General features: G+C 52.1%; 56 protein-coding genes (2 of these 56 only partly in view). 32 read left to right on the plus strand and 24 right to left on the minus strand.

The window, feature by feature from the left end:
• Positions 1 to 303, minus strand: the beginning of a protein-coding gene (locus ACO0LN_RS14125) for a thymidine phosphorylase (RefSeq protein ID WP_422974769.1). It extends 1,053 nt beyond the left edge of the window; 303 of the gene's 1,356 nt are visible here — the first part of the coding sequence; it begins with the start codon at positions 301 to 303; its stop codon lies off the left edge, out of view.
• Position 304: 1 nt separating this feature from the next.
• The gene (gene deoC, locus ACO0LN_RS14130) at positions 305 to 1,087 is read right to left on the minus strand and encodes a deoxyribose-phosphate aldolase (protein WP_422974771.1); all 783 of its coding nucleotides are present in this window, start codon (positions 1,085 to 1,087) and stop codon (positions 305 to 307) included.
• 374 nt (positions 1,088 to 1,461) lie between these two features.
• Here deoC and ACO0LN_RS14135 point away from each other — a divergent pair, with 374 nt between their 5' ends.
• The 3 genes from ACO0LN_RS14135 (at position 1,462) to ACO0LN_RS14145 (ending at position 5,110) form a co-directional block, all read left to right on the plus strand.
• A complete protein-coding gene (locus ACO0LN_RS14135) occupies positions 1,462 to 2,058 on the plus strand; it encodes an IMPACT family protein (protein WP_422974773.1) in 597 nt (198 codons plus the stop codon).
• 248 nt (positions 2,059 to 2,306) lie between these two features.
• Positions 2,307 to 4,511, plus strand: coding sequence for a protein kinase domain-containing protein (locus ACO0LN_RS14140; protein WP_422974775.1), 2,205 nt, complete (start codon positions 2,307 to 2,309; stop codon positions 4,509 to 4,511).
• Between the two features lie 146 nt (positions 4,512 to 4,657).
• Positions 4,658 to 5,110, plus strand: a complete 453-nt coding sequence (locus ACO0LN_RS14145) for a hypothetical protein (RefSeq protein WP_422974777.1) — start codon at positions 4,658 to 4,660, stop codon at positions 5,108 to 5,110.
• Between the two features lie 36 nt (positions 5,111 to 5,146).
• Here ACO0LN_RS14145 and ACO0LN_RS14150 read toward each other — a convergent pair whose 3' ends face one another.
• Positions 5,147 to 6,661 carry a sigma-54-dependent transcriptional regulator gene (locus ACO0LN_RS14150; RefSeq protein ID WP_422974779.1) on the minus strand — a complete coding sequence of 505 codons (1,515 nt, stop codon included), beginning with the start codon at positions 6,659 to 6,661 and terminating at the stop codon, positions 5,147 to 5,149.
• Positions 6,662 to 6,849: 188 nt separating this feature from the next.
• On the opposite strand from ACO0LN_RS14150, the gene ACO0LN_RS14155 reads away from it, so the two are divergent.
• The 3 genes from ACO0LN_RS14155 to ACO0LN_RS14165 all read left to right on the plus strand — a co-directional run bounded on the left by ACO0LN_RS14155 (position 6,850) and on the right by ACO0LN_RS14165 (position 8,807).
• Positions 6,850 to 7,392: a hypothetical protein gene (locus ACO0LN_RS14155; RefSeq protein WP_422974781.1), complete on the plus strand. Its 543-nt coding sequence runs from the start codon at positions 6,850 to 6,852 to the stop codon at positions 7,390 to 7,392.
• 43 nt (positions 7,393 to 7,435) lie between these two features.
• Positions 7,436 to 7,729, plus strand: coding sequence for a hypothetical protein (locus ACO0LN_RS14160; RefSeq protein WP_422974783.1), 294 nt, complete (start codon positions 7,436 to 7,438; stop codon positions 7,727 to 7,729).
• Positions 7,730 to 7,799: 70 nt separating this feature from the next.
• Positions 7,800 to 8,807: a hypothetical protein gene (locus ACO0LN_RS14165; RefSeq protein ID WP_422974785.1), complete on the plus strand. Its 1,008-nt coding sequence runs from the start codon at positions 7,800 to 7,802 to the stop codon at positions 8,805 to 8,807.
• On the opposite strand, the gene ltaE is transcribed toward ACO0LN_RS14165, so the two are convergent.
• A complete protein-coding gene (gene ltaE / locus ACO0LN_RS14170) occupies positions 8,800 to 9,846 on the minus strand; it encodes a low-specificity L-threonine aldolase (RefSeq protein WP_422974787.1) in 1,047 nt (348 codons plus the stop codon). The genes ACO0LN_RS14165 and ltaE overlap by 8 nt on opposite strands.
• 136 nt (positions 9,847 to 9,982) lie before the next feature.
• Here ltaE and ACO0LN_RS14175 point away from each other — a divergent pair, with 136 nt between their 5' ends.
• Positions 9,983 to 10,684 (plus strand): transglutaminase-like cysteine peptidase, encoded by a 702-nt coding sequence (locus ACO0LN_RS14175; protein WP_422974789.1) that lies wholly within the window; start codon positions 9,983 to 9,985, stop codon positions 10,682 to 10,684.
• 40 nt (positions 10,685 to 10,724) lie between these two features.
• Here ACO0LN_RS14175 and ACO0LN_RS14180 read toward each other — a convergent pair whose 3' ends face one another.
• Positions 10,725 to 12,683 (minus strand): bifunctional diguanylate cyclase/phosphodiesterase, encoded by a 1,959-nt coding sequence (locus ACO0LN_RS14180; protein WP_422974791.1) that lies wholly within the window; start codon positions 12,681 to 12,683, stop codon positions 10,725 to 10,727.
• A gap of 224 nt (positions 12,684 to 12,907) precedes the next feature.
• Between ACO0LN_RS14180 and ACO0LN_RS14185 the strand changes: the two genes are divergently transcribed.
• From ACO0LN_RS14185 to ACO0LN_RS14195, 3 genes are all read left to right on the plus strand, one after another.
• A complete protein-coding gene (locus tag ACO0LN_RS14185) occupies positions 12,908 to 13,207 on the plus strand; it encodes a DUF2288 domain-containing protein (protein ID WP_162057123.1) in 300 nt (99 codons plus the stop codon).
• A 91-nt stretch (positions 13,208 to 13,298) separates the two neighbouring features.
• The gene (locus tag ACO0LN_RS14190) at positions 13,299 to 13,937 is read left to right on the plus strand and encodes a hypothetical protein (RefSeq protein WP_422974794.1); all 639 of its coding nucleotides are present in this window, start codon (positions 13,299 to 13,301) and stop codon (positions 13,935 to 13,937) included.
• Positions 13,938 to 14,130: 193 nt separating this feature from the next.
• Positions 14,131 to 15,411 carry a tetratricopeptide repeat protein gene (locus ACO0LN_RS14195; RefSeq protein WP_162039217.1) on the plus strand — a complete coding sequence of 427 codons (1,281 nt, stop codon included), beginning with the start codon at positions 14,131 to 14,133 and terminating at the stop codon, positions 15,409 to 15,411.
• Positions 15,412 to 15,702: 291 nt separating this feature from the next.
• Here ACO0LN_RS14195 and ACO0LN_RS14200 read toward each other — a convergent pair whose 3' ends face one another.
• From ACO0LN_RS14200 to ACO0LN_RS14210, 3 genes are read right to left on the minus strand one after another with little or no spacing between them, the layout of a single operon-like run.
• Positions 15,703 to 17,286 carry an ammonium transporter gene (locus ACO0LN_RS14200; protein WP_422974796.1) on the minus strand — a complete coding sequence of 528 codons (1,584 nt, stop codon included), beginning with the start codon at positions 17,284 to 17,286 and terminating at the stop codon, positions 15,703 to 15,705.
• Positions 17,287 to 17,306: 20 nt separating this feature from the next.
• Positions 17,307 to 17,645 (minus strand): P-II family nitrogen regulator, encoded by a 339-nt coding sequence (locus tag ACO0LN_RS14205; protein ID WP_110254759.1) that lies wholly within the window; start codon positions 17,643 to 17,645, stop codon positions 17,307 to 17,309.
• A 16-nt stretch (positions 17,646 to 17,661) separates the two neighbouring features.
• Positions 17,662 to 18,420, minus strand: a complete 759-nt coding sequence (locus ACO0LN_RS14210; protein ID WP_162057119.1) for a TorF family putative porin — start codon at positions 18,418 to 18,420, stop codon at positions 17,662 to 17,664.
• Between the two features lie 447 nt (positions 18,421 to 18,867).
• Between ACO0LN_RS14210 and ACO0LN_RS14215 the strand changes: the two genes are divergently transcribed.
• The 5 genes from ACO0LN_RS14215 to ACO0LN_RS14235 all read left to right on the plus strand — a co-directional run bounded on the left by ACO0LN_RS14215 (position 18,868) and on the right by ACO0LN_RS14235 (position 24,674).
• Positions 18,868 to 19,110 (plus strand): accessory factor UbiK family protein, encoded by a 243-nt coding sequence (locus ACO0LN_RS14215; protein ID WP_162057118.1) that lies wholly within the window; start codon positions 18,868 to 18,870, stop codon positions 19,108 to 19,110.
• A 26-nt stretch (positions 19,111 to 19,136) separates the two neighbouring features.
• A complete protein-coding gene (locus ACO0LN_RS14220; protein WP_422974800.1) occupies positions 19,137 to 20,660 on the plus strand; it encodes a YifB family Mg chelatase-like AAA ATPase in 1,524 nt (507 codons plus the stop codon).
• An 80-nt stretch (positions 20,661 to 20,740) separates the two neighbouring features.
• Complete coding sequence (locus ACO0LN_RS14225; RefSeq protein WP_422974802.1) at positions 20,741 to 21,490, plus strand: DUF2076 domain-containing protein; 750 nt, start codon at positions 20,741 to 20,743, stop codon at positions 21,488 to 21,490.
• A gap of 222 nt (positions 21,491 to 21,712) precedes the next feature.
• On the plus strand, positions 21,713 to 23,452 hold the full coding sequence (locus ACO0LN_RS14230) for a DUF1800 domain-containing protein (RefSeq protein WP_422974804.1): 1,740 nt from the start codon (positions 21,713 to 21,715) through the stop codon (positions 23,450 to 23,452).
• Positions 23,453 to 23,471: 19 nt separating this feature from the next.
• Positions 23,472 to 24,674, plus strand: a complete 1,203-nt coding sequence (locus tag ACO0LN_RS14235; protein ID WP_422974806.1) for a DUF1501 domain-containing protein — start codon at positions 23,472 to 23,474, stop codon at positions 24,672 to 24,674.
• Here ACO0LN_RS14235 and ACO0LN_RS14240 read toward each other — a convergent pair.
• Positions 24,646 to 26,907: an ATP-binding protein gene (locus ACO0LN_RS14240; RefSeq protein WP_422974902.1), complete on the minus strand. Its 2,262-nt coding sequence runs from the start codon at positions 26,905 to 26,907 to the stop codon at positions 24,646 to 24,648. The two genes, ACO0LN_RS14235 and ACO0LN_RS14240, sit on opposite strands and share 29 nt — an antisense overlap.
• Before the next feature lie 472 nt (positions 26,908 to 27,379).
• On the opposite strand from ACO0LN_RS14240, the gene ACO0LN_RS14245 reads away from it, so the two are divergent.
• Positions 27,380 to 27,640, plus strand: coding sequence for a DUF1161 domain-containing protein (locus ACO0LN_RS14245; RefSeq protein ID WP_422974808.1), 261 nt, complete (start codon positions 27,380 to 27,382; stop codon positions 27,638 to 27,640).
• 92 nt (positions 27,641 to 27,732) lie between these two features.
• Here the strand turns inward: ACO0LN_RS14245 and ACO0LN_RS14250 are convergent, their stop codons facing one another.
• Both ACO0LN_RS14250 and ACO0LN_RS14255 read right to left on the minus strand, forming a co-directional pair.
• On the minus strand, positions 27,733 to 28,212 hold the full coding sequence (locus ACO0LN_RS14250; protein WP_422974810.1) for a GNAT family N-acetyltransferase: 480 nt from the start codon (positions 28,210 to 28,212) through the stop codon (positions 27,733 to 27,735).
• A 25-nt stretch (positions 28,213 to 28,237) separates the two neighbouring features.
• Positions 28,238 to 28,576, minus strand: a complete 339-nt coding sequence (locus tag ACO0LN_RS14255; RefSeq protein ID WP_422974812.1) for a hypothetical protein — start codon at positions 28,574 to 28,576, stop codon at positions 28,238 to 28,240.
• Positions 28,577 to 28,892: 316 nt separating this feature from the next.
• On the opposite strand from ACO0LN_RS14255, the gene ACO0LN_RS14260 reads away from it, so the two are divergent.
• From ACO0LN_RS14260 to ACO0LN_RS14305, 10 genes are all read left to right on the plus strand, one after another.
• A complete protein-coding gene (locus ACO0LN_RS14260) occupies positions 28,893 to 29,396 on the plus strand; it encodes a hypothetical protein (RefSeq protein ID WP_422974814.1) in 504 nt (167 codons plus the stop codon).
• Positions 29,397 to 29,531: 135 nt separating this feature from the next.
• Positions 29,532 to 29,876 carry a DUF1840 domain-containing protein gene (locus ACO0LN_RS14265; RefSeq protein ID WP_422949292.1) on the plus strand — a complete coding sequence of 115 codons (345 nt, stop codon included), beginning with the start codon at positions 29,532 to 29,534 and terminating at the stop codon, positions 29,874 to 29,876.
• 4 nt (positions 29,877 to 29,880) lie between these two features.
• Positions 29,881 to 30,765 carry a lysophospholipase gene (locus ACO0LN_RS14270; RefSeq protein WP_422974816.1) on the plus strand — a complete coding sequence of 295 codons (885 nt, stop codon included), beginning with the start codon at positions 29,881 to 29,883 and terminating at the stop codon, positions 30,763 to 30,765.
• Between the two features lie 217 nt (positions 30,766 to 30,982).
• Complete coding sequence (rsmB, locus tag ACO0LN_RS14275; RefSeq protein ID WP_422974818.1) at positions 30,983 to 32,449, plus strand: 16S rRNA (cytosine(967)-C(5))-methyltransferase RsmB; 1,467 nt, start codon at positions 30,983 to 30,985, stop codon at positions 32,447 to 32,449.
• A 56-nt stretch (positions 32,450 to 32,505) separates the two neighbouring features.
• Positions 32,506 to 33,093, plus strand: a complete 588-nt coding sequence (locus ACO0LN_RS14280; RefSeq protein WP_162057092.1) for a DUF4390 domain-containing protein — start codon at positions 32,506 to 32,508, stop codon at positions 33,091 to 33,093.
• On the plus strand, positions 33,090 to 35,513 hold the full coding sequence (locus ACO0LN_RS14285) for an ATP-binding protein (protein ID WP_422974820.1): 2,424 nt from the start codon (positions 33,090 to 33,092) through the stop codon (positions 35,511 to 35,513). The genes ACO0LN_RS14280 and ACO0LN_RS14285 overlap by 4 nt, the downstream gene beginning before the upstream one ends.
• A gap of 213 nt (positions 35,514 to 35,726) precedes the next feature.
• On the plus strand, positions 35,727 to 36,449 hold the full coding sequence (locus ACO0LN_RS14290) for a response regulator (protein WP_162057090.1): 723 nt from the start codon (positions 35,727 to 35,729) through the stop codon (positions 36,447 to 36,449).
• Between the two features lie 63 nt (positions 36,450 to 36,512).
• Positions 36,513 to 36,908, plus strand: coding sequence for a GTPase (locus ACO0LN_RS14295; protein WP_422974822.1), 396 nt, complete (start codon positions 36,513 to 36,515; stop codon positions 36,906 to 36,908).
• 222 nt (positions 36,909 to 37,130) lie between these two features.
• Positions 37,131 to 37,388: a BTH_I0359 family protein gene (locus ACO0LN_RS14300; protein ID WP_422949299.1), complete on the plus strand. Its 258-nt coding sequence runs from the start codon at positions 37,131 to 37,133 to the stop codon at positions 37,386 to 37,388.
• Between the two features lie 318 nt (positions 37,389 to 37,706).
• The gene (locus ACO0LN_RS14305) at positions 37,707 to 38,735 is read left to right on the plus strand and encodes an adenosine deaminase (protein ID WP_422974824.1); all 1,029 of its coding nucleotides are present in this window, start codon (positions 37,707 to 37,709) and stop codon (positions 38,733 to 38,735) included.
• 40 nt (positions 38,736 to 38,775) lie between these two features.
• Here the strand turns inward: ACO0LN_RS14305 and ACO0LN_RS14310 are convergent, their stop codons facing one another.
• Positions 38,776 to 39,942, minus strand: coding sequence for an NAD(P)/FAD-dependent oxidoreductase (locus ACO0LN_RS14310; protein WP_422974826.1), 1,167 nt, complete (start codon positions 39,940 to 39,942; stop codon positions 38,776 to 38,778).
• Between the two features lie 17 nt (positions 39,943 to 39,959).
• Positions 39,960 to 40,982, minus strand: coding sequence for a GlxA family transcriptional regulator (locus tag ACO0LN_RS14315; RefSeq protein WP_422974828.1), 1,023 nt, complete (start codon positions 40,980 to 40,982; stop codon positions 39,960 to 39,962).
• A gap of 110 nt (positions 40,983 to 41,092) precedes the next feature.
• Between ACO0LN_RS14315 and ACO0LN_RS14320 the strand changes: the two genes are divergently transcribed.
• The 3 genes from ACO0LN_RS14320 (at position 41,093) to ACO0LN_RS14330 (ending at position 42,433) form a co-directional block, all read left to right on the plus strand.
• Positions 41,093 to 41,359: a tautomerase family protein gene (locus ACO0LN_RS14320; protein ID WP_422974830.1), complete on the plus strand. Its 267-nt coding sequence runs from the start codon at positions 41,093 to 41,095 to the stop codon at positions 41,357 to 41,359.
• Positions 41,359 to 41,787 (plus strand): MAPEG family protein, encoded by a 429-nt coding sequence (locus ACO0LN_RS14325; protein ID WP_422974832.1) that lies wholly within the window; start codon positions 41,359 to 41,361, stop codon positions 41,785 to 41,787. Before ACO0LN_RS14320 ends, ACO0LN_RS14325 begins: the two co-directional genes overlap by 1 nt.
• Before the next feature lie 64 nt (positions 41,788 to 41,851).
• Entirely contained in the window at positions 41,852 to 42,433 is a 582-nt protein-coding gene (locus ACO0LN_RS14330) for a gamma carbonic anhydrase family protein (RefSeq protein ID WP_422974834.1), read from the plus strand.
• A gap of 9 nt (positions 42,434 to 42,442) precedes the next feature.
• Here the strand turns inward: ACO0LN_RS14330 and ACO0LN_RS14335 are convergent, their stop codons facing one another.
• Entirely contained in the window at positions 42,443 to 42,586 is a 144-nt protein-coding gene (locus ACO0LN_RS14335; RefSeq protein ID WP_422974836.1) for a hypothetical protein, read from the minus strand.
• On the opposite strand from ACO0LN_RS14335, the gene ACO0LN_RS14340 reads away from it, so the two are divergent.
• Genes ACO0LN_RS14340 through ACO0LN_RS14350 form a run of 3 tightly spaced genes read left to right on the plus strand, consistent with a single transcriptional unit; the run spans position 42,585 to position 44,693 of the window.
• Positions 42,585 to 43,817 carry an HDOD domain-containing protein gene (locus ACO0LN_RS14340; protein WP_422974838.1) on the plus strand — a complete coding sequence of 411 codons (1,233 nt, stop codon included), beginning with the start codon at positions 42,585 to 42,587 and terminating at the stop codon, positions 43,815 to 43,817. The two genes, ACO0LN_RS14335 and ACO0LN_RS14340, sit on opposite strands and share 2 nt — an antisense overlap.
• A 49-nt stretch (positions 43,818 to 43,866) precedes the next feature.
• Positions 43,867 to 44,403, plus strand: a complete 537-nt coding sequence (locus ACO0LN_RS14345; RefSeq protein WP_422974840.1) for a DUF6985 domain-containing protein — start codon at positions 43,867 to 43,869, stop codon at positions 44,401 to 44,403.
• Positions 44,403 to 44,693 carry a hypothetical protein gene (locus tag ACO0LN_RS14350; protein WP_422974842.1) on the plus strand — a complete coding sequence of 97 codons (291 nt, stop codon included), beginning with the start codon at positions 44,403 to 44,405 and terminating at the stop codon, positions 44,691 to 44,693. The genes ACO0LN_RS14345 and ACO0LN_RS14350 overlap by 1 nt, the downstream gene beginning before the upstream one ends.
• A gap of 10 nt (positions 44,694 to 44,703) precedes the next feature.
• Here the strand turns inward: ACO0LN_RS14350 and ACO0LN_RS14355 are convergent, their stop codons facing one another.
• The 10 genes from ACO0LN_RS14355 to puuE all read right to left on the minus strand — a co-directional run.
• Positions 44,704 to 45,894: a hybrid sensor histidine kinase/response regulator gene (locus ACO0LN_RS14355; protein WP_422974844.1), complete on the minus strand. Its 1,191-nt coding sequence runs from the start codon at positions 45,892 to 45,894 to the stop codon at positions 44,704 to 44,706.
• Positions 45,891 to 46,442, minus strand: coding sequence for a chemotaxis protein CheB (locus ACO0LN_RS14360; RefSeq protein WP_422974846.1), 552 nt, complete (start codon positions 46,440 to 46,442; stop codon positions 45,891 to 45,893). The genes ACO0LN_RS14355 and ACO0LN_RS14360 overlap by 4 nt, the downstream gene beginning before the upstream one ends.
• Before the next feature lie 41 nt (positions 46,443 to 46,483).
• The gene (locus ACO0LN_RS14365; RefSeq protein ID WP_422974848.1) at positions 46,484 to 47,302 is read right to left on the minus strand and encodes a CheR family methyltransferase; all 819 of its coding nucleotides are present in this window, start codon (positions 47,300 to 47,302) and stop codon (positions 46,484 to 46,486) included.
• A complete protein-coding gene (locus tag ACO0LN_RS14370) occupies positions 47,292 to 50,798 on the minus strand; it encodes a response regulator (protein ID WP_422974850.1) in 3,507 nt (1,168 codons plus the stop codon). The genes ACO0LN_RS14365 and ACO0LN_RS14370 overlap by 11 nt, the downstream gene beginning before the upstream one ends.
• Before the next feature lie 447 nt (positions 50,799 to 51,245).
• Complete coding sequence (locus ACO0LN_RS14375) at positions 51,246 to 51,764, minus strand: NuoB/complex I 20 kDa subunit family protein (protein WP_422974853.1); 519 nt, start codon at positions 51,762 to 51,764, stop codon at positions 51,246 to 51,248.
• A gap of 66 nt (positions 51,765 to 51,830) precedes the next feature.
• Positions 51,831 to 52,727, minus strand: coding sequence for a lysostaphin resistance A-like protein (locus ACO0LN_RS14380; RefSeq protein ID WP_422974855.1), 897 nt, complete (start codon positions 52,725 to 52,727; stop codon positions 51,831 to 51,833).
• A gap of 134 nt (positions 52,728 to 52,861) precedes the next feature.
• Entirely contained in the window at positions 52,862 to 53,305 is a 444-nt protein-coding gene (locus ACO0LN_RS14385) for a carboxymuconolactone decarboxylase family protein (RefSeq protein ID WP_422974857.1), read from the minus strand.
• 98 nt (positions 53,306 to 53,403) lie between these two features.
• Positions 53,404 to 54,324, minus strand: coding sequence for an RNA polymerase sigma factor SigJ (gene sigJ / locus ACO0LN_RS14390; RefSeq protein ID WP_422974859.1), 921 nt, complete (start codon positions 54,322 to 54,324; stop codon positions 53,404 to 53,406).
• A gap of 96 nt (positions 54,325 to 54,420) precedes the next feature.
• On the minus strand, positions 54,421 to 55,518 hold the full coding sequence (locus ACO0LN_RS14395) for a porin (protein WP_422974904.1): 1,098 nt from the start codon (positions 55,516 to 55,518) through the stop codon (positions 54,421 to 54,423).
• A gap of 129 nt (positions 55,519 to 55,647) precedes the next feature.
• On the minus strand, positions 55,648 to 56,094 hold the 3' end of the coding sequence (puuE, locus tag ACO0LN_RS14400) for an allantoinase PuuE (protein WP_422974861.1). It continues 507 nt past the right edge of the window; 447 of the gene's 954 nt are visible here — the last part of the coding sequence; its start codon lies off the right edge, out of view; the stop codon is at positions 55,648 to 55,650.

The raw sequence follows: 56,094 nt of genomic DNA on the forward strand, positions 1-56,094 counted from the left end.
CATCGGGGCCAGCACCAGCGACACCAGGTCACCCACGCCACCTGTGGAATGCTTGTCCACGACCGGGCCGGGCAAATCCATCTCGTCCCAGCGCAAGACAGTGCCAGAATCACGCATGGCCAACGTCAGCGCAGCCCCCTCTGCCGCTGTCATACCCTGGAAGCAGGTCGCCATGCAAAATGCCCCGAGCTGCGCGTCTGTTATGCTGCCATCCACCATGCCGGTTACCAGCGCCTGTATCTCTGCCTGATCCAGAGCCAGGCCTGCGCGCTTCTTGCGTATCAGCTCTTGCGCCAGCAGCATCTCAGTATCCCGACTTGATTTGGGGCGGTACATCGCGCAGACAAGCCTGCAAATTGCCCAGGAGGCTGGAAGCACCAAAGCGAAAATGCGCAGGGCTCACCCAGTCCTGGCCCAGGATGTTATCCGCCAGCGCCAGATAGGCTGCGGCCTCCTCCACCGTCCGTACCCCGCCTGCGGCCTTGAAGCCACAAAGTCCACCGGTTTCCTTGATCACGGTCAGCATGGTTTCTGCCGCCGCCAGCGTGGCATTCACGGCCACCTTGCCGGTAGAAGTCTTGATAAAGTCTGCCCCTGCCGTGATTGCTATCAGGCTGGCGGCGCGGATAAAGGCATCCGTCTTCAGCTCACCACTCTCGATGATGACCTTCAAGACCTTGTCGCCGCAAACTGCCTTGCAAGCCCTGACCATCTCTGCCCCGGTACTGGTGTCACCCGCCATCAGAGCGGCATAAGGGAAAACCAGATCGACCTCGTCTGCACCATAGGCAATGGCCGCCCTGGTCTCGGCCACAGCGACCTCTACGTCTGCCTCACCATACGGAAAATTAACCACCGTCGCCAGTTTGATGGCTGGCGTGCCAAATTCACGCAGCATTTTTTTTGCATGCGGGATAAAGCGCGGGTAAATACATAGCGCCGCGACCTGCCCCTGCTCACTACTGGCAGCATTGCACAAGGCGGTGATCTTTTCCCTGGTGTCGTCCTCATTCAGGCTGGTCAGATCCATCAGGCGCAGAGCGCGGCTGGCTGCCTGCTTCAAAGCGGTATCTGGGGTGGACGGCATGTTCTGGCTCCTGCGAGTATTCAAATGCCAAAGATAAAGCGCAAGCGTATCAAGCTACTTGATATAGCTCAGAAGTTGCAAAAACATCTGCAAAACAAATGCCAAGCCCAGCATATACATCCCTTATCTGCTGGCAGGTAGCGCAGCGTGAAGAAATTTCGACTCCTTCCCCTTCAAGGGGAAGGTTGGGATGGGGATGGGTTTCTGTAATAACTGGAGAAGTGGCCAATCAACCGAAACCCATCTCTACCCTAGCCCTTCCCTTGAAGGGAAGGGAAATACTCCGGCTACTTCGCAAAGCCAAGTTAAGCATTTTATGTATACCCAAACCCAATTAGCCGCCAAAATAGCGGTTTTGCCCCATCCAGCACCCCATGTACCAGCTCGCCGCCCCCGCTTTTGCCGAAATTGAAATCAAGAAAAGCCGTTTCCTGGGCCAGCTCTACCCCCTCAGCAGCCGAGCCGAGGCACGCCAGCAACTGGCGCAGATACGGGCACAACACCCGGATGCCGTCCATGTCTGCTGGGCGCTGATCTGCAGCGGCGACTCTGGCCTGGACGACGATGGCGAACCGTCTGGCACCGCCGCCAAACCCATGTACAACGTGCTGGTACACAAGGACGTGACCAATGTGCTGGCCGTGGTCGTGCGCTACTGGGGTGGCACCAAGCTCGGTGCAGGCGGCCTGACCCGCGCCTATGGCCAGGCGATCTCTGATGCCTTCAAGATCGCCGAACTGACAGAAGTTGAATACATGCTTGAATGGAACATCGTCTGCGCCTATGCAGACGAATCCCATGTACGCCGCCTGTGCGACAAGTTTACCGCCAGCGTCACTGAACTGGTCTATACCGAATCAGCCAACATCAGCATTAGCATCAAACAAAAACTGGCTGCCAGCTTTGAAGCAGAATTGATAGAAATGCTCAAAGGGCAAGTCAGCATCATCAAGCCTGAACCAACTATTTAACTTCCGCCGCATCGCACTCTCCCCGTGCAGATTGGGCGAGCAGAGTTTTTACATGTAAATTACTGTCAATTCACATGTCATTTACATATAAAATAGCTTTGCTTGTCACTGTGATTACACAGTTTTGGAATAAAGTTCGCTATATTATTGCCGTTACATCTTGTTACGACTAGCAACTATCTCGCATGGATCGATAGCTGTATGTCAACAATTGCGGTATCAAAAAATAATAACCATGCAAGAAACCAATGCAAAACACCAATCTGGCCAGCAACGACAATACGGAAATAGAAGAAGTAAGCATCAAGCTCAGACACTACGAGTTTAAAAAACGTCTGGGTGAAGGCGGCTTTGGGCAAGTCCATGAAGCCTGGGACAGCAAACTCTGCCGCCCTGTCGCCATCAAACAGCTCAAAGCAATAGAGGGTGCCGCCAGCGCAACCCCAACTAGCAGCCTCCTCAAAGAAGCCCGCCTGGCCGCATCTCTCAAGCACCCCGCCTTCGTCAAGATCTTTGCCATTGAAGATGAAGACAATAGCCACTCCATCGTCATGGAACTGGTGCCCGGCCTGACCCTCAAGCAATTGCTGCAACAACACCCAGAGCAACCGCTGCCAGAACAGCAAGCCATCAACATCATCAGCCAGGTCGCCGAAGCCATGCAAGAAGCACATGCCAGCGGCCTCATCCATGGCGACCTGAAACCATCCAACCTCATGGTCGAACCCGACGGTAAAGTCCGCATACTCGACTTTGGCCTGGCATCACAAACCGATGCGCAAGCGACCACATCCATGAGCCAGCTGGACCCGCAAGGCACGATAGCCTACATGGCACCAGAACGCATGATGGGCAGCCCGGCCAGCGCCCAAAGCGACATCTACGCCCTCGGCGTCATCCTCTACGAAACTCTGACCGGCCAACGCCCCTTCGCCAACGCCAGCGGCCTGGCCCTGGCCGCCGCCCTGATGCAATCGAATTCAGACACATGGGAATTCCCGCCAGGCTGCAAGCCTGAACTGATCAAGCTGGTGCTGGCGATGACGGCACGGCAAACCGAGAAACGCCTGAGCAGTATGCAGCAGGTGCATGAGCAATTGCGTCGGTTGGTGAGTGCGCCGGTACTGGTGGCAGCGGGTGGTGCTGGGAATGTAAGCAGCATTTCAGGCAAAGGATGGAAGGCACTGAGTGTGCCGAAACGCTTTGCTATCGCCAGTGCCATCGTTGTCGCTCTGGGATATGGGGCTTGGCAAGCTGCGCCCTACCTTGAAATTGATAAGATGTCGTTGAAGCCGTATTCAGAATCATTAACGATGAAACAGGGTTTGGAAGCGTTAAGGCAATTTGATCGTCCGGGTAGCTTGGACATTGCTGAAAACAGCTTTGACACAGTATTGCGACACAATCCAGAACATGCCGGTGCCGTTGCAGGATTATCGATTATTTATACTTTTCGTTATGATAGCGACAAGCAAGATGAAGTTCTATTGCAAAAAGCGGAAGCAAGTGCTCAGCAAGCTTTAAAGCTTAACGATAAATTGGCTTTCAGTCATGCTGCACTCGCACGAGTAAATGCGCAATTAGGAAAATATGAATTAGCTCTCTCATCATTCGAAAGAGCTTTAGCTCTTGATCCCGACAATATTTTTGCATCTTATGGAAAAGCAAATGCCTTTCGAAAAATGAGGCGTTACGAAGACGCCATAAATTTTGCAAAAGCTGGTCTTGAAAAGTTTCCGAAGGAAAGAATTTTTGCAGAAGAATTAGGTGGAGCATATTTTGCTCAAGCTAAATATGCAGAGGCAGAAAAATTTTTTAGATTAAGCATAAACATTCAGCCCGACTCAGTCTTTGCATATTCAAATTTAAATAACGCCTTAGTAAGGCAAAATCGTGATGACGAGGGGCTTCAAGTATTACAGCAAGGGCTTTTAGTAAGACCAAGTGCATTATTGTATTCTAGCTTAGGTACAGCTCTATTTAAGAAACGTGATTATGTTGGGGCTGCAGAGGCATTTGAACTTGCCGTAACACCCGACAAAGGAAACCCAGGATTTTATTTGGGATGGTCAAATTTAGGAGACAGTCTGCTTTGGATACCTGGTCGAAAAAACGATGCAAAAAAGGCATATACAAAAGCACGTGAATTGCTTGCACAACGTTTAATGCTTATTCCCAATGATGCAACCATGGTTTCACGATATGGCCTTTACTCAGCCCGCATCGATGAAAAAAAGGACGCCGAAGAATACGTGCTTAAGTCAATACAACTTGCTCCCAAAGATGCAAATGTTCATTTCCGTGCTGGATTAGCATACGAAATATTAGGTAAGCGTGACAATGCTCTTACTGAAATTGCATCTTCTATTAACTTTGGCTACTCAATCAAGTCAATTGAATCTGAGCCAGATCTCGTCGATTTGCGACGAGACTCAAGATATGTTCAGAAATAGTAGTGTCTTTTATATCTGGAATGATTTTTGCTGGATATGTCGATAATAAAAATCATAAGTCTGTAATTCATGATTTTTAAAGCGTGGGGCACGTATTAATCCGTTTCGTGCTCTTTTACTTTTGTCAATTAACTGAGAACTTGAATATGAGTGATCCTGTAAATTACACATTCACAACATTCTTTAACCAAGGTGATCCACAAAGTCGGGCTACTGTTTCGGCAACTGGAAAATTCACTCCAGAACCTCCAAGAAGTCCATTGAACAACAAACGTGTCCTCAATGTTGGTGATACAGTTACATTCAAGTTTTTAGGCACGCCTACCGATCCAAGCAATACCGTAACAGTAACTGCCAGCGCCTTCATTGCAATTTGCAAGGGAATATTAAGCAATGGCAAAGAGGCTCCAATCGGCACGGCAAAAACTATATGCCCAGTCGATGGAATTACAATAACGATGACGGATGACAGTCTAGGTTTCTGGGGTTTTACTATCTCATTTACAGCCGATTTTACTGACGCATCAGGTACAGTAATTAGTTCTGAGTTTTTCTATCTGCCAGATCCTGAGGTAGACATTCAAACCGGAGGAGGTTAATAAAAGCACGCTGAGGGGAAAAATTCAGAGTTTCGATTAAAAAACCACCTTCAAATACCGCCTTAAAGCCTCACTAGGCGTTTTCAATAAGGCGGCACAAGCCTCTACATCGCCAGCACTGGCTTCCAGTGACTGGCGAATTTCTTCTGTGGGTATCTGTTCGGCGCGGCGTATCTGGCTGTGGTTGTCGAGCAGCTTGTACATCGACGGGCGTGAGACGCCCAGCTCTTGCGCGGCTCCCTGTATATACCAGTCGTTGTTTTCCATGGCGCGCAGGACGTCGTCGTCGCTGAGTTCGGCCAATTTTTTGCGGGGTGTCGCTGGCTGCGGGATTTTGCTGTCCGTGCTTATGCTGGCCTGTGCCACGCTGGATTGAGTTTTGTGGGTGGTTTTGACGAGGCTGGCGAGTTGTGGCACTTCGCCGAGTTGCAGGGCCAGCAGGGCGCGGCGCAGGACGTGGGATAGCTGGCGGATGTTGCCTGGCCAGTCGTAGTTGGCAAATTCGCTGACCAGTGCCACGGGCAGGCTGGTGCCTATGTCATTGGGCAACTTGCTATTGCTGAGCAGGTGCAGCAGCAAGACGCCTATGTCTTCACGGCGGGCGCGTAGCGGTGGCAGGTGGATGATGAAGCTTTCGAGACGGCGCAGCAGGGCCTGGTTGAAGCCTTCGCTATATAAATCCTGGTCGGTCGCAGCGATCAGGCGGGCGCTGGACTTTTGATCTTGCTGGGCGCCCAGCGGGCGGTAGTCACCGCTTTCCAGCACGCGCAAGAGCATGGGTTGTATGCTGGCAGGGGTATTGCCTATTTCATCGAGAAAAAGAGTTGCACCTTCTGCCTCAGCAAACAGGCCTTTGCGGGCGTTTTGTGCGCCTGTGTAGGCGCCTTTGACGGCACCGAACAAGTCAGCAGCGGCCAGGGCTTCATTCAGGGCAGCCATATTGACGCTGACCAGTTCTGCATTGGCACGCTTGCTATAGGCGTGGATGGCGCGGGCGGCGATTTCTTTACCTGTGCCGGTTTCACCCAATAACAGGACGGGCAGCTCGGTGCCGGCGACCTGGCGTATCTGGTCGCGGGCGACGATGGCAGCGCTGCCTACGCCAATGAAACCCAGCGCGGGATTGTGCTTGGGCAGGCAGCGCATCCAGTGCAGGCAGATGATGATGGCGCGGCCCAGGCCAAGAATGACGCCTCTTTCTACCTGTTCACGGCTGAGCGCCACGGCTGCGTTGATCTCTACTCCATTCACTTCTACCACCATACGGCTGGCGGGGGGGGAGATGAGAATGTTGTCACCAGCATCGCGACTGATGCGCACAGGTTCACGCGAGATACCACCATAACCCAGCGGGAGACCATCTTTGCCAGGATGGCGGAATAGCGGCAGGAAGCGGTTGATTTCGACCAGGCCGTCAGGATTGCTGGCCATGAACTGTTCACCGATGCGCTGGCTGTCCGGATGCCAGATGATGGTCATGCCCAGCAGGGCCGAGGCATTGTCGGCCAGTTTGGCCAGGGGTGAGGTCAGGGTGTAGTCGGTATCGGTCATTGTGTTTACTGCGGATTCTGTACTTGGGTGTAAACCGTTAGTGTAAAGCGCCAATGTAAATTTGTATGCTTTACATGTCAATTGGGCTAAAAAAATGCCTTCTCCCTATGGAAACAGTGCTGGCACGGCGTTTGCAAAGAGGCATGCATTGCGCAAGTGAAAGTACTTGCCACCTGAAGGAGATCATCATGCCTACCACTGAAATTTTATTAATTGCCCTTAACCTGCTGTTATTCATGCTGCTCAGCAAAATGGCCTTGAAGGCCAGGCTGGCGCGCAATATTGCCATGCGCTTGCTGACAGACGATGTTTATTACAATGAAACCCGTGGTGTACTGATACAAAAAAATGTAGAACGCGCCAGGCTTAGCTGGGGCTGGTCCAGCATAGGTACGGTCACTCAGTTGCCAGTGACCCGCCCACAAGACCCGCAGGCTGCCTGGTCTGCCGCTGTGCACACTTCTACCCACTTGCGTTTGCGCCCCTTGCCAGAACCGGCACCTTCAGTGCTCGAAGTGCCGTACGCCCTGTGGGCCACTACCTGGGCCTCAAAAGATACGCCATGGTCCACCACGGTCAGCCTGAAGCCAGAGAAAAAGGTGGAAACCACGGCTGAAGAACAGCCAGTAGCCCCGTCTGCACCAACCCGCAAACCTGCCGTCAAGCCTGGCAAGACTGCACAGGACCTGCTGGACATGGGGATGTTGCAGCATGCCCTGCTTTACAAATAATCCGGAGCAACGAGTCATGCCAATATTATTCCAGGAGTCACGTATGAAGCCCGCACAGCAATTCGTGAATGCAGAGATGCTATTGAAACTTGATCCTGTTGCAGACTTTGCGCTTTTTCAGGATTGCCTGCCACCCATGCTGAGATTGCAGGCTAATTTGTTTGGCGAACACACGCCTAGCGAGGCTGAGGAGGAGGCTGCTGTAGAGAGTTTCCGCAATCTTTTTTCTGGTGCCAGAAACGGCTTTGACAGACGCAAACTGGACAAACTAGCACCAGCGGCAGCAGGGATGAAAACGAATTATCACCGCCGCAAAAGTGATGGCAATGCGGGTTGATGCTTTGTATGCGTGCGGTAAAGCACGATAAAAAATTATGCAGGCTGCTGACAAAATCAGGATAGACATGATGACAGAAAAAAAACTACTCGTCGCTGATGACATTGATCCTCTGGTTATTTTTGCGCCAGAAGAGCCCGGCCTGCAATGGCAAAGAATAGGCGGCATGGCAGTACTTGATGAAGACAGCCATCATCTCGAAATCTGCCGCATGTCATGCATGACGCTGGCAGAAGCCAAGGCATTTGCGGCAGCAGATGACCGTATCAGTTTTTTCTTTTACGTCAAACATTACGCCATCATGTATCACCATCAGGTCTTGCATGCAGGCGATGCAGTCTTCTTCTCAGGGTCACCTGCACTACATGCAGAACCAGGTGCTGACTGTTTTGAGAAACCGGCAGTACCAGACAGCAAACTGAGCATTACCGCAGCCCCTGGCAATAACTGGGTTTCAGTACAGGCGCAGTTGCAAGTACCTTTTCTCAGCAGTGAGCAGGCACATGCGTATCTGTGGCCCTGCCTGCGGCCTGGTCAGGACAATAATGTTGAAAACATGGATGGTGGCTTGCAGGCAGTACTCAGCTATAGCCCCACAATTGGCACAGGACATCATGCGGGCTGGTGGGTGTGCGGTCAGTATGTGCATGCTGGCGGCAAACAAACAACTGCGCAAACCTGCTTTGGCGGCCCCAGCATGCCAGTCAAACCTGGTGATATCCTGAGCTGCCGTATTGTGTATGACGCAGCTACCCGTAGCTGGCTGCAAACCATTACCAATGCCGCAAACAATAACAGCGTCTCTTTCCCGGTATCGATAAAGCAGAAACCGGGAGAGGCGCATGAGAGAAACTCTGTCAGCTTCAGCCTGGAAAATCTCTCACAGCAAAGGCAGCGTGATTTGCACCAGTGCCTAAGCCTGTTCAATGTCATCATCAAGGCCAAATACCCGCAAAGCAACTTGGGACTGGGGCTAAGTAGCCTGCCCTATGTGGATCATGCAAGACTATGCGAAAACCAGACCAGCCTGCATGTCAGCCGCATCATCCTGTACAGCCCCATGCAGGATGTCAGATAGGCGATACGCCGGGATGCTTGCTGAAGTAGGTCTGGAATACAGACAGCACTTTATCGATATCGGCAGCCGAGACATCGAGATGGGTGACCATGCGCATGTGCGGGGTGACCCTGGTGAGGATGCCATTTTCGCGCAAGAGTTCTGCCAGCCCGGCACAGGCCGTAGCGGGCAGGTCGGCATAGACGATATTGGTTTGCGGCGTTTGCACTTGCAAGGCGCTGATCTGGCGCAAGCCATTCGCCAGACGTTCTGCATTGGCATGGTCTTCTGCCAGACGCGGGATATGATGCTCCAGCGCATACAGACCGGCAGCAGCGAGCATACCGGCCTGGCGCATGCCACCACCCAGCATCTTGCGCCAGCGTTTGGCCTGATTGATCAAATCATGACTGCCGCACAGCACAGAACCTATGGGTGCGCCCAGACCCTTGGACAAACAGACCGAGACACTGTCAAATCCCAGCACTGCCTGCCTGGGGCTGATGCCCAGCTTGACGATGGCATTGCAGATGCGCGCGCCATCCAGATGGGTGGCCAGGCCGCGCTCATGGGCGAGGCTGGTGGCAGCTTGTAGGTAGTCAGGTGGCAGAACCTTGCCGCCTATGGTGTTTTCCAGCGCCAGCAAACGGCTGCGGGCAAAGTGAAAATCGTCTGGCTTGATGGCATTGGCAATATCGTCCAGGGCAATGCTGCCGTCTGCCTGGTTGGTCAGGGGCTGTGGTTGTATGCTGCCCAGCACGGCGGCACCACCGCCCTCGTATTTATAAGTGTGCGCCTCTTGCCCTACAATGTATTCATCACCGCGGGCGCAATGTGCGAGCAGGGCCAGCAAATTGCTTTGTGTGCCGGATGGGGCGAACAGAGCAGCTTCATAGCCAAACAGGTCGGCGGCATAGTCTTGCAGGCGATTGACGGTGGGGTCATCACCATACACATCATCACCGAGTTCGGCAGTATGCATGAGTTCACGCATGGCAGGAGTAGGTCGGGTGACGGTGTCACTGCGTAAATCTATCCAGTTTTGCTGGCTTTCTGACATGGCTTTTCCTTGTGGAGGGAGGTGATCTATTTTAACAATTTTCATCTGACAATTTTTAAAGCCACAAATCCGGGTATTGCGGCACTAGAAACAGCTACACTGTTGCTCTTGTACATGCTTACCAGATCAATCACCCATGCGCAGTAAGGATGCGAAAATCGCTGCCAGCCTGTTTTTGCTGCTGGGCCTAATAAGCCCGGCAGTGGTATCTGGTTTGGTAGATTTTTCGCAGGGCCTGATCGAGCATGTGCACAAGCGCTTTGGCGCTGAAGGGCCGCGTCGGCTGACACAAATGCAGATCGCTATCAACAAGATCAAAGCCACTGCTGGAAAAGATTTTGCCAAAAATGCCGCACGCTCTAGCGATGGACTAGTTGAAATGCCGGTCTTGCGGCAGGTGAATGATTTTTATAACCGCGTTCCCTACTTCAGTGATCAGGAACACTGGGGCGTCAATGATTATTGGGCGACGCCGGTAGAATTTATCGCATCCTGGGGTGGTGATTGTGAAGACTATGCGATTGCCAAATACATGACACTGAAAGACCTGGGGATACCGGCAGAGCGCCTGCGCATTACCTATGTCAGGGCGACCCGCATAGGTGAGACGCATATGGTGCTGGCCTACTATCCAACGCCTGCCTCCGAACCCTGGATACTAGACAATCTCGTCGATGAGATACAGCCGGGCTCTGCCCGCAGTGACCTGGTGCCTGTGTATAGCTTTAATGATGAAGACCTGTGGTTGGCCAGCGGCAATACCCGCAAGGGCGGCGCATCGACTGTGCGCCTGTGGAAGGAGTTGATAGAAAAAATGGAAAAAGAAAAACGCATGTGAGCGGCTTTCAGTTTCAGTAGGCTCTGACGACACTCTCCACTTACCCTGCCTCAGCCATGACTATCTTTTCTGGTGCGCCAAAATAAAAGCCCTGTCCACATTCGACCTGATCTGCAATCAGCAATTGCAGCGATGATTCGCTTTCCACATTCTGGGCTATCAGGGGTATGCCCAGGGATTGCGCGAATTTGACGATGGCGCGCAAGTGGGCGTGGCTGTTGTCGTTCGTGGCGACTTCCTGCACCAGGCCACCATCTAGCTTGATATAGTCTGGCGGTACTTCGCGAATGAAGTTCAGGGCATGCGGGTCCAGACCAAAATGATCGACACCAAAACGCACGCCTAATTCGCGCAAGACACTGACAAATTTCCTGGTCACGGCATGGTCTTTGGCGCAGGCAAATTCACTGATCTCCACTGACAACAAGGCCGTCAGCTCTGGCGAATATTTGAGGCGCGCCTGCATCCATTCACAGAACTCTTTGCTCTCCATCGATTGCAGGGACACATTGATGGCGATATTTTTATAGGTACCGCGATTTTTCTGCAGCATCTCCATAACCAGGGTCACTACCGCCTGGTCTATCTCGGGCATGAGCTGGTGACGCAGGGCCATGGGTAAAAACTGGTTGGCCGGAACCAGGTTGCCCTGGGTATCAAGCAAACGCGAAAAAACTTCATGATGGACAAGCTGGCGCAATTGCAGGCGCATGACGGGTTGGGCAAACAAGACCCAACGGTGGTCTGCGAGGGCATTGTGGATCAGGGTACGCCAGCCATGTGAACCGGCGATGACGGCTTCACTGTCTTCCATAAGGGTCAGGCTGATCTGTCCATTACCAGCCTGGCGCATGACTTCTATTGCCAGGTCTGCCCGTGAGAAAATGTCGCCGCGTGTTTGCGCCGGGCCAAACACCAGGGCACCGGCAGCCAGGCTGACCTGGCGCGAGGCACGCAGCAATACCTGGTTCAGGCGGTATTGCAATGCATCTACCAGTAGCTGCATGGTCTTTTGATCGACATCGATACACACCGCTGCCATTGAGGCACCGCCTATGCGACCGAGGATATTGCTATATTTGCTGAAGACTTCTGTGACCACCGTCGCCACATCGGCCAGCAGGATATCGCCCTGCTGATAGCCGTGCTGGTGGTTGTATTCTTTGAGGCCATCGAATTCCAGCACAAAGATGACGGCAGTTTCAAAGCGCCCTTCTTCTGACAGCAAATGATTGAAGCGCAAGTCAAAACCATGACGGTTTTCCAGACCACTGACTTTGTCGATGAAGGCTTCGCGCCTGAAATTTTCTGCCCTGGCGATTTCTTCATCAAGCAGGCTCGATATGCGCTCTGTCATGTGGTTCATGGCGACCACTACACGCTGCAGCTCGCGGGTCTGAGGCACGACTTCAATACGGCGGAAATTCTTGGCCTGTATGGCAATCGCGACTTCTTCGATTTTTTCCAGCGGCCCCAGGATAATTCTCAGCAAGACCACAGTCAGGCCCCAGACCACCAGGTACATGGCAAACATCCACAAGGCCATTTCCCTCATCGAACGCCACAGGTAATCGTAAGCATAAGCCGGGTGGCTGACCACAACAACCTTGCCCAGCTGACGCCAGCCAGAAGAAATGAAAGCCTCGCCCGGCGGGGTCTGCAAGTCAAACAAGGCAGGTAGCCAGGCTGGCACATTGTCTTTGCCCGCGCTCAGCTCCTTGTGCAGCAGCACTTTGCCTGCCGGATCAAGAACCACGATTTTTTTATAATAACCGCGGTCAAACAGGGTGGAAATCTGGATATTTGCCAGCGTCTGGTCATTCTTGGCCAGTGCTTCTTCGAGAGGACGTGACAAGGCGGTGGCCGCATCCTGGGCATGCGAGGCCAGTTGCTGCTGCAAATAGTCCCGCATCGTCAGCACAGACAGGATTTGCAATCCAAGAAACACGGCAAAAAAGATGATGGATATGGCAAGAAGGAGTTGGCGTCTCAGCGTCATAAGGTCTCTTTGAGTGTTTTCATTCCCTGGAACTCATTTCTGTCTGCGATTTTCTATATATTGAAAAGTCTTGCTTATGGCGACTTTAACAAGAAAATAGCCTTTCCCGCTTATTTCTTCCGCTTTATTTCAGGATTTGCATAAAATTATGGATGTGGAGCATTGTTTGCGCATTGTTTGTGCATTGTTTACCACCCCGGCTCAATATATTTTAATTAAATTTCATGTCCAATACTGATATTTTACGTAGCAAGATCAATCTCGAAACCGCAGCTTACCCCTGGAGTGAACTATTACGTCATTTTGCAGGTGGCACAGTACTGGTGGTCCAGCCCGGCCTGGACCTTGTCGAAGTTGCCTTCCACATGGCAGAAGACCATGCAGATGTGATCTCTGCCCTGCTTGAGCATGGCCAGATAGGCAAGGTCAGCGATGAGCAGGCCCAGGCATGGCTGGAGCAGGACGCACAGCACTGGACCGTAGTGGTCAAGCCCTGGATACTGGTGCAGGAAAGACAAAAATGACATTGCCGACGACATTGCAGGCTGACATGAACTTTTAACAAGCAGGGGCTGTCTGAGTCGAGATACCGTAACAGCATAGTTTGGGAAAGGCATGATGCAATTTTCTCTGGCAACTACACATTCACCAGCAAATCATGGGATCAGCAAACCGGGCTTTCCGGCAATGACCGTCTTGCTGGTGATTCTCGCCCACCTGCTTTTCTGGCAATTACTGCGTCATCAACACGCCACTACGAGGGCGGGTGAGAGCCATCCCTTGATGCAGTACCTGCAATTATTGGATATCGCCCCTAAACCTGTCCCGCCAAAGGCAAGCCAGCCTGTAGAGGAGTCTGCCAAACCTGAAAAGCTCGCTAAAAAAGAAGCCAGCAGGCCCATTACTGCCAGCAAACCTGCCAAGTCAATGACCCGCCCAGAGCAGCCAGCGGCAGAAATCGTGCCTTTCGCCGTCAGCCAGCCCTCAACTCAAACGAGTATCAGCCCCGATAGTCCAACGGGACTGGGTCTGAACCTGGAGTCTGTGCGCAAGTCGGCCCTGGCCATGAAGTCCACAGAAATTGAACAGATACAGGCCAGCCACAGGCGGGGCGACAGCCTGGAAAAGCGGCTGGGTGAAGGCACCAGACGGGCAGAAAAGAAAGAGTGCCTGAAGGCATATTCAGGAGTAGGCATACTGGCTGTCATCCCGCTGGCTGTCAGCGCCGTTGTGGACACAGGCTGCAAATGGTAATGCTGGCAAGAGCTCGGCTATAATGCCGGATTCCGTACTGTGAAACGGGCTTGCATGGAACGGCCAGGGCATAAGCAGGGATGAAGGCCGGTACTACGCCTGTTGTCATTTGTATTATTGATGTGTTTTGACTGATTGTTGCACAATGTTTTTGCATTATTGCAATGATTTTCATTTTTTATCTGGATCATTCATGAAAAAAACTTCTTACCTGTTCGCCGCCATGATGCTGGCAGCACTTGGCTCTGGCTTCTCTCCCGTGACTGTGAATGCTGTTCAGGCACAAGAAGCGGCTGATCCTGCGAAGCAACAGACAGTACGTCCAGAAATGGGCAAGCCGCTTAATGAAATCCAGGACTTGCTGAACGCCAAGCAATATCCTCAGGCCCTTGAAAAAATTAATGCCATGGATGCCGCCCTGGAAAAGAAAACGCCTTTCGAACTGTTTACCATCCACCGCTTTCGTGCCGTGGTTGCTTCAAGCATCAATGACTCAGCGCTGATGGCAAGTTCCTTCGAATATATGATTTCGACTGATTTTCTGAAAGATCCAGAGAAGCAGCGCCTGACTGAAGCCATGGCCAGCATGTTTTTTGGCGAAAAGAAATATGCACAGTCCAGAGTATGGGCTGAGCGCTTCCTGGCAAAAGCACCTGGCAATGAAGTCATGGCTAATCTTATCGCCCGGACCTACTACATAGAAAATGACTTTGCCAATACCATCAAAGTCGTTAACGCACAGATTGCAGAGGACGATAAGGCAAAACGCAATCCTAGCTCCGACAATCTTAAATTGCTGTATAGCGCTTACCAGCAGCTCAAGGACTGGCCCAACTATGCCTTGGCTCTGGAGCGTCTGGTAGCACTGTATCCAACGCCTGAATACTGGGCAGGTCTGATTTATAGCGTAACCAAGAAGCCCGGTTTTTCTGAACGTATGCAGCTCGACTATTACCGCCTGCTGTTGCTCAATGACAAAATTGAAGATGCTGCGGACTTTGTCGATATGGCAGAGTTAGCCTTGTTGGCTGGCTCACCTGCAGAAGCCAAGGCAGCAATGGATGCCGGCTATGCTGCCAATGTACTGGGCACGGGAAAAGAAGCAGCCAAGCAAAAACAATTGCGTGACCGCGTCAACAAACAGGCTGCTGACGACATCAAGAGCCTCGATGCCGGTGAAGCAGCCGCCAAGAATGCCAAGACCGGTATAGGCTTGGTTAACATTGGTTACAACTATATTGTTAACGGCCAATACGATAAAGGCCTGACACTGATGGAACAAGGTATCGCCAAAGGTGGCCTGAAATATCCTGAAGAAGCCAAGCTGCATCTGGGCATGGCTTACCTCAAAGCTGGCAAGCGCGACAAGGCGGCTGAAATCCTGAAATCCGTTAAAGGCAGTGATGGCTCTGCTGACTTTGCACGCTTGTGGCTGCTGGTACCCGCCAATAAATTTGCCCCTGAAGCAAAATAAGCTGACGGATATCTCCTCAGTTGACAAACCGTTTTAAGAAATACGCCACCTGCGGGTGGCGTATTTTTTTGGCCCGTGCTTGTGCAGATGTTCAGATATAGACTCGCCGCCAGATAAAAAAAGGCTGTTTTGCGTTATGCAAAACAGCCTGTCAAGTTCAGTACAGCAAGCTCTGATTACGGTACTGACGGTACACCTTTGGATACTCTTTACTGCCCCAGCCTGATCGAAGTATCAGATACAGGCTGGGCAAAACTTGTTACTCAGATCGCGTTCAGATCAAGGACCGAATCATGAATGGTAAGCAGACTCACCATGGCTGGTGATGTCCAGACCTTCACGTTCTTCATCTTCTGGCACACGCAGACCAACCACCAGATCAACCAGTTTGTAAGCCACGAAGGACACGACGCCTGACCAGATGATGGTCGTGCCGACTGCAGTCGCCTGTGTCATAACCTGACCGAAGATGTCGTAAGGATCAGCCGACATTTTGTTGGTGACATAGTCGAATATACCTTGGCCGCCGAGGGATGGTGCAGCAAACACACCAGTCAGCAAAGCACCCAGGATACCGCCGACGCCATGCACACCGAAGACGTCAAGGGAGTCATCTGCACCCAGCAGGCGTTTGAGGCCATTGACACCCCACAGACAGACGATACCTGCCAGCAAGCCGATGACCAGCGCACCCATAGGTCCGACGAAACCGCAAGCTGGTGTAATCGCGACCAAACCGGCTACCGCACCAGATGCACCACCCAGCATGGAAGGCTTGCCTTTGGACATCCACTCACCAAATACCCATGACACAGTTGCTGCAGCCGTTGCCAGCAAAGTATTGATGAACGCCAGTGCTGCGACATCGCCTGCTTCCAGCGCGGAACCCGCATTGAAACCAAACCAGCCCACCCACAACAGCGACGCACCTATCATCGTCATTGTCAGGGAGTGAGGTGCCATGGATTCTTTACCATAGCCTACACGTTTGCCTATCAGGTAAGCACCGACCAGACCAGCGACCGCGGCATTGATATGCACGACGGTGCCACCAGCGAAGTCCAGCGCGCCTTTTTGGAACAGGAAACCAGCTTTGGCAGTTTCTGTCGCCAGGGTTGCTGCATCCTTGATCGCATCAGGACCAGTCCAGAACCAGACCATGTGAGCAATAGGCAGGTAGCTGAACGTGAACCACAAGACCACGAACAGCAGTACAGCAGTGAATTTTGCACGCTCTGCAAAAGCACCGATGATCAGACCGCAAGTGATGGCTGCAAATGTCGCCTGGAAAGCTACATAGGCAAACTCAGGAATTACCACGCCTTTACTGAACGTCGCTGCCGTAGCAAATGTTGCCTTGGCTGGGTCCCAGATACCTTTCAAGAACAGACGGTCAAACGAACCGATGAACCTGCCGCCTTCAGTAAATGCCAGTGAATAACCATAGATACACCACAGAACAATAATCACGGCGAAGATCATGAAGACCTGCATCAGGATGGACAGCATGTTCTTGGAACGGACCAGGCCGCCGTAGAACAGTGCCAGGCCAGGTATGGTCATCAGGATGACCAACAAAGTAGCAACCATCATCCAGGCAGTGTCGCCTTTATTTGGCGTTGGTGCAGGTGCGGCGGCAGCACTGGCTGCCGCAGGTTCAGCCGCCGCTGCCGGGGCAGAAGCAGGCGCCACCACAGCAGCAGAAGCCGGAGCCGCTGCAGGTGCAGAAGCGCTGGCCGTCGCAGTAACTGAGGCAGCAGAAGCTGCCGCAGGTTCAGCTTTGGCCGATGCATCCTGCGCCGACGCGACAGAGGTGAAACCGACAGTGACCAGCAAAGCAGCCCCCGCCAGCATGTTCTTCAACAGTTTTTTCATGTGAACTCCCTGGTTAGCTATCAGAGTGCGTCGTTACCGGTTTCACCGGTACGGATACGCACAACTTGTTGCAAGTCATAGACAAAAATCTTGCCGTCACCGATCTTGCCGGTACGGGCTGCGGTTTCTATTGCTTCGATGGCGCGATCAACTATCGCATCATCCACGGCAGCTTCAATTTTTGTCTTGGGCAGGAAATCAACTACATACTCGGCACCACGGTACAGTTCGGTGTGACCTTTCTGACGACCAAAGCCCTTCACCTCGGTCACGGTAATCCCTTGTACGCCTATGGTAGATAAAGCCTCGCGGACCTCATCCAGCTTAAAAGGCTTGATAATTGCGGTAATCAGTTTCATGCTCGCCTCGTTTTTTTTAAAATGTTTTAACTGCTGACAATACCAGTGTCGTTTTGCCTGTGAACTTGCCTGCTGGTGTGACATACAGTTTTTTCTCAGCATTCGTACCCAGCGCTGCGATACCAAAATTCACACCAAAAAACTCTTTATTCACACCGATTTTCCAATCGGAATAAGAATAGGCACCATTGTTCTTGACTGTTTGGTGGCCAGCATGCAGGGCCAGCGTATAACCCTCAGGCAACTCAATGTTTGCACCCAGGTCCAGGTAACCACTGTTCTTGCTGTCGACAAAGCCGAACAGGTTAGTGACGGAGTGTGAATACTTGATATAAGCTGGGCCCATGCCTACCTGGCCGTAGATTTCTGTCGTGTTGGCATCAGCAAAACCAGCTACCTTGTTCAGACCATTGGAAGGGTATATGTAAGTCAGGACGCCGACGTCATAAGATACATCCTTGGTGATTTCGCCTTTTTTACCGGCATAGATATCCCATTCAAGATCGCCACCACCGCCTGCATCCTTGGTCCATTTAATCGTAGATAACCATGTGCCAGCATAAAAGCCACTGGGGTTGTGCACGTAATCTGCACCTCCCTGCAAAGCAGGATCAAGACGCGATTGCGCAATTGCACGATAGCGGTATTCGCTGACCACACCAATATTGAAGCTGACCTCATTGTCTGGCTTAGCTTCTGGCTTGGCATCTTCTGCCTGGGCAAAACCACCAAAGAATGTTGTGACTACAGCAGCGGCGATTACTAGTTTTTTCATTGCGCTTCCCCCTATTGATTAAGATTTGATTAGATTGAACCCTGGACAGAATCTGTGTTCAGCTCATAGCGGCACGCATAGATACTTATGACCATTTGCATACCCACTGCTTGCATCAGGCAAACTCTTAAATTCTTATTTCCCTTCTCTGTTAGCAGGAGTCGTGCCAACCAGGATCTCCCCATCAATAGATTGGAGACAAGGCACGGCGCCCAGAGTGTATTAATATGCGTACAGCCCGATAAACCCTGAGCCCAGCCTGATTTTTATATTGCGCTGCAATACCAGTAGCAGCTTGGGCAAGATGCGCTATCATTGCCACATAGGTAAATTTGCAAGCAAAAAAACAGCTTTACGCACCAATTGCGGGCAAGAACAAATTCGCACAAAAAAGTGGTAACGCATGATTTGCACCAAAGATGTGCATTTACAAGATAGAGGATAAAAATGGACAAGCAAAATTTCTTTAATGACATGCAGGCCAAGATCAGCCAGGCAATCGAAAACTCGCCAGCCAAGGACATAGAAAAGAATGTCAAGGCCATGATGAGCCAGGGTTTTTCCAAGCTGGACCTGGTGACGCGAGAAGAATTTGATATCCAGGCACAAGTGCTGGCTAAGACGCGCGCAAAGCTCGAAGCCCTGGAGGCACGCGTGGCCGCGCTCGAAGCACCACCAAAAGCCGACTAAAAAAAGACAACTAAACCGCAGACCGCATGTCCTTAGCCGTACTTAAAAGCCGCGCCCTGAATGGCATGGATGCGCCACAGGTGACTGTGGAAGTGCATCTGGCCAATGGCCTGCCCGCCTTCACTATCGTTGGCCTGCCCGAAACCGAAGTCAAGGAATCCAAGGACAGGGTCAGGGCTGCCCTGCAAAATGCCCGCTTTGAGTTCCCGAACAAGCGCATCACAGTGAATTTGGCGCCAGCAGATTTGCCGAAGGAATCTGGCCGCTTCGATTTGCCTATCGCGCTGGGTATTCTGGCGGCATCCGGGCAGATCCCTGGAGATGCACTGGAACAATATGAGTTTGCCGGAGAGTTATCACTGTCAGGCGAACTGCGGCCGATACGCGGCGCACTGGCAATGACGTTTGCGATCTGCAAAAGCCAGCAGCACTCGGCACAGGAACCCGCCTTCATTTTGCCACGCGCGAACGCCGATGAAGCGGCGCTGGTCAGCGATGCGGCGATTTATCCCGCTGATTCGCTGCTACAGGTATGCGCTCACTTCGCTGGTGTCGATGGCGAACAAAGACTGGCGCGTCACCATCCAGCCTCCAGACCCAGTCGCCCGACATATGCTGACTTTGCGGAAGTCAAAGGTCAGTTACAGGCAAAACGCGCACTTGAAGTAGCTGCCGCAGGCTCCCATTCGGTACTTCTGATGGGGCCGCCTGGCACCGGTAAATCGATGCTGGCAGCCCGCTTCCCCGGCATCTTGCCAACCATGACTGATCAGGAAGCACTGGAATCCGCAGCAGTACAGTCCCTGACTTCCGGTTTTTCCATAGAAAAATGGAAGGCGAGACCCTACAGGGCACCGCATCACACAGCATCTGCGGTTGCATTAGTAGGTGGAGGTGGAACACCGCGTCCAGGCGAGATTTCTCTGGCTCATCGTGGCGTCCTTTTCCTCGACGAATTACCCGAGTTCGATAGAAAAGTGCTGGAAGTTTTACGTGAACCGCTGGAATCTGGCCATATTACCATCTCACGCGCGGCGCGTCAGGCTGATTTCCCGGCACGCTTTCAATTAATAGCTGCCATGAACCCATGTCCTTGCGGCTACTTCGGGCACAGCAATGGCAAATGCCGTTGTACACCGGACATCATCGCCCGTTACCAGGACAGGATATCCGGCCCTCTGCTGGACCGCATAGACATGCAGATACAAGTCGGCGCACTGCCACATGCGGACTTGCTCAAGCAGGCCGATGGTGAGGCCAGTGCCAGCATACATGCAAGGGTAGAAACTGCTTTTGAGCGACAACAACAGCGCCAGGGCAAAGCAAATAACCTGTTATCGACCACAGAAATTGACCTGCACTGCCAACCGGATGCACAAGCCGGGCAGCTCTTGCGCAATGCCATGACCAAGCTCAACTGGTCAGCCCGCGCCTATCACCGCGTCTTGAAAGTCGCCCGCACGATAGCCGACCTGGCTGGTTCAGCCCATATCGTCACGCCACATGTGGCCGAGGCTATCCAGTACCGGCGTGCACTCCGGGATCAGTAAAGCCGGCCACGGCATTGAAATTATCATTGCCATGACCAGATAGGGGACAGCATTAATGTATCTCTCAACAGGAGTTGATCATGTCCCCGCAAGAAATCCAGGTTTTACAGAATTTTCTCGACCAATTAGTGAAAGTGCAAGACAGCAATAAAGATGCGCAGGCGCTGGCGATGATCAATGAGGCCGTCAGCAAGCAGCCAGATGCACATTATCTGCTGGTACAGCGAGCCTTGTTGCTGGATCAGGCTTTGTCCAATGCGAACCAGCAAATTGCCAGCCTGCAAACCCAGTTGCGTGATGTGCAGGCGCAAAGAAACCCGGCACCGGCAGGCAACTTCCTCGACCCTGCGACGACAGGCTGGGGCAATAGTGCCAGCAGCCGTGCCCAGCCTGCGGCCAGCTACAGCGTCAGTGGGCAAGCATTGCCACCGCCTCTCCCGGCAAGTTATATGAATGCAGCAGCGCCTGTGGCGGCACCGGCGTCAGGCTTTTTTGGTGGTGGCGCTGGCAATGTACTGGGTACGGTGGCAGCCACTGCGGCAGGTGTTGCTGCGGGTGCCTTTCTATTCCAGGGCATAGGGCATTTGATGGGTGGCCAGCATCATGCAGCCAGTACTGACAATGCCGCTGCGCAGCTCAACCAGGGCGGTGGTGATTTGATCCCCGGTTATTTTGATACAGGCAATACCAGCAATCCTAGCAACACCAGCGCCACCAATTCTAATACTGACAGCACTGCCCACGCATCTCCTCTGGCTGATGCTACTCCTTCAGAGTCTGCATTTGCGGATGACAATTATTTTGATGGCGATGATCTGGACCTGGCCTGACCCCAGCCCCTATCCCGCCTGATTACAAACCATCTCATCAGCCCGGCTTCACAAGCAGGCTTGCTTTCCAAACAGGCAAACCTGTTCCTTATCTTGCAGTTGACAGGCCCGTATTTTTGTTACAGCGCGTTACGAAAATGTGGGTAAATATACATATACTGCGTATCACGGTTTATCGATTGATGCGTTATAGATGGATGTCAACGGAAAAGGCAGAGCGAAATGACGACCCGACTGAATTTGCAACATGCCCTGGCTGCCAGCGTGCTGGTCTTGCTGAGTGCCTGTAGCACCACTTCCCAGCAACAGGCAACGGATAACAGCAAACTGCCGCCGGTAGGCAATACGCTGAGCAAAGCCGCAGTGGCGCCAGAAGCCTTGTTGAACCGTCTGAGCTGGGGCAGCAATCCATCCACATTGCAGGCCATGCAGACCTTGGGCCCGGACCGTTACCTTGACCAGCAGTTGCGCGGGCGCAATGCCACCCTGCCTGCTGCGATACAGGCGCAGGTCGATGCGATGACCATTTCGCGTCAGCCTTTCATGGATACCATGCGTGACCTGGAAGCACGTCGCGTTGCCTCTGAACAGCAAAAAGGTACGGACGACACGCTGCGCAAGGAATACCAGCAGGAAATGACACGCCTGGCCAGGGAAGCCGCCAACCGGGCCCTGCTGCGTGACATTTACTCTTCCAACCAGTTGCAGGAACAGATGAGCTGGTTCTGGATGAATCATTTCAATATCCATAGCGGCAAGCACAATATACGGGCGATGCTCGGTGATTTTGAAGAGCAGGCGATACGCCCGAATGCCCTTGGCAATTTCCGTGACTTGCTGCGCGCGACGGTCATGCATCCGGCCATGCTGCGTTATCTTGACAATGAATACAATGCTGTCAACCGCCTCAATGAAAACTATGCGCGCGAATTGATGGAATTGCACACCATGGGTGTTAATGGTGGTTACAGCCAGAAAGATGTGCAGGAGCTGGCCAGGGTGCTCACCGGTGTCGGTGTCAGCCTGAACAAGGATGCGCCGCGCATGAAACCTGAACAGGAAAAGCTGTATGTCAGGAAAGGCATGTTTGAATTCCAGCCGCAGCGCCATGATTTTGGTGACAAGCAAATTCTAGGGCAAACCATCAAGGGACGCGGCATTGCCGAACTTGATGATGTCTTGCTGATGTTGTCCAGGCAACCTGCCACGGCGCGTTATGTGAGCCAGAAACTCGCGCAGTTCTTTGTGGCGGACAACCCATCAAAAGACCTGGTAGAGAAGATGGCACAGCGCTTCCTGCAAACCGATGGCGATATCCCGGCGACCCTGCGTACCATGTTTGACAGCCAGGAATTCGTCGCCTCGCTGGGCAAGAAATTCAAGGACCCGATGCACTATATGCTGGCCTCGGTACGCCTCGCCTATGACGGCAATACCATCGTCAATACCGGCCCCATGCTGAACTGGCTGAATATGATGGGCCAGCAACTGAACGGCCGGCAGACACCGGATGGTTACGCACTTGATGAAAGCGCCTGGGCCAGCTCGGGTCAGATGACAGTGCGCTTTGATATTGCCAGGTCACTCGCGAATGGCAACCCTGGTTTGTTCAAAGTCGATACGCCAGCGCCATCTGCTACAGCGGCGGCAGCTATGCCAGTAGCATCGATGATGACACCGCCAGTTGCTGTAAGCGGCATGCAAGCGCCCGTAATGCCAGCATCGGCAATGTCACCGGCACCTGCAGCATCTGCAATACCAGTACCAGCAACAGCGCAGGCAACAACACCTGCGGCACCGGCTGCACCTAAGCCACCGCCACCGGCGCTGGCAACTTCGGGCTATGTGAAAAACTGGAGCAAGCAATTCAGCCCGGCCACGCAAACTGCGTTGAGCCAGGCAAGTACACCGCAGGAGTGGAATGCCTTGTTCCTCGCCTCGCCTGAAATGATGCGCCGCTAATTCTCACGGAGAAACAGACATGAAACGCCGAGACTTATTGAAAGCACTGGCCTTGCTGCCATCGACTGCCATGCTGGGCATATCCAGCCAGGTCATGGCTGCACCTGCCACACAAAACCGCCTGCTGCTGGTCTTTTTGCGCGGTGGCTATGATGCCAGTAACCTGCTGATACCGACATCGAGCAATTTTTATTATGAATCGCGACCCAATATCGCGATTGCCAGACCAGGTTCAACACCGGATGCAGCCCTCGCCCTGAATGCTGACTGGGGCCTGCACCCGGCCTTGCGCGAGACGATTTATACTATGTTCCAGCAGGGTGAAGCTGCCTTCATTCCGTTTGCCGGTACCGAGGACCTGACGCGCAGCCATTTTGAAACCCAGGACAGCATAGAAATGGGCCAGCCCTTGAATGGCAGCAGGAATTTCCATTCCGGCTTCATGAACCGGCTGGCCAAGGTGCTGGGCAATAATGGCAAGATGACCGCCATGTCCTTCACTGACCAGTTGCCACTGGCCATGCAGGGTAGCGCCCATATTGCCAATACGGCGCTGCGCAATGTCAGCAAGAATAATATTGATCAGCGCCAGCGCGACCTGATCCTGCAAATGTATGCCGACACCAGCCTCTCGCAGGCAGTCAGGGATGGTTTTGCCATGCGGGATGAAGTCGCCCGTGAAATGCAGGAAGAAATGAACAGCGCCAACCGCAATGCGATTTCGACCAAGGGTTTTGAGCTGGAAGCACAAAGAATAGCCAGACTCATGCGCGAAAAATATGCGCTAGGCTTTATTGATGTCGGTGGCTGGGATACCCATGTCAACCAGGGTGGTTCCAGCGGCACCCTGGCGGTCAAGTTTGAAGAACTGGGGCGTGGCCTGGCAGCTTATCGCAAGGAAATGGGCGACAACTGGCGCAATACCACGGTAGTGGTCATCAGTGAGTTTGGCCGTACCTTCCGTGAAAACGGCAAGCATGGTACCGACCATGGCCATGGCAGCGTATATTGGGTATTGGGCGGCGGCATCAAGGGTGGGCAGGTTGCTGGTGAACAGATTGCACTGGAAGCGGGCAAACTGTTCCAGAACCGTGATTACCCTGTGCTCAACGAATACCGTGCCGTGCTGGGCGGCTTGTTTGGCCGCATCTATGGCTTGAACGCAAACCAGCTTGATCAGGTATTTGCCGGTGTCAAGGCAAGGGATCTGGGTTTGGCGTAGGTAATTCCAGCCCGCCATTGCCTTCTGTATGCAGGGGCAGGTCTATATAAAAATGTGTGCCAGTATGCAAGACATCCTGGCCCTCGCCACCTGGCTGCACAGTGTCATGGGCGGCATCCTGCGCCATGTAATAGCCTATGTCGCCATGCATTTGCCGCATGATGGCCTGGGATATGGCCAGGCCAAGGCCGGTACCTCCCTTGGCGCGGGTGTCTGAAGAATCTGCCTGGGAGAATTTCTGGAACAGGCGGTCACGGAAATTCTCGGGTATGCCCGAACCCTGGTCTATCACCTCGATGCGGATCAGATTACCGTCCCTGGGCATGCTCAGTACCTGCACCACGGCCCCCTCAGGTGAATACTTGCAGGCATTCGACAAGAGATTCGCCATGACTTGCTGGAAACGCCCGGTATCCACCATCACCATGGCTTGTTCGAGTTGGCTACCGAGTATGATTTCGGTATTCATGCTGTGAGCAAAGGCCTGGTTATTACTAATGGCTGTCTGCAACAGGTTTTGCAGGGGCAGGCATTCAAAGACGAAGTCCATCTTGCCAGCTTCGATTTTCTGGATATCGAGCAAATCGTTGATGAGCCGCGTCAGGCTCTCGCTATTCTTGTGCGCCATACCCATCAGGGCAGAGATTTTGTCAGGCACCGCCCCCATGGCACCACCCATGATAAGACCCAGCGACCCGCGTATGGCTGTCAGCGGTGTGCGCAATTCATGGCTGACGGTGGAGATGAATTCGCTCTTCATGCGCTCCATCTTGCGGCGCTCGGAAATGTCTCTGACGATGACGATCAGCTTGCGTCTGCCCGCATGGTAATACTCGGTGATCGCCAGCTCTGCCGGGAACAGGCTGCCGTCCTTGCGCATGCGCTCGGCCTCGGTACGCAGGCAGCCGGTTTCCAGAAATTCGCGGCGGCTCATGGCCAAACCCAGCAAATCAGGCTGACCGGGTGGTGAAAAGAACTTGCCATTCTTGCCCACCACCTCGCTGGCCGGATGACCGTAGATCGCCACTGCAGCCGGGTTCAAGGCTTCTATCTTGCCGGTATCATCAATCATGATGATGCCGTCCGCCGCATTCTGGAAGATGGCTTGCAGGCGGTCAGATGAATCTTTGAGCGCAATTTGCTGTTCGGTCAGGTTTTTGAGTAAATGCGCCTGATTGCGGTTGATGACTTCAGCCTGTTGCTTGAGTTCTGTCGTCACGACCAGGTCCTGCTCGCGTCTTTCCAGCAAATTCACCAGTACGCTGAAGGCGGCGACGATAGCCAGGATGCCACTCATGGCGACGATGACGATGCCGGTACTGATTTTACGCCAGTCAGCCAGATATAAATCTTCATCAACAGAAAAATTGATGATCAGCGGATATTTTTCCAGTGACTGTATGGCCGCCATCCGTGTCACAGCTTTGCCACCTTCTGACATACGCGGGTTATTGGTGATCAGCACACCTGATTTCTTGTTTTTTTCATGCACCAGTTCATAGGTACTGCCGGTCAGGTTGCGCATGCCCATGACTTCGCCACGCTCTGGCCAACGTGCCAGATAGGTAAAGTCATTGCGCAGCAAGCCTATGGTGGCATGGCCATCGCCACTGAGTTTTTCATAAAACTGTGAATAGAAAGAAGGCGACATGCCAAGGATGACGACGCCAATGAATTCGCCATCACTGCCCGTCAGCCTGTGACTGAGGAAAAACATCCATTTGCCAGTCGTTTTGCTGCGTACCGAAGAGCTCAAAAAAGTACCCTGCACCGGATTATCGCGCTGGGCGATGAAGTAATCACGGTCTGCAAGGCTATAGGTAGGGGCAGGGAAATTGCGTGAGGTATTGATGACATTACCATCGACATCGAGCACGGAGATAACTTCTACAGCGGGCGACAATGCAGCTTTTTCACGCAGGAACTGGTGAAAATCATGGGTAGATAATTTGCCTGACAGATATTCAGCGCTTACACTCCAGCGATCCTGTATGCGCTCGGCGATGCTGTCGAGTGCGGTATAGGCAAAATCCATCTGCTGGCTGACAGTTTCTGCCAGCACGACACTGAAGGTTTCAGTCTGCTTTTCCCATTTGCCGATTTCCTGTATGCGCAACATCCAGATAGCAGTCGCTGCACCGACGATAATGGCCAGCACCAGACTGGCCGCCAGCGCAATGGCTAAACGGCTGGTAGGCAATCCCGCTGGCTTCAATTCATGTCGTCCGGTCACGCTCAAAGCTGATCCTTGTGCTCAAGTCTGGCAAGTTGATAGACCCGTAAGTTGATAGACCCGTATATTGCCTGAAGTGTTGGAGTTTTGATTTTCAAATAATACTGTAATGTAAATATATTCTATTCCAGCGCTCAACAGTGATTGATATGTTTTTATATCGACAAGAAATATACATAATCAAGGCAGTCTGGAACAAAGCGCAAGGTGCACGGCAAGTCGGCGGGATCGTGCCGAAACATGCGAGCCAGCATGGCTTAGTCCCAGTTGCTGAAATGCACTCTGCAACACCGTAACTTTAACAGTCAGCAACAAATTTGCAGACGATTTACCACGCTTTCTATGAAGAAACTATTTATTACTGTTAAAAATATCCGGGAAATGTTACGGTTTTAAGAGGATGCCCAGAGACGAAGCAAACGTGATTTGCCAGGGGGCGTACATAAAAAAACTTGGAAAGGGAGCGGGCAAAATGAGAAAAAGCGTTTGGATCAATGGTCTGGCCATCAGTTTATTGCTCAGCAGCGCACCAGCCTGGGCCGAAGTCACCTCCTGTGAAACGATCAAGGACAAGGTGGCGGCAAAGCTGGAAGGTAAAGGAGTCAACAACTACAGCCTGCAGGTAGTCTCCAAAGACACTGAAACCAAACACCGTGTGGTTGGTACTTGCGAAGGTGGCAAGAAGAAAATCATCTACAAGAAGGAAAAGGCTGGCAGCAAGGCCGAAGAATGAGCATTACACCTGTCTGATCAGGCTGACCAGACTGCCAAAGCGGATTTGCCCGGCCACCCTGGCTGGCAAAGCCGCTTTTTTCTTTTGCTGCCTTACAGCTCTCTGATCATGTAACAGGCTGGCCCGACATAAGTGTCCAGCTTTGCCTGTTGCTCTTCATTCAACTGAGTCTGCTCCATGAATCCCTGGTTTTTCCAGTAAGACCGGGTACTTTGTACAGACACAAGGCAGGCATATTGCCATCCTTGTACGCCAGCATATTCCAGCGCCGAGGCCAGCATGGCGCGCGCCAGCCCTTGCCCGGCCTGTTCAGGTGCAACTGCCATATCATGCAGGTAGAGCGCATTGGCTGGCTGGGCTGGCTGAAACTCTTGCCCCAGGGCAGAGATCCTCCCATGGCGTGAGGGATAGGCAGCGAGGTAAGCGACTACCTTATCCCCTTGCTCAACCACCCAGGCGCAAGCTGGTGCCGCCGCCAGGCGGCTGGCCAGTAATGCAGGAGCCTCCACCATGTCGGCTACATAAGCCTGGGCCTGTATATAATAGACAGCCGCCAGATCGGCTGGCTGCATGGTGCGTACCAACATCCTATGTTCTCTATTTTGATGCCTTGGCACTGGCTGAAGCGCTGCTTTCTTCGGCGTTGGGAGCTTCTGATTTCGCCAGTTCGGGTTTAACGACATCGATCTTGTTTTCCCGCATATAGTCGTTCATTTCCTTCCATCCGGCATATACGGCTGAACGGGCAGCATCAGGGTTCAGGGCATAACAGTCTTCTATGGCGCGGCCAGCATGGCGGCAAGCGCTGCCGGTGGCACGGGCATCTGATTCGCGCGCTGCGGCATCCCTGGCTGGATCGGGCAAACCCAGACGGTCGCAAGCAGTCAGCGATGTCAGCATCAGCAAAACAATCCCGGAGAACTTGAAAAATGACATCACGGCACCAAAAAATGAAATGAAAACATACCAGACCTGCCTTTGCAGAATGGTCTATACGCAGTTGTCGTGCGTAGTTGTCGTGCGCAGTTGTCATGCGCAGTTGTCATCATAACCCACTGTATACCTGCACAGAATGGCTTGTTGCAAAAGACAGAGAGGAAAACACCTGCCAATTTTACGGACGCTGTTCTCCGATGCAAAAACAGGCACGCTCTGTACAAAGGAATTATCATGTAGCACTTGAGACATGTTGTTGACGGCAAGAAAGCCACAAACATGAATGTCTTCCTGCAATCTTATCGATTTGATCTCCATGAAACCTGTACTCCGTTGTGCCCTGATGCTTGCCAGTCTGCTACTATTGAATGCCTGCAGCCCTAAATTTGACTGGCGCGATGCGCGTGGCAGCAATGCACCTTTTTCCATCCTGATGCCGGGCAAACCCCTGAGTGACAGTAAGGACATGCAGCTCGAAGGCATCAAAGTGAAAATGGATATGCTGGCCGGTGAAGTCGGCGGCATCAGTTTTGCCGTTGGCAGTACCAAAGCGGAGGATGCCGGCAAGGCAGGCCTGATCATGGAAGCCATGAAAAAAGGCATGATCAACAACATTCAGGGAACTCCGGAAACCACCAAAAGCCTGAGTGCAGACATGCTTCAAGTGCACGGTAAACTGCGTAATGGCCAGCCTGTCACGATGGTGGGGCGTTTTCTGGTACGTGGCCCCTGGGTATATCAAATTATCATGCTTGGCCAGGAAAAAGACATGAAACAGGATGTCATCGACACCTATATGACGTCTTTCAAATCCAACTGAAGCAACAATCTGAAACGACAAGCCGCTGATTTGGGATTATTATATAAGGACGCGCAGCCAGCCCAGTGCCGCTAGCGCACTGCAGGTGTTTGGCCGCATTATCTCCACATGTCCTAGAAAAAAAGGGAAACGCCCATGCTGATCACGTTTAAATCCAAAGCTGCTACAGAAATCACCATGTACAAGGAACATGCGCGTCGCATCCTGGAATTGTTGAATAAAGATGTAGATCGCGGCATCATCACGCCGCCTGAACTGCCACACGCCATACAAACCATAGAAGCTGCCGTTGCTGAAAGCAAGGCACATCCAATTTCTGAAGAAGTCAGCCGCGACGTCAATGCACACCATAATGAGAATGGTGATGACAATGACCATGAAGCGCCAGAAACAGTGAGCTTTGCCACCAGGGCCTTCCCTGTGCTTGAAATGCTGCACGCCGCCAACAAGATGCAGCGCGAAGTGATGTGGGGCGTGTAAAGCCATGACTTCCCACGTAGAAAATACCAGGGAATTTGAATTAAAGACCAGCGATGGCAAGGCCATCTTTGTACGTGACTGGCCACTGGCAGATGCGCCCATGGAGCAACCCCGGCAAGGGGTAATCATCATGCATGGCCTGGGCGAGCACTGTGGTCGCTATGCCCATGTTGCCAGATTCTTCAATGCCCTGGGTTTTGTCGTGCGGACTTATGATCACCGCGGCCATGGTCAGTCTGATGGTGGCAGCGGTGACGTACCAGACTCGATGTGCCTCTTGCGTGATGCCCAGATGGTTATCAGTGACTTTAGCCAGTCACTGGCTGGCCCGCCTATATTATTAGGTCATAGCATGGGCGGCCTGTTCGCTGCCCGCTATGCGCTGGAGCAATTAAGCCCCTTGCGCGCGCTGATTTTATCTTCCCCTGCGCTGGCGATACGCATGTCCAGCCTGCAACATGGCTTGCTGAAAGTAGCTTCCAGCCTGATCCCCGGCGTTGGCTTGCCAAATGGCTTGCAAACCCGCTATTTATCCCATGATGGCGAAGTGGTACTTGCCTATCAAAATGACGCCCTGGTGCATACCCGCGTGAGCGCACGCCTGCTGACCAGCATGTTGCAGGCCATGCATTATTGCCATGCCCATGCTGCGGAATTAAGCATCCCCCTACTGATGATGGTGGCCGGAGACGATCACCTGGTCGATCCTGCCGGTAGCAGGAGCTTTCTGGAAAAACTGGATGCATCCCGGTTCAGAGAGTATTTTTACGCCGGTTTCTATCACGAGATATTTAATGAGCTCGATGCCACCAGGGTATTCGACGACTTGCGCACCTGGCTGGAACTCCAGCAATTTACCCCTTTGGAACAGATACAAAAAGCCGCCTGAACGCAGTTTATCTGATGGTGAACATGGAATTGGAAACCAGCCAGGTATGGTTTCGCCCTGAAGAAAACAGATTAAGGCAGCAAGGCTGTTACACTAGCGCCCTTTCGCCATGATCCGACCTGCCAGTTTTATGGGCAGAATGTGCTGGCGGGCAAATTTATGTTAAATTGCCACAAAGGCAATTTATTGCAGTATTGCGAATCCATCCAATAAAAATATGCAAGATCAACCAAGAAAAACCCTGGGCCGACCAGCCAAACCTGCCCGCAGCACCAATGCAGCGAGTGGCAATGCGAATGGCAACACTGCACGCGCAGGTAGTACATCGCGCGACAGCAATAAGCCGCAGGTCGAATTTGAGACGGTAGAAGTCAAGGCAGACTCGCTGGCTTTCAGCCTGGTCGGTGCAGCACAGGCAGTGGCCTATGTGCTGGAAGGTACGGCGCTGCCTCAGGCATTGACGCGGGTATTTACGCAAACCAACCCCTTGCCGCAAGCCCGTGGAGCGATTCAGGATATTGCCTACCGCACCATGCGCCAGGTGGGCCGGGTTGATGCATTGCTGAAGATCATGACCAACAAGACGCCGGAACCGGCCTTGTTGTATAGCATGCTGTGTTGCGCCCTGACCTTACTGGTGGGCAATGAAGGTGATGAAGAAAAAGCATATGAAGAATTTGTGGTGGTGGATCAGGCAGTGAATGCCGCCACCTCCAGTCCGCACATGGTATTTGCCAAGGGCATGGTGAATGCCGTACTGCGCCGCTACCTGCGCGAAAAAGATGAATTACTGAAGCTGGTCATGAAGCAACCGGCAGCCGCATGGAATTACCCGCAATGGTGGGTTGATCAGTGCAAGGCAGCCTACCCGCAAGACTGGCAAGCAATTTTAAGCTGTGGCAACCATGCCCCGCCTTTGACTTTGCGGGTCAACCAGCGTGCCAGTACGGTCGCTGCTTATTTGGAATTGCTGGCCAGCCAGCAAATTGGTGCCAGCCAGATAGGCCCGTTTGCCGTACGCCTTGACCGTCCCATGCCGGTATTGAACATTCCTGGCTTTGAAGCTGGCGTGGTGTCCGTGCAGGATGCCGCAGCGCAACTGGCCGCTCCTTTGCTGGATGTGCAGTCAGGCATGCGGGTGCTCGACGCCTGTGCGGCCCCTGGTGGCAAGACTGGCCATTTGCTGGAACTGGCCGATATTGAACTGACCGCCGTCGATACCGACCCTGCTCGTATCCAGCGCATCCATGAAAACCTGGCGCGCCTGAAACTGTTTGCGACCATCAAGGAAGGCGATGCCACCCGTAATAACTGGTGGGATAGCCAGCCGTATGACCGCATCCTGGCTGACGTGCCCTGCACGGCCTCTGGCGTGGTCAGACGTCACCCTGACAGCCGCTGGCTGCGTCGCAAGACTGATGCTGCCCAGTTGGCGGCCCTGTCCGCCCGCATCCTTGACAATCTGTGGCGCATGCTGAAACCGGGCGGCAAGATGCTGATGGTCACCTGCTCAATCTGGCCACTGGAATCCGAAGCCCAGGCCGCCGCCTTTGTCACCCGCAACGGGGCTGAACGCCTGGATGCACCAGGCCAATTACTGCCCAGCATGGGCAATACGTCCGAAAGCAACAACGAACATGATGGTTTGTTCTATGCATTGTTTCAAAAACCACTGCAAAATTAACGAATGCCAACAAGTTCAAGCTATCATTAGCAGACTTTTGTTTCCGTATTGATTGCATGTTCAGACGTTTCGCTTCCCTGCTGCGCCAGTTTTCGCTGACTTTGATGTTGGCGCTGTTGGCAATGGCAGTGGTGCCTGCGGCCCAGGCTGCCGATGTGGAAGTCAAAACCGCCAGGATAGAAGCCAGTGACGAGGGTTACCGCCTGGCTGCCAGTTTCTCACTGGAACTCAGTGACAGCCTGCGCAAGGCTATCCGCGATGGTATCCCGGTATCGTTCACGACCGAGGTAGAGCTGACCCGTTCACGTTGGTACTGGGTGGATGAAAAGGTCGTGCGCAGCGAATACCTGGTCAGGATTGCCTATAATGAGTGGACGCAGCAATATACCGTCACCATTAATAATGGCTTGCAACAAAACTTCCCCTCTCTGGATACGGCACTGAACCTGGTGACACGCCCGAATCGCTGGCTGATCGCTGACAAATCCCTGCTCTCGGCTGGTGCCACCTACAATGTTGCCTTGCAATTGCGCATGGGCCTGAGCAAGATCCCCATGCATTTGCAGATACCCAGCTTCAACGACAGTCACTGGAGCCAGAAAACCGAGTGGAAGCGTTTTTCCTTCAAGGCTGAAGACAAGTGACAAGATTTTTGCGGTATGCACTGATTATCGGCGGTGCTCTGATGAGCATCCTGCTGTTTTTCCTGACCACCGTGCAGGAAAATTCTGCGCGTTTTGAGCGTTACTACGAATGGCTGCTGGACGCCAATGCCGTGGTTGCCCTGGCCTTGCTGGTGCTGGTGTTGACGCTGGTATTGCGCTTGTTCCGCCGTTTCCGAGCGAAGGAGTTTGGTTCCAAGCTGATGACCAGGCTGGTGGTCTTGTTTGCCCTCGTCGGTATTTTGCCGGGCAGTGTGATTTACCTGGTGTCGGTACAATTTGTCTCTCGCTCGATAGAATCCTGGTTTGACGTCAAGGTTGAGTCTGCGCTCGATTCTGGCAAGAACATGGGCCTGACTGCGCTTGACTTCTTGCTGGCAGACTTGCAATCCAAGGCCAATGACATGGCTTCAGAATTGTCTGATCCGTCTGAAAGCTCGATGTCCATCCACCTGTCGCGCCTGCGTGAACGCATGCAGGTACAGGAAGCCACTATCGTCAACAGCAAGGGCCGCCTGATCGCCTCTGCCAATGACAATGTCAGCAGCCTACTGCCTGAATTGCCCACGCCTGAAATGATCAGGCAAGTCAAGCTGTCGCGTTATTACGCTGCCAGGGATGAAAAGCTGATACAACCTGCGACGGATGATCCCACTGCCAGCTCAGCAAGTTCTGCAAGCGCGGCAAGTTCAGCCATGAGCGCAGAAACCCGTGGTGCGACCAGACCGGCGCTGGCGCCTGAACCTGCCCGCATCCTGCGCTCGCGCGTGGTGGTGCCACTGCGCATGACAACGGGCTGGATATCCCTGCAAAATGAAGCCCTGTACCTGCAGCTGATACAACCCGTACCAGCCAATCTGGCCATGCATGCCGAAGCGCTGAGCAATGCCTCACGCGAATATCAGGTGCGTTCGATAGGCAGGGTGAATCTGAAAAAGATGTACATCATCACCCTGACCCTGACGCTGTTGCTTGCGATAGTTGCGGCCATCACCAGCGCGTTTTTGATATCAGGTGAACTGGCCAGACCGCTGTTGCTGCTGGCAGAGGGTACCAAGGCCGTAACCGAGGGTAATTTCTCACCCCGCCCTATCGTCACCAGCACCGATGAGCTGGGCAGCCTGACCAAGTCTTTCAACACCATGACCAGGCAATTGTTTGACGCCCGTGCCACGGTGGAAAAGAACCGTAATGAGCTGGAAAATGCCAAAGCCTATCTGGAATCTGTGCTGGCGAATATGTCGGCCGGTGTGATGGTGCTGGACCAGAATGGCAATCTGGTGACTTGCAATGAATCAGTAGAACGTATCCTGCAACGCAGGCTGGAAAGCGAAATCAATAAGCCGCTAGCCGATATTGATGGCATGCAGGCCTTTGCCTTTGCCATTTCCAAGGCTTTTTCCGAGCAGCATGCACAGTCAGCCGCAGGTGGTGAAAATGAACGCGAGCAGCACTGGCAACAGCAAATTGAAGTGCCGCGTCCAAATAAAGGCAAGAAAGCTACATTGCCAGCAACACCGGCAGCACCTGGTGCGCCAGTTGAAGCAGTCGTCGCAGAAGACGAGCAAAGCATTACCCTGCTGGCCCGTGGCTCGCATTTACCGGTGGCATCGGGCAGTGGCTATGTTGTCGTATTCGATGACATCAGCAACATCATTTCTGCCCAGCGTTCCATCGCCTGGGGTGAAGTGGCGCGCCGCCTCGCACATGAAATCAAGAACCCGCTGACCCCTATACAATTGTCGGCAGAACGCCTGCAAATGAAATTACAGGACAAGCTCAGCGAAACCGATGTGCTGATACTCAACAAGAGCACGACCACCATCGTCAACCAGGTGACATCGATGAAACGCATGGTCGATGATTTCCGTGACTATGCGCGTACGCCGCCGGCTGTGCTCATGCCTTTGAATCTGGCTGGCCTGATTGATGAAGTGCTGCACCTGTATATCGCCGGCGATGGCAGGGACGCCATCAAACTGACCATGGCAGCAAATTTACCCAAGGTCATGGGTGACGCCACCCAGATGCGCCAGGTAATTCACAATCTTTTACAAAACGCCCAGGATGCGGTTGCAGACAATACCACTCCCGGTTTTGTAGCGCGTATTGATGTCATCACCGATGTAGTGCGCTACACTGGAACTGACCAGATAGCGCACTCTGCGGTACGCCTGTCAATTATCGATAACGGCCCCGGATTTTCCAGCAAAATCCTGGCACGGGCTTTTGAACCCTATGCCACTTCCAAACCACGCGGCACTGGTCTGGGGCTGGCAATGGTGAAGAAAATCATTGATGAACATGGCGGCAGGATCGATATTCAAAATCGCAGCGATACAAACGGTGCAAAAGTAGCGATTTTGCTGTTAAAGTTAGCACCGGATTCAAATACGGCATAAGTTCGCCGTACTTGTGGTAATAGTTGTGCAGTAGTTGTTCCGATATTCCCAAAAGAGGAATACGGCTAAAGAGCAGAAGGGGCACTTTGAAATTGTCATTCAACACAAGCACATCGTTTTCACCAGCCAGTCTGGAGCAAACCCTGTGCAGACTTGAACATCGAACGGTAAGAAGCACCCAAAAAAACATAGAGGCGGTAATAGGGTAGATTTATGGCAAATATATTGGTCGTAGATGATGAAATGGGTATCCGTGAATTGTTGTCTGAAATTCTCGGTGATGAAGGTCATGTGGTTCAACTTGCTGAAAATGCTCAGCAGGCGCGTCTTGCCAGACAGGAAGCCAGGCCGGATCTGGTCTTGCTCGATATCTGGATGCCGGACACGGATGGCGTTACCCTGTTAAAAGAATGGCAGCGTGACGGCTTGCTGACGATGCCAGTGATCATGATGTCAGGTCATGCCACGATAGATACAGCGGTTGAAGCAACACGGATAGGTGCCTTGAATTTTCTGGAAAAACCCATCGCCCTGCAAAAACTGTTGAAAGCAGTGCAGCAAGGCCTGACCCGCAGTACAGAGCCAGCCAAACCGGCAGCACCTGCCTTGCGCGTGATCAGCAATGATAATCCTGCCAGTGCGGGCATGTCCGGCAGCTTTGGCAGTGCCGCGCCAGCCTATGAAGCCAGGCATTTTTCTGCTGCCCAGCCTGTCGCAGCAGCACCAAATAATCAGTTCGCCAGCCTGTCATTTGACTTGCCACTGCGTGAAGCCAGGGATGCATTCGAGCGTATTTATTTTGAATACCACCTGAACCGCGAAGGCGGCAGCATGACCAGAGTGGCAGAAAAAACCGGCCTGGAACGCACACACCTGTATCGCAAACTCAAGCAACTTGGCGTTGAGTCCATGAAGTATGCGAAACGTGGTGAATAATATTGCAGCACAGCACGATATGAGTAGTGCGTGAGTAGAACGTGAGTACGGCGTGAGTGCAAATTGACAGCAGCAAAAGCGCGATTACATCTGATACACGGCGCAAGTTATACCGAAAGGGAGGCGGCAATTGCAGCCTCCCTTGCCCTTTTATCAGGCAATGGTACTGGCAATAACGCTGTCACTGACAAGAACATCGTCATCCTCGAAGGCTTGCCTGATGGGCAAGATATCCTGTACCCCACCGACCTATTGCACATCAGTCGCATTGCCCCTGGCTGTTTTTGCTGCATAGGCAATCTCAGCCTGCGCGTCACATTGAACCGCGCACTAAGGCAAAAACCAGCTAATATCTACTTAGGCATCGCCAATGATGCCCACCTGGATAAACTCCTGCTAACACTCCAGGACCCCACCTACACTAACTTGCTTGAGATCAATACTCACACTAGCTTGTGAACCAATGTTAAGTCGCTAAAGTCGAGACGTTGCCATGCCGTAATACTTAATAACAGCACAGTAACGCAGTCGCAAGTGTCGTTGAGGAAGCGTAGCGAGCATCACAGACCCAAAATCGTTCGACGCTTAGCTTCATCATCGGCTATTGCTTGAAATTCGCTGTATTTACATCATGTACGGTTAACCCGGAGGCACACCCTCCAGCCAGAAAGGATGCATAAAATGAATATCATTTACAACAGCGATCAATATAGTGTCATCGAATATGGCGCAGATACTGACCACGAAGCCCTGCGCTTTGGGGGCTATGAGATTACCGACAAGGCAGTACGCCGTGAATGGTTTATTGGTGGCCCGCTGGCGATCAATTTCCGCAAGGACGTGACTGAACTCATCGCCAATGAACCCAGCATAGAAGAAATCGATGATTTCCTTGGCCAGTTTGATGGCTATATGGGTCAAAGCGTTTTGCTGCATTAATCTGCACTAATCTGTATTAACAGATATCAGGCACCATCGGCAGACAATGAAAACGACGCGATAATCAATATGGACGATGGATAGGGACGATGGCTGCGGCCGTCGTCTATACTAGCCAACACTAGCCCGTACTACTTTGCGCTTGTTCACCTGCTGGCTGCAAAAATCCCACACCACCAAGCACTGGCCTGTATCAATATGCGGCCATCTATACAGAATATCATCTGGTTTTGATATCCTGAAAAGGGTGCAGTGATATCTTCAGCGTATCATTGCCATATTTTTTATCTGGCATTACCCTTTTTCAGGTTCAAGCTCATGAGTACTCAACTGCACGACTTTATCCGCGGCCTGCCCAAGGCAGAATTGCATTTGCATATAGAAGGTTCGCTGGAACCTGAACTGATGTTTGCCCTTGCGCAAAAAAACGGCGTGCAATTACCCTACACCAGCGTAGAAGAAGTACGCGCAGCCTACGACTTTGCAGACTTGCAGTCTTTTCTCGATCTGTATTATGCCGGTGCTGCCGTGCTGCAAACCGAACAGGATTTTTTTGACCTGACGCATGCCTATATAGAGCGCGCCCTGGCTGACAATGTGCGCCATGTGGAACTGTTCTTTGACCCGCAAACCCATACTGCACGCGGCATACATATTACTACTGTGTTTTCCGGCATCGCCCGCGCCTTGCGCGAAGCGCGCGCCAGACACGGGTTTTCTGGTGCCATGATCTTGTGCTTCCTGCGTCACCTCAGTGAAGAAGATGCCATTGCCACGCTGGAAGCAGCCCTTCCCCTGCGCGATGAATACGCAGACCTGTGGACAGGCGTGGGACTGGATTCTGCCGAAGTCGGCAACCCGCCAGAAAAATTTGCCCACGTGTTCACGATCGCACAAGCCATGGGGTTTCGCCTGGTCGCACATGCCGGTGAAGAAGGCCCGCCAGCCTATATCCATAGCGCCCTGGATGTCTTGCAAGTCGAACGCATAGACCACGGCGTACGCGCAGAAGAAGATCCTGCCCTGATGGCCAGGTTGCAGCAAAGCCGTATGCCGCTGACGGTATGCCCACTATCGAATCTGAAGCTCTGCGTAGTCAAGGATATGCGTGAACACAATCTGGCGCGCATGCTGCGTGCAGGTTTGTGCGTGACCATCAATTCAGATGACCCCGCTTATTTTGGTGGATACATGAATGCGAATTACATCGCCACCGCCGATGCGCTCGAACTGGGCAAGGAAGAATTGGTACAGCTGGCGCGCAATGCCTTTGAAGCCTCGTTTGTCACACCTGAACAAAAGCAGGTCTGGCTCGATGAGCTGGATGCTTATGCTGCAGCTCATTGATCTGAATTAAGCGCTCAAATCACGCTCTTAAATCACGCTCTTAAATCACATTCTTTTCCAGCAGCGGCCTGCCATCAAGTATGCGCTGAGCAGACAAAGGTGATAAATCCAGGCTGCTGTAAGCGCCATCTATCAATAGCTCTGCAATACCGCGCCCAGTAGCGGGTGCGTGTTGCATGCCATGGCCACTAAAGCCATTCGCCAGTATCAGGTTCACCAATTGCGGATGCGCACCGATGACGGCATTCTGGTCAAACACATGGTATTCATAATAACCAGCCCAGGCTCTTTGCATGCGCAGGGCTTCAAAAGCGGGAACGCGATTCGCCATGATTTGCCAGACTGCATCGAACTGTTCATAGTCAGCTTCCAGCGGGGCATCATCAGGATCATCTTCCGGCGGCAAGCCACATATCCAGTGCTGGCCTTCTGGCCGCAACCATAGCCCGGATGGATCTATGATGAGTGGGCAAGCCGGTGTCTGCGCCGGGCTTGATACCACGAACACCGTGCGCTTGCGGCCAACCACAGGCAAATCAAAACCGGTACCGGCCAGTAAAGGCCGCGCCCAGGCACCGGCGGCATTGACGGCAACATCACATTGAACGACAGAACCATCCTGCAAACGTACGCCAGTTACTCTACCCTTCTCATGTTCAAAACCTTGCGCATCCGCCTGCAGATAACTGACACCCAGGCTACGCGCCTTGCGGCGAAATGCCATCAGCAAGGCATAGCCGTCAAACCAGCCTTCACCACTGAGACCTAGCGAACCTAAAGCCAGGTCATCGACGTTCAGCCACGGGAATTTCTGCTGCAGTCCATGTTGATCAAGCAGGGCGACATCAACATTTTCATGCTTTTGTATCTCATGATTTTCACGCAAAGTGGCCGCACCAGCATCGCTGGCAAGATACAGATAACCATGTTCGCTGAGGCCAAGTTCCGGCAACTCGCCATCAACCGCCAGGTGCTGATGCAGGTCGCGCAGGAAGGCGATACCAAATTGCGACATCTGTACATTCAGCGGCGTGCTGAATTGCTGGCGTATCGAACTCGCAGACAGGGCAGATGAAGCGTGGGTATAAGTAGGGTCACGTTCCAGCACCGTGATCCTGCCCTGGAAGCGCGGATGCGCTGCCAGGAAATAAGCCACCGCACTACCTATGACGCCACCACCAACGATCACTATATGTCTGTTATCCATTGTCACCCTTATGCACTCTAGAATCTCAATCCAAACCTGCGCCGGTAATCCTTGGGCGTCACTTGCGCCCATTGTTTGAAGATTTTACTGAAGCTCGACACATCTTCATAACCACAACGTGCCGTTATATCTTCGAGAGACAGGCGCGTGGTTTCCAGCAAGGCCTTGGCACGTTCCACCCTCAATTGTTGCACATAGTGGATGGGGCTGAGTTTCATCGATTCCTGGAAACGCCTGAGCAAAGTACGCTGGCTGACATTACAATAACTGGCAAGGTCAGCCATGGCCCATTGTTGATCCAGGCGCTTGTTCAGCCAGCGCCTCGCGCGCTCTATGACCGCGTGCCCTTGATCCTGCATGATAGCCTTGGCGACATAGGGTGCCTGACTATTTCTATTCGCATCAACGACCAGTATCTTGGCCGTCATCTGCCGCAATTCTTCCCCGGCAAAATGGCCGACCAGCCATAGCGACAAATCAATATACGAAGTCACGCCGCCAGAAGATACCAGTTTGCCATCCACCACGATGAGCTCTTCTGCCTCCAATAAAACCTGCGGAAAATTTTTGCGGAAATAAGCGCTGAGCCACCAGCTCGTCGTGGCACGGCGGCCATCAAGCTTGCCGGTACGCGCCAGCAGACTGGTGCTGGAGCAACTGGAAATCAGCAGGCTTTCTTGCTGCAAGTAAGTTTCCATCAATGCCTGTTCGGGTGCCAGCGCATCGAGCAAGCCATCAAGCTGACTGCTGTCCCTGTGATCCACTCCTGGCACCATGAGGGCATCAAGCTTCTGCGTCTTTATTTGCTGATAGATGTCACGCGCCTGGAAATGCAGGCCACCTACTTCTTGCAAGATATCACCACGGGCGCTGACCCAGAAGGCTTCAAATTGCACAGGCTTGCTACCCGCAGGACGTATGCCTGCCAGGGTATTGGCAATGGTAAATACATCCATGGGCATTACTGCCCCGCTACGCAGGCAGCCGGGATAGACCAGTACGCCTATGCGTATGATTCCTTCATTTGTTGTCATCGTCATGACTTAGCCATTATGTCCATTTAACACCTTTTTTTGTCGATTCAGCCAATGGTAGTACTTTTCTGCAGACAGCACAATGCAGTCTCTTACAAAAAGACAAGGAGTACGACATGCCCTACGTGCAAATCAACACGATTAAAGGAATGCTGAACACGGAGCAGAAACAGCACCTGCTGGAAAAAATTGCCGATGCCCTGGTAGAAATTGAAGGTGGTGGCAACCCGGAGTTCAAGAAGTCAGTCTGGATCAATATCCAGGAAAGCGAAGCCGAGGGCTGGTCCATGAGTGGCTTGCGCCCTTCAAGTCAACAAATCGCACAATTTACGGCCGCCAGGGATGCCCGCGACAACAAGCAAAACGCAGAAGGGGCAGCATGATGAACTATCCCGCACTGTCGAGCTTTGTACTGGCCCTGCTGGCACTGTTCCTGAAAGCCAGCCTGTTGAGCGGCGTACAGGTCATCAGCCGCATACGCAGTCGCCGCTACCTTTTGCCAGAGGACGCTGGTATGTTTGGCCTGCGCTCTGTAGAAGCAGAGGCTGACCTGGTACAGCGCTGCGCCCGCGTCTGGCGCAATGATGTAGAAAATCTGCCACTCTTTCTCGCCCTGGCACTGACTTACACCTTGCTGGGTGGCGGCCTGTCCAGCGCCAACTGGCTGTTTGGCAGCTATGTACTGATACGCTATCTGCACACTATCGTCTATCTGCGTGGCCTGCAACCCTGGCGGGCAATGCTGTATCTGTCTGGCATGGCGGTGTGCTGGATAATCGCTATCAGAATACTTCTGCAAATGCATCTGTAAGGCAGTATGCTGTTGTCTTTGATTGGTTGACTCAGTTTATCTCAGTTTATTTTGGGGGGAGCAAATGGCTTTCATCGGTCCGGATGTCACACTCGACACGCCAGCATATATCCATGACACGGCGCAGCTGTATGGCAAGATCAGTGTGGGGCAAAATGCCTCGATCTGGATGAATGTGGTTGCCAGGTCTGAGCATAAGGAAATCATCATCGGTCCTTATACCAATATCCAGGACTTTGTCATGCTGCATATTGGCGACCAGACCCCGACCATCATAGGCAGCCATTGCTCCATCACCCATCATTGCACCATCCATGGCTGCACCATCGGTGATAACTGCCTGATAGGTATCAATTCCACCATCATGGATGGCTGCGTGATCGGCAATAACTGCATTATTGCGGGGCATACTTTCCTCAAGGAAGGCACTGTCATCCCTGACAATTCCATCGTCATGGGCACACCGGGCAAAGTCGTACGCACGCAAAACAATTATGTGCGCAACCGCCTGAATGCCTATATGTATTACAAGAATGGCCTGGCCTATGCGCAAGGTGAATACCGGGCATGGGCGAGGGAAGAATTTCCCGCAGAAATCATGGCAGAAATTGCCATATTGAATGCCCAGCTTGCCGCTGGGGAATGACAATTTAAGTTAAAAGCGGGCAACTAATTCACGATAGCTGGCGCTTGGGATTGACATGCTTACGGCAAATATACACACTGAAACTTCTGGCACATGATGAACATCTTTAGCATCAACATGCGCTATCTCAGTTTGAACCGAAAGGGCAGCCATGGCGAATACCCTGAGCAAATTCTTCAACCGCCTGTTCGGTGCTGAACAGGCGGCGCCAGTAAGCACCCAGCCCAAACCTGTGCCAGCATCTGCGCCTGTGACTGAGCTCGTGGCAAGCCCCAAGGCAGTTGCCCCAGCAGCCACTGCCCAGCCCGAACCTGTCATTGCAACACCAAAAGCTGAGCCTGCGCTAAATTCCACATTAGCTCCTGCACCGGCACCTGCTCCAGAAGCCGCTACCAGCAAAACTGCCAGTACCACAAAACTAAGCGCCTGGAAACCTGCGCTGCCGATAGAGAGCCTGTTCTTTGACTGGATCATGGGCTATCCCGGTGAAGGCAGCAGCCTCATCGATAATGAACAGCTTGCCCTGCAAGCCCTGTATAAACTGCTGGCATCTGACCTCAATGACGCTGTCATCGTGCCACGCGTACCCAGCGTGATACCCCAGTTACTGAACAGCCTGCGCAGCAAGACTATCTCTACCGGAGAACTGTCAGGCCAGATCGTCAAGGATGTCGTGCTGGTCGGTGAGGTCATCAATACCGTCAATAGTGCCTTGTACAACCCGGCTGACCGCATCAACAGCCTCGAAAAAGCCGTCATGATCTTGGGTGAAGAAGGCTTGCGCCTGGTGATCTCCAAGGTCGCCTTCCGCCCCATCATCAATCTCAATGCAGGCAAATTCACCCGCCGTGCCGCCCCGCATATCTGGGCACAGTCAGAAAAATGCGCAGTTGCCTGCTATACCCTGGCGCGCGACATGGACCCTTTCCACGCCTTTTTGACTGGCTTGATGAAAAATGTTGGCCTCATCATTGCCTTCAGACTGCTGGACCAGGTGTGCGTGCAAGGCAAATTCAAGTATTCTCCTGCCTTCCAGCCCATATTCGCCTCAGTTGCGGCAACCCTGTCTTACCGTGTCGCCCAGCGCTGGGAATTCCCTGCACATGTCATATTGGCCCTGCAGCAGCAAACTGGTGGCAGCAAGGCCATAGAATGGAGCCCGCTCGGTCATTTGCTGCACACGGCTGACCTGATCGCCAAGACCCGCCTACTGGTCAATCACGCCCAGTTGAATAGTGTCGACAAAAAACTTAGGCTGGGCCTGAGTCCGGATGAAATCCATTGTCTTGATCATTTGAATGAAATCCAGTTGTATGACACAACAGGTGTGCAGCAACATCCGGAAGCAGAAGCGCAAACTCAGGCAGGTAGTGTGGGACAATAGTGGTTACGGCAAATATTGCCTGTCTCACTACCACTAAAGAAAACCAACTATGAACATCCCCGGACTTGGCCCAGTAGAAAAAGATGAAGAAAATGGCTGGTACATCAGCCAGCCCGTACTGATACCAGCCTTGCAAGAACAGGAATATGAATTTCTGCTCGAAGGCTATGATGAAGCCGACGATGCCAGCAAGGCAGACTTTCACAATGCCATTGCCAATTTCATCCAGCTTGATCCTGTCGTCCTGAAAAAGGCAGAGGCTGATATTTATGCCTATTATCAGGACACAGCCAACTACCGCAAATCAGAAAAACTCGATGTGGTGCAGATAGCCCAGCCAGCTGATGTCTGGCAGCATATACAGTATGGCTATGAAGCCCTGGTAAGCCAGCGCCCGAATGGCGACAAAACTGTCTATGTTTCAGTGGAATGTGATTGTGACTGGGATGAAGAAAATGGCTTGCAACTGGTTTTCCGCAACGGCACAGAAATCAGCAAGCTCGGCCCTTTTGATGATTACCTCAGCAACGCCGATGCCTTTGGTGAAGCCAGTCTCGATAAGGTGATATATCAAAGCCGGGGCTGATGACGACAATTGAAATCAAGCTCACAATTGATATCAAAGGCTGGGCTGATTTTGCCGAAGCCGATATGCTGTCCCAGTTGATCTGGGATGGCTTATCGGAAGCGGATGGCGCATGGCATTGCATGAATTTCACCAGTGATATGTCGATCTGGGAATCCACGCAAGATTCCAGCACCATCACCTTGATTTACAAGAATGACCACTTGACACAATTGCTGGTGACACCTGGCATTGCTTACGGCTCTCTGTCACCCCTGATACAAAAATTCCAGATCACTACAAGCTCATAAATATTGAGTTTCAAGTTTCTGTCAAAGGCAATACGACAGTGAAGGTAGAACCTTCATCGACCACGCTTTCGACCCTGACAAATCCGCCATGTGATTCTGCCAGTTGTCGGGTGATATACAAGCCCAGGCCCAGGCCGCCAGAGGAATCAGAATTCAGTGCACGCTCAAATGGCGCAAAAATACGTTGCAGATTTTCATCAGAGATACCTATGCCTCTGTCCTGCACGCGGATATGCACGCTATCGGCTTTCACCACGCCAGACACGGTAATCGGTTTTTTTGCGCCATAGCGTAAGGCATTGGTCAGCAGGTTAATCAGCATTTGCTCTATGCGGAACTGGTCCCACATACCGGTCACAGGTTCTATAGCTTCCAGCTCTATGTGACTGCCACTCGACACTGCCTGGGCACTCAGGTCATTGACCACCCGTTGCAGCAAACTGGCCAGCTCGGTAGGTTGACGGCGTATGGATAACTGGCCGCTCCTGATGCGCGAGACATCCAGCATGTCATCAATCAGACGTACCATGCTCTCAATCTGGCGGCGGTCACGCTCCACCATCTTGCGCATGTTAGTCTCATTAAAAAACTCAGTGTTGTTGCGGTCCAGTTGCAGTGTGCGCAACTGCGACTCCAGAAACAGGGTATTCAAAGGCGTGCGTAATTCATGTGCGACCATGGACATGAAATCATCGCGCATGCGCACAGCGCGCTGTAATTCTTCCTGTGCGAAATGCAGGTCTTTCAGCAAGGCTTCCTGCTGTGCCCGGCTGATTTCCAGCGCCAGCACTTGCCTGCGGCTTTCATTACGTTGCTGATATAGGGCAACGAATACATTTACCTTGCTTTGCACTGCATGAATGTCCAGAGGCTTATGTAAAAAATCTACGGCACCTGTCTCATAACCCTTGAAGGCATAATTGAGTTCCTTGCCCGCTGCACTGACGAAAACGATGGGAATATGCCGCGTTTTTTCTGTACTTCGCATCATCTCGGCCAGTTCAAAGCCATTCATGTCCGGCATTTGCACATCCAGTATGGCCATGGCAAATTCATGCTCCAGCAATAATGCCAAAGCCTGGTCACCCGATGAAGCCTGGAAAATCTGGCGTCCTTCATAGCGGATAATCGCCTCCAGCGCCTGCAGGTTTTCTGGTTTGTCATCAACGATCAAAAGTTTTGTTATGGTGTTCGTGTTCATACCGTGGTTTTCAATCTCAATAACAACTGATGAATCTCATGCAAGGGCAGTATCAAATCAGGCTGCATTTGCGCTAGGGCGGCATTCGGCATGGTGGCAACTTGCGCCTCGCCAGGGTCCTGGACTACCGTTAATCCCCCATGATTTGCAATGCAACTCAAGCCGTAAGCCCCATCCTGATTTGCACCTGTCAGCAATATACCCACCAGGTGCCTGCCATACACATGGGCAGCAGACTCCATCAGGATATCAATCGAAGGGCGCGAAAAAAATACCGGCGCTTCACAACTCAAGGAAAAACTGTAATCTGCTTCTATCGACAAATGATACCCGGCGCCGGCAAAATAGATCGTGCCAGCGCTGATGATATCCTTATCGCGTGCCTCACGGACTGGCAATTTTACAAAATGCGCGAACAGTTCAACCAATTTGCTTTCGTGGTTCTCCGGCAAATGCAGCAAGACAATAATAGGTAAGCCATAATCAGCTGGCAAACCCGTCAATATGTCTTGCAATGCACTGATGCCCCCAGCCGAGGCCCCGATCACGATTGTTTTTTTTATGTCTGCACCGGGCATGGTCGCGCCAGTCAAATCTTGCGGAACAAACGGTCTTGCTTCGACAATGCCGTGAACTTGTCTGCATAGGCAGAAAAATCCAGGCTTTCTTTACTGCCCAATGTCAGGAAACCTTTATGACAAAGCGACTCATGGAACAAACCCAGTGCCCGGTTTTGCAAGCCCTTGTTGAAATAGATCAGGACATTGCGACAGCACACCAGATGCGTTTCTGAAAACACACTGTCGGTTGCCAGACTATGATCGGCAAAAGTAATATTCTCTGTCAGGCTACGGTCAAACATCGCAGTGTCATAGGCCGCTGTATAGTAATCAGACAGATTATGCTGACCACCAGACTTCAAATAATTGCTGGCATAGGCCTCTATTTTTTCCAGCGGATAAATACCTTTTTTGGCTGTCTCCAGTGATTGCGGGTTGATATCTGTCGCATAAATCAGCGTACGCTCCAGCAAGCCTTCTTCACGCAGCATGATGGCCATGGAATACACTTCTTCACCTGTGCTGCATCCTGCAATCCAGATTTTGAGAGAAGGGTAGGTTTTCAAAAAAGGCACAATCTGTTCGCGCAATCCATAGAAATAAGTCGGGTCGCGAAACATCGATGAAACAGGTATCGTCAGAAACTGTAGTAATTGCGAAAACACTTTTGGGTCATGCAAGACTTTTTCCTGCAATGCAGAAATAGTCGCACATCCGAGTTGGCGAATGGCGTGCGACACCCTGCGCCTTTGGGAAGAACCGGCGTAGTCACGAAAGTCATAGCTGTACTTGAGATAGATAGCTTCCATCAACAAGCGTAGCTCTATGTCATTAATACTAATCGGCATGGCGCTCCAGGTGTGGCATCCAAATACGTAACAGGGCATACAGGCGGTCAAGATCGATAGGCTTGGCCAGGTAGTCAGTCGCACCTGCCTGCATGCATTGTTCCTGATCGTCTTTCATGGCTTTCGCTGTCACCGCTATGATGGGCAATTTCTGGAAGCGCACGTCCTGCCGTATGCGGCGGGTTGCTTCCAGCCCATCCATGCCCGGCATCATGACATCCATCAGTATCAGGTCAATATCAGGCACTTCATCGAGTTTGGAGATGGCTTCAAAGCCGTTGCGGCCTATCTGCACATTCACGCCCTTTTGCTCAAGTGCACTGGTCAGGGCAAAAATATTCCGGACATCATCATCGACCAGCAAAATCTTGCGACCTTCAAAGATACGGTCACGGCTACGCACCTCTTTCAACATAGTCTGTGCCTGCGATGGCAATTGTGATTCCACCTTGTGCAGGAACAGGGTCACTTCATCAAGCAGGCGCTCTGGTGAACGCGCGCCCTTCAAAATGATGGAGCGCGAGTACTTCATCAGATCAGCTTCTTCAGCCTGCGTCAGATTCCTGCCGGTGTAAACAATCACGGGCGGGAAGGACGGGATATTTTCCAGCGTCATACGCTGCAATAACTCATGTCCCTGGATGTCAGGCAATTTGAGATCAATGATCATGCAATCGAATACTGTAGTGCGCAATAACTGCAAAGCCTGCTCACCAAGTTCTACTGCAGTGATTTCAACATTCAGGTCACCCAGCAACTGGATGACGCTGTCCCTTTGCCTCTCATCATCTTCGACCACCAGGATACGCTTGATTTCCTGGGTAAATTTCTCTTCCAGTTTTTGGAAGACATTTTTCAACTGCTCGCGTGTCACCGGCTTGTTGGCATAACCTATCGCACCCAGATGCATGGCGGCATCACTGCGCTCCATACCCGATACCATATGGATAGGGATGTGACGGGTCCGTGAATCTTCTTTCAATTGCTGCAAAACTGTCAGGCCAGAACGGTCAGGCAGGCGGATATCCAACAGAATGGCATCTGGCAAGAACTGACGTGTCAGTTCCAGCCCTTCTTGCGCGCTTTGTGCAACCAGACAATTGAATTGCATTTCATGCGCCAGCTCATACAGTATGCCAGCGAATGTCAGCTCATCTTCGATAACCAGGATGGTGCGGTTACGGGTAGAAAGATTAGCCCTGTCGTCCGGGAATTCTACAGTCGCGATCGCAATCACAGTTGTGGGCTCAGGTGCACTCGCAGTTGCAGAAGACTGCCGGGCGGCGGGAAGCTGCGCTGCTGTCACTGCAGAAGCAGGCTGTTGCACAGTTTGATGCTCTGTCACTGCCGGAGCCTGCCATTGCTCTGGCAGCGTCAGGGTAAATGTACTGCCCTTGCCTATCGTACTGCAAACCCGGATACTGCCACCCAACAAATTGCTGAGGTCACGTGAAATCGACAAACCCAGGCCAGTGCCACCATAACGGCGGTTAATCGTGCCATCTGCCTGCTGAAATGCCTCAAATATCGTTTCATGCTGGTCTGCTGCTATGCCTATGCCAGAATCAGAAACAGCAAAACTGATCATGTGATTCTGATCAGCAGCAATACGCAAAGTTACGGTCCCGGTTTCGGTGAACTTGATGGCATTTGATAACAAGTTCTTTAATATCTGATCTACCCGTGCAGGGTCAGAGACGATCAAGTCTGGCGCACCAGGCTCGATTTCTACTGCGAATGTCAGTTTCTTCTGGTTTGCCAGAGGCTGGAAAGTCCTGCTTAATTCTTCTGCCATTCTGCGCAAGACTATCTGTTGCGGACTCAGTTCCAGCTTGCCGGCTTCTACCTTGGAAATATCGAGAATGTCATTGATCAGGTTCAGCAAGTCATTGCCGGCAGAATAAATGGTCTGGGCAAACTTGATCTGTTCATCATCCAGATTACCCTTTTTATTATCCGACAGCAGCTTCGCCAGTATCAACGAGCTATTCAGAGGCGTGCGCAATTCATGCGACATATTTGCCAAGAACTCTGATTTGTACTTGCTCGCTCTTTGCAGATCCTGGGCATTTTTTTCCAGTTCTACTTGCGCCGTATTCAGCGCTGCATTTTTACGGTCAAGTATACCCGTCTGCTCCGTCAGTTGATCATTGATTTGCTCAAGCTCAGCTTTTTGATTTTCCAGATTTGCTTGTGATTCTTCCAGTACCCTTGACTGCTCTTCCAGCTCTTCATTGGCGGTACGCAGTTCTTCCTGCTGCACCTGCAGTTCTTCATTCAATTGCTGGGTTTCTGCCAGCACATCCTGCAATTGCTGGCGGTACAGCGCTGCACCGATGGAGGTACCGATATTATCTGCAAGCAGTTTGAGCAAGTCGAGATCACGCTCCTGCACAGAGTCCATGAAACCCAGTTCCACGACACCATTGACTATGCCTTCATTGGAGAAAGGTAATAGCACGACCATTTTTGGTTTGCTATTACCCAGGCCGGAGGCGACTTTCAGGTAGTTATCCGGCACATCATGTAAGCTCAGCAAGCGGTTTTCCCTGGCTGCCTGCCCGACCAGTCCTTCACCCAAAAGAAATGAACTCCCCAGGCTTTCGTCATTGGCAAAGCCATAAGACGCAACCCTTTGCAAGACATTGCTGCCTTCACGTACGTAAAAAGCAGCAACACTGACATTCAAATATTTTGCCAAAAATTCCAGTACGCGGGTGCCCACAACCTGGGCTGCCAGCTGGCCTATGACCTGCTCCGTCAGTTCAGTCTGACCAGACTTCAACCATGCCTGTTGCTGCAATACCTGTGCATGATCTGCATGTTTTTTGAGTGCATTGCCATAGGAAGTCGAGAGTCCCAGCAAATCACGCCTGCCCAGCATAGCAAGCAAACCTGCGAGTATCAATGAAATCGTCAGATAGATACCAATGATCATCGTGATGGTTTGTTTGGAGGCGTTATTACGCTCCCATAGCAAATTTCTTTCCATCGCAATGGCATCATCGAATTCATTGCGTATCTGGGTAAACAAGGCCCTGCCACGTCCTGCCCCAATGGCGGCCAGATAGTCTTGCTTGTTGCGCTTCATATCTATGATGCCCAGCGAATATTTTTCCCATTCAGCTTCCAGGCTTTGTATGCGCTTGAAACGCTCAGCCTGCACAGGATTATCGCTGACCATGTCTGCCAGGCTGCGCAGGCGGTTGGCTATTTGCGATTTATCGACATCATATGTGGCCAGTACACTTTCTTCGCCAGTCACCAGATACCCACGCATGCCACTCTGCAAATTGATAGAGTATTGCGATGCTTCATTGATGTTGGCGATGACCTGTACGGTATGCTCCACCCATTTCAGCGCGGACAATAAATAGAAAATCATACCGACAAAGATGGCTGCGCTAATCACGCCAACCACCAGCGGGAGTGAAATATTGCGGAAAAGGATACGCTTGAAATCGTCCTGGTCAGTTTGGAAGACTGGCGTGATCATGCTTTTTCCTGCCTTTGCATATGGAAGAAGTTGACTGAATAGGGCCTGGTACTGGGTCTTTGGATACTCATACGTTTTCCGGTTCGTTCTGATCGCAGTGTTGATTCAGCATCCCTGGATACGGTAACCAGGCAAACACCGTATCCCTGTCTGGCAATTTATGCACAGCAGGGGAATGTCAAAATTCTTTAATTTTTGATTATATAGTTTTTACAATCAGAATCCCATTCAGCAGAAATCAATGAGAAATTGCAGATTGTAATAAATCCATGCAGGTTCTTGTGTGCGATAGTTCGCATAGCGCATACCGCATACCGCATACCGCATCATGCAGCTTGTCTGGGAAATAGGTGCGGGGATTTGTACGGGGGAATTGCAGGGAAATGCATTTTGATGGGGCAAAAGAAGCATGCCCCCATATTTGCACAAGCAGGAAATGGCTAGTAGCTAGCGCTCTATCATGGTTTTGCTGCGTATCTTGCGCTGTAATTGTATGATCCCGTAAATCAGTGCCTCTGCAGTCGGTGGGCAGCCAGGGATATACACATCCACAGGTACGATACGGTCACAACCACGCACCACTGAATATGAGTAGTGATAATAGCCCCCACCATTCGCGCATGAACCCATGGAAATGACATAGCGCGGCTCTGCCATCTGGTCATAGATGCGGCGCAGGGCGGGTGCCATCTTGTTGGTCAGTGTACCGGCCACGATCATCAAGTCTGCCTGCCTGGGGCTGGCACGCGGTATCATGCCAAATCGCTCCATGTCATAGCGTGATGCGGCTGCCTGTATCATTTCCACGGCACAGCAGGCCAGGCCAAAAGTCAGGTACCACAGGCTATTGGTTTGTATCAGTTTAGTGACGTCGTCCAGACGCGTCAGCAGAACATTATCTTCTCTAATGACTTCCAGCTCTTCCATCATGACTCCCGCTATTGGCAACAGGGGCAGTCTAGCCATGACAATTGATTCATACTTGTACCAGTGCGACGGATTTGTACCGACACGTCATGGCCTGTAAAAAAATCAAGCCAACTTCGGATAGGTGAATAAAACAAAGTGACACAGATTAAAGGCCACATGCGTGAGTATCACCCACTCCAGCCTACGGGTCTGGTGGTAGATGAGGGCATAGCCCAGCCCTGCCACTGTCGCCAGGGCAGCATACTGCGTGCCGCCGCCAAGGTGTGCCAGGCCAAACAAGATTGCTGACAGCGCGATCGCCATATAGCCATAGGCTGGCTTGTTACCCAGACGGTAGATGGCTTCCTGGATCAGCCCACGGAAAAAAGCTTCTTCTGCGACGCAAGTCAAAAACAGATTCACGGCAAAAAAGAGCAAAGTCGCTTCCGGCAATTTGGGAAGAAAGCGGAAGAAATGTGTCGCCAGACCCAGCAAGATCAAGACTGCAATAGTCAGCAGAGCTGGCAAGGCAATGCGCTTGCCATCGGCCAGGAATTGCTTCCAGTTGCTGACACGCGAACAAAAAAGGCTGAGCATCAGATAACCCGCCATGCCCTTGTCGAAATTGGCATACAGGGTAAAAGGGATGGCATCGTCACTGAACCTGACTTTGTCCAGCAACAGGATATTGTGAAAGCCGGGCACTTTGTGCATCGCCAGTAGCAGCGCTACCAGCAGTGCCAACACACCGGAGACTACGCGCAAGGCAAGTGGAAAAGTATTCCGGACGCTCGCCCATAGCAAGAGTGCCAGCACCAGCAATACTAGCACTGCCACGGGTGCAATGAGACCGCTGATCAAAGCCAGTATTCCTGCCATTGCAGCGAGCAGGTGTCCAGGTACCAGGTTTTTGACAGGCCCGGCCAAAACTATTGCAGGTAACCAGGCTGCCGCGATGGCCGCATACAAGAATAGGTAGGGAAGTATCTGGAGGAATGGCAACTCAGGCACAGTCATCATGGGGAATTATCCTGTCAGGCAGTTGTTCAGGTCGTACAAGACCGCCAAGGATAAATAACTTTATAAAAATGTCAATATTTATCCCTGGCCTTATATCTAGAACTCATCTCGCCAGACAACGACACCACGACACTTCAACGCACGCTGAAACTTTTCCCACAAGCTATCGCCACCCTGTTCCAGGCATTCATGAGACCAATAACAAATGCCAGGTCTACCAGTTCTTTTTCAGTAAAGTGCTTAGGCAATTCCTGTTGCAGCGCTTCATCGACATGCTTGCCTGCGATGCCTGTCAGTGCTTCGCTCCAGGCCAGTACAACTCTTTCCTTTTCACTGAAACAAGGTGCTTCGCGCCAGCATACCAGGCTGTTGAGGCGCTGGAAATTGTCGCCATGTTCGAGCAAATCATGCGCATGTTTATCGACACAAAAGGCACAGCCATTGATTTGCGATACCCGCAAGAACACCAGATCAATAAGGGATTTGCCAAGACTGCTGGCATCCAGCACCGTGTTGACGCCAGCAAGGGCTTGATAAGCAGCAGGCGCCAGGCCAGGGAAATTGAGTTTGAGTGTCATGATAATTCTCCAGTTTTTGAATGAGTCAGCGAAATTGCTTTCTTCATCTATAAGACGCTGGAGAAAATCGGTTTGTGACAGACGGCTTGAATAATTTCTTAAATATTTTGCGATGGCAAAGTCATGCCCTGATAAGCCTGCAATTTATCCGGATTACGTATGGTGTACAGATCAAGGATTTTTTCACCATCGCTGACGATGGAGATAGTCGCATCGAGTTTGCCATCGATAAAGCGTAGCAAACCGGGCTCGCCATTGATACTGACTTCAACAAACTGCATGCGTTGCGGGTAAGTTCTGGCGACAACATGGTAGAGGCGCGCTATGCGGGCTGCGCCATGCAGGATGCGGTTAACAGAAGCGACCTTGCCGCCGCCATCCCCTATCATTTGCGCATCGTCGGCAAACAAGGCACTGAGTTCTTTTAAATTACCGCTTTGTGCCGCCAGACTAAAGCGTTGCAGCAATTGCCTGTGATGATCACGGCTGACCGCAAAGCGCGGTTTTTCTTGCAACACCCTTTCTTTTGCACGGTGTACCAGTTGGCGGCAGGCTGCTGCTGTCTTATTGAGCATGCCTGCCACTTCCGGGTAATCGACGTCGAATACCTGGTGCAAAAGAAATGCCACACGTTCTTCTGCCGATAGTCGTTCCAGCATCGTCAAAAATGCCAGCGAGACATCACTGCTGAATTCTGCCATTAGCTCTGGCGTCTGCTCATCGACTTCTATCACAGGCTCCGGCAACCACGGGCCGGTATAGTTTTCGCGCTCGCGCTTGAGAACACGTAGCCTATCGACGCAAAGACGGCTGATTACAGTGACCAGCCAGGCCTGGGGTTCGCGGATTTGCAATAACTCTTCATCGCTGAGCGCATGCCAGCGCAGATAAGTGTTTTGCACCAGGTCTTCAGCCTCGGCCCGGGACGCCAGCATGCGGTAGGCAATGCCAAACAAACGAGGTCTGTGGTCAGTAAAGCTTTGCAGGCGATTCATCATGGTGGCGTCCGGTAGGTTCATGATGATAAGACGAATCAGCCTAACCGTTTGTGACAGCGGTTAGAAAAAAAAACCGCAAATCTCTCAATATGCGGTTTTTTCCCTGGCTTAAGCAAGTCAGAATCTGTGACGTATGCCAGCAATAACACTGGTGGCGCGATCAGCCGTACTGATCTTGTCACTCATCAGCACTGCATAGACGTCGGTACGCTTGGACAGGTTGTAGTCATAACCAGCCGACAGGGTATCGCGCTTGTATTCCGTGCTGGCGGTCAGCGTGCCATTGCGTTTGGTGTTTGCATAAGCCAGCAGGATGTCGCCACCACCTGCAGGGATCTTGGTACCCAGGCTATAAATCTTGTCATCCATCTGCTTGCCAGCGGCATTGTCGTTTTTGCTGGAAGTATAAGTCGCATACAGCTTGGCGGCTGTCAGGTCATAACTGGCACCGACGAAGTAAGCGGTCTGGTTATTGATGGAGGCAAAATTCACAGGTGCGGATGTGGCATCAACAATCGCTGAACCACCGAGAGGGTTCGACACCTGCACTTTTTGATAGAAGGCGCTCAGCGCCAGCGGGCCATTGAAGTAAAGGGCATTCAGGCCTATGTTGCGCGTGCCTGTGTCACCGGCTTTTTCACCAAACTGATAGTGCATGTTGGCACTGAAGCCGGAGAAATTTGGGGTGCTATAAATGATTTCATTGCTCCAGCCAGAATCACCGGCGGCAGAATTGGCCCAGGTGCGGGACGCAAAGCCACCAGATGGTACATACCAGTGCAGCACCAGAGGAGAAACATCAAAGGAATCACCAAAGGGATTGAAAATCACGACAGGCAAGAAGCTCGGTGCCAGGTCACGCCCCAGCGAGACACGGCCAAAGCTGCCAGACAGGGCGACATTGGCATCACGAGAAAACAGGGTATCGCCACCAAAGCGGCCAGACTCCCCGGTATCAGGGCGCAAGAAGGCCGTAAGCGCAAATTCTGCCTTAAGGCCACCACCGAGGTCTTCTACCCCTTTGAAACCAAACCAGGACGTGGTCATGCCGCCGGGTGTGATGGCTGCCGTGCTGGCCTTGTCACCACTCATTTTGACCGAGCCTACCGACAAATCTACCAGGCCTTGCACGGTGACGCTGGATTGCGCCAGCGCACTGCCTGCACACAAACAAGACGCGACTGCAAAAGCCGGAGCCATGAATTTCATCTGCATTTTCATCTTTTTTTCCTTCTCACAGGTTTAACAACGATTTTTTCAGCGTGGTGGCAAATCAAACTTTGTCAGCTCAATCAAATTCAGGCAGGGTTTGGATGCACCCAACCTGGTCAGCAGACGCTGCATTTATTTAACAACATAGGGATGTACTTGTTTCCAGTGTTCAGCGATATCGATGCGGCGGCATACCCAGACCTTGTCATGCGATTGCACATAATCCAGAAAGCGCTGGAAGGCGCGGAAGCGACCAGGACGCCCCAGCAAGCGGCAATGCATGCCTATGGATAGCATTTTTGGTGCATTGTCGCCCGCAGGATCACCTTCGGCATACAAGAGGTCAAAACTGTCTTTGAGGTAATCATAGAAATGCTCACCCGTATTAAAACCCTGGGGCGTGGCGAAGCGCATGTCATTGCTGTCCAGGGTGTAGGGCACGACCAGGTGAGGATGCTGCTGACCATCACTGGTCGTCACTTGCGTCCAGAACGGCAGGTCATCGCCATAGTAATCAGCATCATAGGCAAAGCCGCCATGCTCAACGACGAGCTTGCGAGTATTCGGTGAATCGCGCCC

The organism is Undibacterium sp. TC9W (assembly GCF_049339865.1).
Classification (GTDB): Bacteria; Pseudomonadota; Gammaproteobacteria; order Burkholderiales; family Burkholderiaceae_D; genus Undibacterium.

What these genes read in the sequence shown, in the direction of transcription:
- deoC (WP_422974771.1), bottom strand. Translation starts at nt 1,087, where the DNA reads ATGCCGTCCACCCCAGATACCGCTTTGAAGCAGGCAGCCAGCCGCGCT.
- ACO0LN_RS14135 (WP_422974773.1), top strand. Translation starts at nt 1,462, where the DNA reads ATGTACCAGCTCGCCGCCCCCGCTTTTGCCGAAATTGAAATCAAGAAA.
- ACO0LN_RS14140 (WP_422974775.1), top strand. Translation starts at nt 2,307, where the DNA reads ATGCAAAACACCAATCTGGCCAGCAACGACAATACGGAAATAGAAGAA.
- ACO0LN_RS14145 (WP_422974777.1), top strand. Translation starts at nt 4,658, where the DNA reads ATGAGTGATCCTGTAAATTACACATTCACAACATTCTTTAACCAAGGT.
- ACO0LN_RS14150 (WP_422974779.1), bottom strand. Translation starts at nt 6,661, where the DNA reads ATGACCGATACCGACTACACCCTGACCTCACCCCTGGCCAAACTGGCC.
- ACO0LN_RS14155 (WP_422974781.1), top strand. Translation starts at nt 6,850, where the DNA reads ATGCCTACCACTGAAATTTTATTAATTGCCCTTAACCTGCTGTTATTC.
- ACO0LN_RS14160 (WP_422974783.1), top strand. Translation starts at nt 7,436, where the DNA reads ATGAAGCCCGCACAGCAATTCGTGAATGCAGAGATGCTATTGAAACTT.
- ACO0LN_RS14165 (WP_422974785.1), top strand. Translation starts at nt 7,800, where the DNA reads ATGACAGAAAAAAAACTACTCGTCGCTGATGACATTGATCCTCTGGTT.
- ltaE (WP_422974787.1), bottom strand. Translation starts at nt 9,846, where the DNA reads ATGTCAGAAAGCCAGCAAAACTGGATAGATTTACGCAGTGACACCGTC.
- ACO0LN_RS14175 (WP_422974789.1), top strand. Translation starts at nt 9,983, where the DNA reads ATGCGCAGTAAGGATGCGAAAATCGCTGCCAGCCTGTTTTTGCTGCTG.
- ACO0LN_RS14180 (WP_422974791.1), bottom strand. Translation starts at nt 12,683, where the DNA reads ATGACGCTGAGACGCCAACTCCTTCTTGCCATATCCATCATCTTTTTT.
- ACO0LN_RS14185 (WP_162057123.1), top strand. Translation starts at nt 12,908, where the DNA reads ATGTCCAATACTGATATTTTACGTAGCAAGATCAATCTCGAAACCGCA.
- ACO0LN_RS14190 (WP_422974794.1), top strand. Translation starts at nt 13,299, where the DNA reads ATGATGCAATTTTCTCTGGCAACTACACATTCACCAGCAAATCATGGG.
- ACO0LN_RS14195 (WP_162039217.1), top strand. Translation starts at nt 14,131, where the DNA reads ATGAAAAAAACTTCTTACCTGTTCGCCGCCATGATGCTGGCAGCACTT.
- ACO0LN_RS14200 (WP_422974796.1), bottom strand. Translation starts at nt 17,286, where the DNA reads ATGAAAAAACTGTTGAAGAACATGCTGGCGGGGGCTGCTTTGCTGGTC.
- ACO0LN_RS14205 (WP_110254759.1), bottom strand. Translation starts at nt 17,645, where the DNA reads ATGAAACTGATTACCGCAATTATCAAGCCTTTTAAGCTGGATGAGGTC.
- ACO0LN_RS14210 (WP_162057119.1), bottom strand. Translation starts at nt 18,420, where the DNA reads ATGAAAAAACTAGTAATCGCCGCTGCTGTAGTCACAACATTCTTTGGT.
- ACO0LN_RS14215 (WP_162057118.1), top strand. Translation starts at nt 18,868, where the DNA reads ATGGACAAGCAAAATTTCTTTAATGACATGCAGGCCAAGATCAGCCAG.
- ACO0LN_RS14220 (WP_422974800.1), top strand. Translation starts at nt 19,137, where the DNA reads ATGTCCTTAGCCGTACTTAAAAGCCGCGCCCTGAATGGCATGGATGCG.
- ACO0LN_RS14225 (WP_422974802.1), top strand. Translation starts at nt 20,741, where the DNA reads ATGTCCCCGCAAGAAATCCAGGTTTTACAGAATTTTCTCGACCAATTA.
- ACO0LN_RS14230 (WP_422974804.1), top strand. Translation starts at nt 21,713, where the DNA reads ATGACGACCCGACTGAATTTGCAACATGCCCTGGCTGCCAGCGTGCTG.
- ACO0LN_RS14235 (WP_422974806.1), top strand. Translation starts at nt 23,472, where the DNA reads ATGAAACGCCGAGACTTATTGAAAGCACTGGCCTTGCTGCCATCGACT.
- ACO0LN_RS14245 (WP_422974808.1), top strand. Translation starts at nt 27,380, where the DNA reads ATGAGAAAAAGCGTTTGGATCAATGGTCTGGCCATCAGTTTATTGCTC.
- ACO0LN_RS14250 (WP_422974810.1), bottom strand. Translation starts at nt 28,212, where the DNA reads ATGCAGCCAGCCGATCTGGCGGCTGTCTATTATATACAGGCCCAGGCT.
- ACO0LN_RS14255 (WP_422974812.1), bottom strand. Translation starts at nt 28,576, where the DNA reads ATGTCATTTTTCAAGTTCTCCGGGATTGTTTTGCTGATGCTGACATCG.
- ACO0LN_RS14260 (WP_422974814.1), top strand. Translation starts at nt 28,893, where the DNA reads ATGAAACCTGTACTCCGTTGTGCCCTGATGCTTGCCAGTCTGCTACTA.
- ACO0LN_RS14265 (WP_422949292.1), top strand. Translation starts at nt 29,532, where the DNA reads ATGCTGATCACGTTTAAATCCAAAGCTGCTACAGAAATCACCATGTAC.
- ACO0LN_RS14270 (WP_422974816.1), top strand. Translation starts at nt 29,881, where the DNA reads ATGACTTCCCACGTAGAAAATACCAGGGAATTTGAATTAAAGACCAGC.
- rsmB (WP_422974818.1), top strand. Translation starts at nt 30,983, where the DNA reads ATGCAAGATCAACCAAGAAAAACCCTGGGCCGACCAGCCAAACCTGCC.
- ACO0LN_RS14280 (WP_162057092.1), top strand. Translation starts at nt 32,506, where the DNA reads ATGTTCAGACGTTTCGCTTCCCTGCTGCGCCAGTTTTCGCTGACTTTG.
- ACO0LN_RS14290 (WP_162057090.1), top strand. Translation starts at nt 35,727, where the DNA reads ATGGCAAATATATTGGTCGTAGATGATGAAATGGGTATCCGTGAATTG.
- ACO0LN_RS14300 (WP_422949299.1), top strand. Translation starts at nt 37,131, where the DNA reads ATGAATATCATTTACAACAGCGATCAATATAGTGTCATCGAATATGGC.
- ACO0LN_RS14305 (WP_422974824.1), top strand. Translation starts at nt 37,707, where the DNA reads ATGAGTACTCAACTGCACGACTTTATCCGCGGCCTGCCCAAGGCAGAA.
- ACO0LN_RS14310 (WP_422974826.1), bottom strand. Translation starts at nt 39,942, where the DNA reads ATGGATAACAGACATATAGTGATCGTTGGTGGTGGCGTCATAGGTAGT.
- ACO0LN_RS14315 (WP_422974828.1), bottom strand. Translation starts at nt 40,982, where the DNA reads ATGACGATGACAACAAATGAAGGAATCATACGCATAGGCGTACTGGTC.
- ACO0LN_RS14320 (WP_422974830.1), top strand. Translation starts at nt 41,093, where the DNA reads ATGCCCTACGTGCAAATCAACACGATTAAAGGAATGCTGAACACGGAG.
- ACO0LN_RS14325 (WP_422974832.1), top strand. Translation starts at nt 41,359, where the DNA reads ATGAACTATCCCGCACTGTCGAGCTTTGTACTGGCCCTGCTGGCACTG.
- ACO0LN_RS14330 (WP_422974834.1), top strand. Translation starts at nt 41,852, where the DNA reads ATGGCTTTCATCGGTCCGGATGTCACACTCGACACGCCAGCATATATC.
- ACO0LN_RS14340 (WP_422974838.1), top strand. Translation starts at nt 42,585, where the DNA reads ATGGCGAATACCCTGAGCAAATTCTTCAACCGCCTGTTCGGTGCTGAA.
- ACO0LN_RS14335 (WP_422974836.1), bottom strand. Translation starts at nt 42,586, where the DNA reads ATGGCTGCCCTTTCGGTTCAAACTGAGATAGCGCATGTTGATGCTAAA.
- ACO0LN_RS14345 (WP_422974840.1), top strand. Translation starts at nt 43,867, where the DNA reads ATGAACATCCCCGGACTTGGCCCAGTAGAAAAAGATGAAGAAAATGGC.
- ACO0LN_RS14350 (WP_422974842.1), top strand. Translation starts at nt 44,403, where the DNA reads ATGACGACAATTGAAATCAAGCTCACAATTGATATCAAAGGCTGGGCT.
- ACO0LN_RS14355 (WP_422974844.1), bottom strand. Translation starts at nt 45,894, where the DNA reads ATGAACACGAACACCATAACAAAACTTTTGATCGTTGATGACAAACCA.
- ACO0LN_RS14365 (WP_422974848.1), bottom strand. Translation starts at nt 47,302, where the DNA reads ATGCCGATTAGTATTAATGACATAGAGCTACGCTTGTTGATGGAAGCT.
- ACO0LN_RS14370 (WP_422974850.1), bottom strand. Translation starts at nt 50,798, where the DNA reads ATGATCACGCCAGTCTTCCAAACTGACCAGGACGATTTCAAGCGTATC.
- ACO0LN_RS14375 (WP_422974853.1), bottom strand. Translation starts at nt 51,764, where the DNA reads ATGGCTAGACTGCCCCTGTTGCCAATAGCGGGAGTCATGATGGAAGAG.
- ACO0LN_RS14380 (WP_422974855.1), bottom strand. Translation starts at nt 52,727, where the DNA reads ATGATGACTGTGCCTGAGTTGCCATTCCTCCAGATACTTCCCTACCTA.
- ACO0LN_RS14385 (WP_422974857.1), bottom strand. Translation starts at nt 53,305, where the DNA reads ATGACACTCAAACTCAATTTCCCTGGCCTGGCGCCTGCTGCTTATCAA.
- sigJ (WP_422974859.1), bottom strand. Translation starts at nt 54,324, where the DNA reads ATGAACCTACCGGACGCCACCATGATGAATCGCCTGCAAAGCTTTACT.
- ACO0LN_RS14395 (WP_422974904.1), bottom strand. Translation starts at nt 55,518, where the DNA reads ATGCAGATGAAATTCATGGCTCCGGCTTTTGCAGTCGCGTCTTGTTTG.